The following is a 54,771-nucleotide window of genomic DNA, read 5'->3' as shown; positions in this document are numbered from 1 at the left end:
CAAGTTGCTGCAAGAAGCTTCATGAGATTACTGGGCCATGACAGGGTGGTAAAGGGGTCCCGCGCGTCGACGCTCAGTAGTAGTCGCGCATCAACTCGGTGGCCCAGGCGGGCTGGAACGCCGTGTCACGCGGCCCGAACTCGGCCATCCACGGCTTGATGTCGAGCACCGGCGTGCCGTCGACCGCGTCGAGCCCCGCGACATGGACGTCCCGGCCCTCGACCCGCAAGATCTTGCAGCGTGACACCCCCAGGCGATTGGGCCGGTTCTTGCCGCGCTGGGCGAAGATGCCGATCAGCGGCCACTCCGTGTTGCCGCGCGGATGGCGGGCCCCGGTCTCGATCCGCTCCTCGGGAACCCGGTCGAAGTGGAAGACGACCTCCAGGTGGGAGAAGGTGTCGAGGCCGTACAGGGCCTCCGGCCCGAACCGCTCGGCGTCCAGGCGGATCACCGCCTCGACCCCGCCCCAGTCGTCGTCCTCCACCGGCCCACGGCCACCGGTCACCCATCCGATCGGCCGTGTCTCGATCTCAGCCATGTGCGTTCCCTCCGCTTGCCGGCGTGTTCCTCTGGCCACTATGTGAGATATGGGTATCACTTTGTGGACAGTGTGGCTAGCGTGCGGGGCATGACGAGGGAATGGGACGCCACCACGTACGACAGCCTGCCGTTGCCCCATGCGCACTGGGGCCGCCGGACCCTGGGCCGCCTCGCACCGCGCGGCGACGAGCGCGTGCTCGATCTGGGCTGCGGTACCGGGCGCGACACCGAGGCGCTGCTCGCGCTTGTCCCGCACGGCCGCGTCGTCGCCGTCGACGGCTCGCTGCGCATGCTGGAGCAACTCCGCCGGCGGCTCGCCGGGCGCCTGGACAGGGTCGAGGTCGTGCACGCCGACATCACCGGACCGCTGCCCGTGACCGGTGAGGTGGACGCCGTGACCAGCGTCGCCACCTTCCACTGGATCCTCGACCACGCGGCGCTCTTCCGCGGCGTCGCCCGCGTCCTGCGCCCCGGCGGGCGCCTCGTCGCCGAATGCGGAGGGCTGGGCAACATCGCCGCAGTCTCCGCGGCCGTCGACGACGTACTCGGCCCGCAGCCCGCCGTCTGGAACTTCGCGGGCGTCGAGGAGACCGAACAGCACCTGCGCGACGTGGGGTTCACCGACGTCGAGGTCGACCTCGTGCCCGACCCGGCCCGCCTCCAGCCGGGCGGGCAACTGCTCTCCTACCTGGCCGTCGTCGTCCTCGGCGGGCAACTCGAGCGCCTGCCCGGGGAGGAGCACGATGCCTTCGTCCGGGCGGTGGCCGAACGCCTGCCGGAGCCCGTCGTGGACTACGTGCGGCTGACGGTCTCCGCGACCCGCGGCCCGCGGCCCTGAAGAGGCCGGAGCGTAATTCGCTTGCGGGCGAAGGCCCCCGCGGGGACCATCACCTCTGCGCCACCCGGCACGGGCGGCCCCGCGACCGGGGGAGCCCACGGCCGCGGCACAGGAGAACTCCCGAAGAGAAGTCGGCACCCTGTTCACCAGCTTCGACCACCTCCCGTTCCCGGCCCGGACGCGGGCCATCGCCGAGCACGCCCGCTCCCTCGACGACGACGGATACCGTGCCGCGCGCGCCGCCCTCGCCTCCGGCGGCCCCGACGACCGGCACCTCGCGCTCTTCGCCGCCGTGGCCCGCCGGGACCTCGAGACCGTCGCCGCCGCGTTCGACGACCCCCCGCTGCGCCGCCGCGCCCTCGCGGCCGCGATCCGGCTCCCGGTCCCCGACGCCGCCCTGGCCCGGCTCGCGCTGAGCGGGATCCGGGGTGTGCGGCACGACACCTGCCGCGTCCTGCGGCTCTCCCGGCGCCACGACCTCGCCGCGCGGCTGCTGCCCGAGGTGCGCGAGCGCCACGGCGACACCGAGGCGGCGCATCTGCTGCCCGCCTGCCCGCCCGGAACGGTGGCGCAGTGGCTGCCCCGGCTCGACCCGCCGGACGGCGTGCTCATGTCGCTCGCGCGCACCGCGCCGCTCGCGGTCGCCGCGCACCTCGTCCGGGCCGCCGAGCAGTCCGACGACCACTACTCCTGGTTCCGGCTGATCCGCCGCAGCCTGCGACTCGTCACCACGGTCGCGCGCCAGGACCCAGGGGCCGCGCTGCTGCTGGCCGAGAGGGCGCCCCGCCTCATGACCGCCGAGGCCACGGCAGTCGCCCTGCGCCGGCCCCGGGAGCTCCTCGCCGCCGTCCGCAGGGCAGGTGTCGAGGAATTGCCGCTCGCCGACACGCCGTTGTCCCGAGGCGTTCGGCGCGCGCTGCGCGGTCTGGCCGCGGAGGAGCTCGCCGCACTCGCCTCCGTCTGCCGCACCGACTCCGACGGGCACCGGGACGCGTCCGAGCCGAGCACCGCCGATCCACTGCTGGCCCTCGTGCCGTCCGGCATGCGGGCCCGCCTCGTACGCGAACGCGTCCCGGCGGCCGAGAGCCGGCACAGGGTGCCCGTCCGCGCCATCGCCGCGCTGACGCCCGAGGAGCGCGCCGAGTTCGTCCGGCCCCTCATGTCGTCACATGCCCGCCGCCGGGACTCCGCACGGGCCCGCTTCGGCGTGCTGCTGCCGCTCGCCGAGGCCGAGCCCCTGTACCGGGAGATGGCCGACGACTTCGCCGCCCACGAGCGGCGCACCGCCTGGGCCGCCCTGCTCGCCGCCGCCGCGTACCACGGCGACCCCGTCGAGTACGGACGCGTCTTCACCTCCTGCGAACGCGCCTGGCACGACCAGTTCTCCGTACGCCAGGCCGCGCTCGCGCAGGCCGCCACCGCCCCCGCCCGGCTGCTCGCCGCCGTCCCGTACGCCGCGCTGCGGGACGCCGCCCTGGCCACCGTCCAGTCCCGGGACTCCGTCCCGTACACCCTGGAGACCGCCGAGCGGCTGCTGCGCCGCGTCGTCCTGGGGGCCGCGGCCCGTCGCGACCACGAACTGGCCGCCGCCGTCGCGCTGCTGCTCGCCCAGGTCGTCGCCGACCCGCGCTTCCCCGCGCAAGGAGCGCCGCTGGCCTTCGACCCGTCCACCGCCCGGGCGATCTGGGCCGCGGCGGGACCCGGTGCCGGGACCGGGCAACTGCTCGGACTCGCGGCCCTGCTGGAACGGCACGCCGCCGCGCTGCCGGGATGCGACGCCTTCCTCACCCGTACCGCGCTCGGGAGCGACGACCCCGCCGTCGCCGCCCGCGCCGCCGGGGTCTGGCTCGCAGACCCCGCCACGCGCGAGGAGCGCGTCGCCGAACTCCTCGCCTCCGGGCGACCGTTCGCCGTTGTTCCCCGTGTCCTGTGGACGGTGGCGCGGCGCCGAACGGATCTGCTGGACGATCTACTGGCGGCGGGCGGCACCGGGCCGTGGGTACCGCGGCTTCCCGGGACGGTCGGCGGCCGCTGGCTGCCGGCGCAGCGCGCGGCGCTCACCCGCCGTATCGAGGCCGTCGCCGTCGACGGGGACGTCCCTATGCGGCAACGTGCCGACGCCGCCGCCCTGCTGCGTGACGCCCCGGCCCTGCGGCGGCTCGTCGCCGGAACGCTCCCGCAGCCCGTCGTGGCCGCCGCCCTGACCGCGCTCGGGCAGGTGGCGGACCGCGACGCGCTCGGTCCGCTGCTGGAGCACGCCGCCACGGGCGGAGTCCGCGGCCGCGCCGCGATGGCGGCACTGCGCCGGCTGCTCGACGGCCTGCCCGACGCGGAGGCCGTGGAATGGCTCAGCGGGATCGTGTGCGACCCGCGGGCGCCCGTCGGCTCACGGAAGGAAGCGGCGCGTGCCTTGACCGCACGGCCCGGTGAGGCCGCCTTCGGCGCGCTGCTCGACGCGTGGGACGTGCCGGGCCAGCACCGCGACGTGCTCGCCGTGCTGGCCGCACCGCTCACGGCGCGCATCGAGCACCCCGCGATCGCCGCCCGGTTGCGGCGCCACCTGGGGCACGCGGCTGTGCGCTCGGTGGTTCTCTCGCGCCGGCGGGACGCCGTGCCGGCCGCCGCGCGGGAGGCGTACGCGCACTTCCTGGCCGGGCTGGTCTGGGAAGGCGGCGTCGAGGAGGTCGTGACCGCGGCCTGCACGACTTTGGTCGCCATGGGCGGCGCCGAGGGCGCGGACGCGGTGGTCTCGGGTGGGCTGGCGGCGGCGCTGGCCGACCTGGCGCGCCCGCACGAGGAACGGTTCGCCGCCGGGACCGCGCTCACCGGCACCGCCCGTTCCGGCACCGCGCTCACCGCCCTGCGCGCGGCGCTCGGCGCACTCGCGGACCGGGGGGAGTTGCGCCTTCTCGACCGGCTCGCTACGGACCGCCGTGGCCGTTCCGCCGCGGTCGAGGACGCGTACGCCGACGCCCTGGAACGGGCGGGGCTGCCGCGCGCCGCCACCCGCGTGGCCTTCGACGCGGCGGTCGCGGCACTACGTGAAGGAGACGCGGGCCTGGCGCGCTGGAACCGCTGCCTGAGACTCGCCGAACGCCATCCGAACGCCCTCGGCCGCAAGGGCTCGCTCCATCTGCCCACCGACGCGCGGGAGCCGCTGAAGGCCCTCCTGGCGGTGGCCCGCGCCCTGGGGGAGCGCCCCGGCACGCTGGCCGGGCTGGTCGCGGTGCTCCTCGTCCGCTCGGGCGGCGCGGCCGCCGCGTGGGCGGATCCGTGGCCCGCCGAACTGGACGCGCTGCGGGCCCATGCCGACCCCGACGTGGCCGAAGCGGCGCTGGTCGCGCAGCTGCGGCGGGTGACCTCCCCGGGCGGGTGAGTCGGCGTCCCGCGCGGCCGGTCGCGGCTCAGGCGCGATGGACGAGCGACCCGATCACGCCGCGCCACCGCTCGCCGGTGTCTGCGGCGCCGGCACCGAGGGCCCCCATGCGCAGCGCGGGGAAGGCGGGAGGGTAACCGGCGTGGACGAACACCCGGTCAGCCGGGTCGAATATGCGGTCGAAGTCGGTCATGTGGCGGTGGCGTCCCGTCGGATCGGAGCTGTTCGGGCCGGTCGGAGGACGATGGCTGCCGGGCTCCCACGACTGTGCGACCGGGGCGCCGGCGACCCCACCGGTCCGCGCCGGCCGTCACATGCGTCGTGTGAGGCGCAGCTCCGTCAGGTACCGCTTGGTGACACGGCCCCCGTGGCGGCCGTCGATGAGCGAGCCGATGCACGCCAGCAGGCCCTCCCGCTGAGCTGTGGGCAGGGCCCGGTGGTTGGAGTAGCTGAGCAGCAGGTCGAGGTACTCGGTGGTGGTGTACGGCAGTTCGCGCTCGTAGCGGTGGAAGAGGGCCGGACCGAAGCGCCCGGAGCGGTCGGTCTCCTCGCTGTCCATGGGGATCTCGGCCGCGGCGGCCTGCCGCAGCCCCGGCGGGGTGGCCGGGTCGAAGCGCTCGTAGCACTCCTGCACGTCCACGAAGAAGGCCTTGCTGCCGCCGGCGACATGGTGGGTGCTGACCGTGGCGAGGACACCGCCGGGGCGCAGGGCGTCCGCGCACTTGGTGACGCGTACCGCGGGGTCGATCCAGTGGAAGGCCGTCGCCGAGACGACCGCGTCGAAGGGCTCGTCCGGCAGCGGCCAGTCCTCGAAGGCCGCGGTCACCACCTCGACCTCGGGGAAACCGGCCAGCCGGCGCCGGGCGACCGCCGCCATGGCCGGACCCAGCTCCACGGCCGTGATCCGGCAACCGCGTTCGGCGAGCGGGACGGTGGCCTGTCCCGTGCCGCAGCCGATCTCCAGCACCCGGGCGCCGGGGCCGAGCCCCCCCGACTCGGCCAGGTCGTCGAAGAGCGCGGCCGGATAGCCCGGGCGTGCCCGGTCGTACAGTTCGGCGTCCTCGTCGAAGACGGCCCGTAAGGAAGAGATCTCGTCGGCCACCCGTCGAGACTAGTCCGGCGGCAGCGGAATCGCGGGCGCCTGCGGCGACTGCAGCAGGACGTTCCGGATGTAGTCCTCGACGGCCGCGTCCAGGCCCACGTCGCGCTGGGCCTGCTCGGACATGAACCAGCGGTGCTCCAGCAGCTCGTGGTAGACCTGCGCGGTGTCGAGGGAGCCGCGCAGCTCGCGCGGCACGGCCCGGACCGTCGGCCGGAAGACGTCGCGGACCCAGCGGTGGGCCAGCACCTCGGGGCGCGCGCCCAGCGGGTCGCCGGGGACGTAGTCCTCCTGGGTGGCCATCCACGTCTCGAGGTCGTTGAGGAGACTGCGGGCCTGGTTCTCCTCGGCGTCCAGGCCGGTGAGGCGGAGCAGCTGGCGCTGGTGGTGGCCGGCGTCGACGACCTTGGGCAGGAAGGTGACGTTGTCGCCGTCGGGCGACTTCTGGATCTGCATCTCGGCGACGTCGAAGCCGAGCTCGTTCAGCCGCCGGATGCGCCGGTCGATGTAGTGCCGCTTGGTCACCGGGTAGACCGACTCGCGGGTCAGCTCGTGCCACAGCTCCCCGTAGCGGTCGGCGATGGCCTGCCCGACGGTGACCGGATCCACGGACGGGTGCAGCGAGCCGCCCGCCTCCAGGTCCATCAGCTCGCCCGCGATGTTCACCCGGGCCACCTCGATGTCGTACTCGCGCTGGCCGCGCGAGAGGCTGGGCTGGATCTGACCGGTCTCGGCGTCCACGAGGTAGGCGGCGTACGCGCCCGCGTCACGCCGGAAGAGGGTGTTCGACAGCGAGCAGTCGCCCCAGGCGAAGCCCGCCAGGTGCAGCCGGACCAGCAGCACGGCGAGCGCGTCGAGGAGCCGGTTGACCGTGCCGGGGCGCATCGTGGTCTCGAACATCGAGCGGTACGGCTGCGAACCGCCCAGGTGCCGGGTGATCAGCACCGGCTCCAGCGGCTCGCCGCGGTCGTCGGTGCGGCCGGTGACGACGGCGAGGGCGTCGACCGCCGGTATGCCCATGCGGTCCAGGTCGCGCAGCAGCCCGTACTCGCGGACGGCCGCCCACTCGCCGACCTCCTTGACCGCCACGACCTCGTCCCCGGCGAGGGCGAAGCGGACGACGTGCCGGGAGATGCCGCGCGGCAGGGCCACCAGGTGCTCCTCCGGCCACTCCTCCAGCGGCACGTTCCACGGCAGGTCGAGGAGGGTCGCCGGATGGTCGGGGGAGGTCGCGGTGATCTGCAGGTCCATGGCGCACAGTCTGCGGCAACGGGTTGATCGCGCACGACACCGGGGAGGGCGCTTACGCTGCGGGACATGAGGGAACGGCTGGTGGTCATCGGTGGGGACGCGGCGGGCATGTCGGCGGCGTCGCAGGCACGCAGGCGCCGGAAGCCCGGGGAGCTGGAGATCATCGCCTTCGAACGGGGGCGCCGCACCTCCTACTCCGCGTGCGGCATCCCGTACTGGATCGCCGGTGACGCCACCGGCCCGGACAGGCTGATCGCCCGCACGCCCGAGAAGCACCGCGCCCATGACATCGACGTGCGGCTCGGCACCGAGGTCGTCGAGATCGACCGGGACCGGCGCCGGGTGCGCACCCGGGATGCCTTCGGGGCCGAGGACTGGACGGAGTTCGACCAGCTCGTCATCGCCACCGGTGCCGTGCCCAGGCGCCCCCCGATCCCGGGGATCGACGCCGAGGGCGTGCACGGTGTGCAGATCCTCGACGACGGCGAGGACATCCTCGGCTCCCTGGACAGCAGGCCCCTGCGCAACGCCGTCGTGGTCGGCGGCGGCTACATCGGCGTGGAGATGGCCGAGGCCATGCTGCGGCACGGGCTCCGCGTCACGCTCGTCGAACGTTCCGAGCAGCCCATGGCGACCCTCGACCCGGACATGGGCCGGCTCGTCCGGGAGGCCATGGAGGGCCTCGGCATCACCGTCGTCTCCGGCTCCCCGGTGCGCGAGGTCCTCAGCGGGACCGACGGCCGGGTCCGCGCCGTGGCCACCGACCGGGGCGAGTACCCCGCCGACGTCGTCGTGCTCGGCCTCGGCGTCGATCCCAACACCGGACTCGCCCGCGAGGCGGGACTGCCGCTCGGTGCGAGCGGCGGGCTGATCACCGACCGCGCGATGCGCGTACGCGGCGAGGAGGGGATCTGGGCGGGCGGCGACTGCGTCGAGGTCCTCAACCTGGTCTCCGGCGTGCTGCAGCACATCCCGCTGGGCACCCACGCCAACAAGCAGGGTCGGGTCATCGGCACCAACATCGGCGGCGGATACGCCACCTTCCCGGGCGTGGTGGGCACGGCCGTCAGCAAGGTCTGCGATCTGGAGATCGCCCGTACGGGGCTGAAGGAGTCCCAGGCGCGGGCCGCCGGGCTGCAGTACGTCACCGCGGTCATCGAGTCCACCAGCAGGGCCGGTTACTACCCCGGTGCCGCCCCGATGACGGTCAAGGCGATCGCAGAGCGGTACACCGGACGGCTGCTCGGGCTGCAGATCGTCGGCCGCGAGGGCGCGGCCAAGCGCGTGGACATCGGCGCGGTGGCGCTCACCGCGGGCATGACCGCCGAGCAGATGACCGGGCTCGACCTGGGCTACGCCCCGCCGTTCTCGCCGGTGTGGGACCCGGTCCTCATCGCGGCGCGCAAGGTCGACGGAAAGGTCCGCGCGGACGGTCCGGGTGCCTGAGCCGCCGTCCGGGCTCCTTCCCGTCGTGGCCGCTCAGAGGGGCCGGACGGCCAGCTTGTCCAGCGCCTCCAGCAGTCCGGGGAGCTCCGGACCGCGGCCGACCGGCAGCACCTCGCCCGGCTCCTCGTCGAGCAGCACGAAGGCGATGTCGTCCGTCCGCGCCACCAGGCTCCAGTCCTCGCCGTCCACCCGCAGAGTGCGCACGCCCTCGCCCGCGGAGGTCGAGCGTATGCGGCCGGGCGGCGGGGGAGTGCGCAGATACTCCTGGGCCGCTTCCAGGGCGCGCCGCACACCGGGGTGGACACCGCCGGAGGCCGCTTCCGTGTTCCCGGACTCCTCCTCGGTCCCGCTCGATTCGCCTGCTTCACCGGACTCTTCGGAGGCGTCGGATTCGCGGGATGCATTGGGTTCAGTCGATTCGGCGGATTCGCCGGAGCTGTCCGAAGAGTCGGAATCAGTCAGGGCGTCGAGCTGTTCCCGCCAGACCCGCCACCGCAGCGCTATCTCGTCGGCGCCAAGGCGCCGCTGCGCCGGCCCCCACTCCTCGGTGTCCGGCGGGGAGAGCGGCCGCCCGGCATCCGCCTCCGGCGGGTCGTGCGGAGCGGGGACGCCGGGAGCGGCCACCGCGACCGGCAGCGGCCAGCCGGGCAGCGCGGCGACCACGGAGCGCTCGTCGGGGGACAGGTCGTACTCCAGCCCGCAGTCCCACGCCGCGAGGGCGCAGGCCACCAGGGCCGCGTCGCTGATCGCCACCGTCCACCGGGCGCCCGCCCCGTCCTGGCCGAAGACGAGGCCGTAGCCGTCGTCCACCGGTTCCAGCCCGAGTTCGGCGCACGCCGCCGGATAGTCGTCGGCCAGGACGCTCGGGAACTGCGCGGGCGTCAGCATCGCCGCCGTGAGCACAAACAGCGCGTCGTCGTCCGTCGCGGACACGGGCATCCCCTCTCCGGTGAGTTCTCAGGTGGTGGGCGCACCCTAACCACCCGGTAACACCCGCGTCGAGACCGGGGCCCGCCCTGTGGAAAACCATTCGGTGCCCCGGCCGGCGGCCCGGGCCCCCGCGCCAGGGCCAACTCCCGCTCCCGCCACGGCGCCCGCCCGTGAGGAACCGGCACCGTCGCCTCCGCTTCGACGGGGGCGGCTTCCTGTGGACCGCACGCGTCGGGCACGCCGGCCGACCCCGGCGCGCCCCGGGTGCAGGGTGGGGACCCGCGGGGGCGCGGTGCCGGGTGGGACCCGCGGGGGCGCGGTGCCCCCGGTTGCCCGCCGCGGAGCGGGGCGACCCGGGCCTTGCGGGGTTCCGGCCGCGCCCGGGCGGGAACGCCCCTGGGGGAGAGGGGTGATGGCCATGGCCGCATGGCTCCGGAGGCCCATCGGAGAAGGGAAGCCACGGAGGTCACGGAGACCACAGGAGCCCGGGCCCCCCGAGGCGGAGGCGGCGCGCCGGGCCTCCCGTGAACGCAACCTCTTCGAAGCGGCCGCCGCCCACGTCGCCGCGTCCGTCGAAGGGGACGAGGAGGGGATCGAGGCCGCGGCTGGGCGCGTCACGCCGGAGGCGCTGATGTTCGGGATCAGCGAACTCGCCCGGCGCGCCGTGGTGGTACTCGCCCAGGAGCGCGGCGTCCCGCCGCGGGCGGTCGCCCGGTCGCTGCTCGGGCTCCCCGAAGCCTGACCGCCGGCCCCGGAGGCGGCGGGTCCTCACATCCGCTCGTCCCCGCCGGGGGAGACCGCCTGCGCCTGCGTGCCGTATCCGGGGAGGAAGAGCCTCAGGGCGCAGTGGTCCACGGCCTCGACGTGCACCTCGCACTCCCAGTACGCGCTCAGGCGCCGCGCGACGTCGACCAGCCGGCGCCGCTCCTCCCGCGAGTACGCGGGGAAGCGCACCCAGCCGCGCTCGGAGATCGTACGGCCGAGCTCGTTGAAGAGCGTGGTTCGCGCGCGCTGCTCCTCCTCGTCGGTCAGCGGCGTGGGGTCGCCCTCCTTGGGAAGCAACCGGACGTTGTAGAGCTCTCGGGTCACGGATGGCTCACAGTTCTGGTCGGACGGTTGTCGCGCAGGCTACCGGCGCAGTGGGAGCAGCCGGATCCGCCTCCGGGCGGTTTTCCGGACTCCAGGGCGTCCAGGGTGGTGCGCAGCCAGCCGAGTTCGGCCCGGGTGGTGGCGCGTGCGATCGTCAGGACGCCGCGCCGGAACGGGTCGTCCAGTTCCTCCGCCCGCAACGGCCGCTCGCCGTCGTAGAAGAAGCTCGCCGGCTCCTCCAGGAAGGCGAGCCGGCGCCGCAGCACGGCGCCCTGCAGGGCCGGGTCGTCGAGATGGCGCAGGAAGGCGAGGACCGTGAACCACCGGTTCTCGTCGGTGATGTCGGCGTCGTCCGGTTCCGCGAGCCGGCGGCGCAGCTCCGCGCGGCCCTCGGCGGTCAGGGTGAGCACGTGCCGCGGCGCGGCGACGGCACCCGGCTGGGTATCACGGCGCAGCAGTCCCGCCTTCTCCAGCCGCTTGATGGCCGGGTAGAGCGTGCTCTCCGCGACCGGTTTGACGTGGCCTGTGAGCGCGGCGATGCGTTTGCGCAGCTCGTAGCCGTGCAGGGCGGCGTCGTAGAGGAATCCCAGGATCGCGAGTTCCAGCATGGATGCCATTCTGCCGCACCGGCGCTGTACATCGCTATCGCTATACCTCGGCGTCGATGTATAGTCCGGTTCCATGCAGCAGACACAGTTCACCCACGACGGGGCGTGCATCCGCTGGACCGAGACGCCCGGATCCGGCCCCGCCCGCGTCTACGTCCACGGGCTCGGCGCGGCCTCCGCCGTCTACTTCGCGCACATCGCCGCGCATCCGGCGCTCGCCGGACGGCGTTCACTCCTCGTCGACCTGCCGGGCTTCGGCATCAGCGACCGGCCCGCCGGCTTCGGCTACTCCCTGGACGACCACGCGGACGCCCTCGCCGCGGCACTCGACGCCGCCGGGACGGGGCCGGCCGAGGTCATCGGGCACAGCATGGGAGGCGCCGTCTCGATCGTCCTCGCCGCACGCCGGCCGGACCTGGTGGCGCGACTGGTGCTGGCGGAGGCGAACCTGGACGCCCGTCCGCCCGTGACGGCGGGCAGCAGCGGTATCGCGGCCTTCACCGAGGAGGAGTTCGTCCACGGCGGCGGCTTCGCCCGCGTCCTGGACCGGGTGGGCCCGCTCTGGGCCGCCACCATGCGGCTCGCCGACCCCGTCGCGCTCCACCGCAGTGCCACCGCACTGGTGCGGGGGAGCGAGCCGGTCATGCGCGAGCTGCTGCTCTCGCTGCCGATTCCGCGCATCTTTCTGCAGGGCGAGCTGAGCGGTGAAGTGACCGGCCGTCCCGCGCTGGAGGCGGCCGGGGTGTCCGTGGTGACCGTCCCCGGCGCCGGTCACAACATCATGTTCGACAACGCCTACGCCTTCGTCGACGCCATCGCGAGGAACCGTTCGTCGGTGTCCGTGTAGGAGGTCATGGTCCACCCCGAGGACTCCAGCAGCGGCCCCAGATTGGGTTCGGCGCGCAGATCGTCCGGGGTGAGCTCACGGCCCTGCCGGGCGGCCAGCGCCGCCCGGCCGATGGGGTGGAAGAGCGCCAGCCGGCCGCCCGGCCGGGTGACCCGGGCCAGCTCCCGCAGGCACGCCCGGGGGTCCGGCAGGTGCCCGATCAGCCCCGCCGCGAAAACGGCGTCCACGGTGCCGTCCCGCAGCGGCAGCCGCGCGCAGTCGGCGAGCAGGAGGGCGCCGAACTCCCCGCGCCCGGCCCGTACCGCCGCCGCCAGCATCTCGGGCGTCAGATCGGCCCCCACCACCGTCCCGGACGGCCCCACGGCGGCGCGCAGGAACGGCATCGCCCGCCCCGTGCCGCATCCCGCGTCGAGGACCGCCTGACCGTCCCGCAGACCCAGTTCGGCCACGCCGGCCCGGTACGCCGGGCCGTCGTCGGGGTAGCGGGTGTCCCAGTCGGCGGCGCGGGCGGCGAAGAACTCGCGGATCTGCGCGGGGTCGGTGTGCACGACGGTCCACCTCCGGTTCAGGGCGCGCGCCGGGGCGCACGGGACGCGGGGCATCATGGTCGCATGATCCCGCTCCGCTCCGTCGCTCTGTTCCTGCTCGCCGCGCTGCTGGAGATCGGCGGCGCCTGGCTGGTCTGGCAGGGGCTGCGCGAGCATCGCGGATGGGCGTGGGTCGGGGTCGGGGTCATCGCCCTGGGCCTGTACGGATGCGTCGCCACCCTCCAGCCGGACGCCGAATTCGGCCGCATCCTCGCCGCCTATGGCGGGGTGTTCATCGCGGGCTCGCTCGTGTGGGGGATGGTCGCCGACGGTTACCGGCCGGACCGCTACGACGTGGCGGGCGCACTGGTGTCCCTGGTGGGGGTGGGAATCATCATGTATGCCCCACGCAGCGGCTGAAATACGCTCACCGCGTGCAGGTTCGTGCCGCACGCGATCGTTGTGGGCCGCATCTGGAAACCACGCTGTCAAATAACGCAGGGTTCCGTCATGGCCCGGGCATGGGACCACCCCCGCACTAGCGTCCCGGGGCCATGGGACACATCGACCACGCTGCCTTCGGCTGGCTGACCCCGCTGCTCTCGTACGCCATGGCCTGCGTCGGGGCCGCGCTCGGACTGCGCTGCACCGTAAGGGCCCTGGCCGCGACCGGACGCTCCCGGCGCAACTGGCTCATCACCGCCGCGAGCGCGCTCGGCACCGGCATCTGGACGATGCACTTCGTCGCCATGCTCGGCTTCCGCGTCTCGGGCACCGAGATCCGCTACAACGTCCCCCTGACCGTCCTCAGCCTCGCCGTGGCCATGCTCGTCGTCGGCCTCGGCGTCTTCGCCGTCGGCTACGGCAAGGGCCGCGTGCGGGCGCTGGCGGTCGGCGGCCTCACCACGGGCCTCGGCGTGGCCAGCATGCACTACCTGGGCATGGCCGCCGTACGTGTGCACGGCGGGGTCTCCTACGACCCGTGGCTCGTGGCACTGTCCGTCGTCATCGCCGTGGCCGCCGCGACCGCCGCCCTGTGGGCCGCGCTCACCATCCACCGGCCCGTGGTCGTCGCCGGCGCCTCCTTGGTGATGGGTGCGGCGGTCAGCAGCATGCACTACACCGGGATGCTCGCCGTGCACGTCCAGGTCCGGCCGTCGGCGGAGGCGCTGCCCGGAGCAGGCGCGACCGCCTTCCTCTTCCCCCTCATCGTCGGCCTCGGCTCCTATCTCTTCCTCACCTCCGCCTTCGTCGCGCTCTCCCCGACCGCAAGGGAGCGCATCGCCTCCGCCACGGCCCAGCGCATCGGCGAGGGCGCCGTATGACGCCGCAGCGCGGCCGCAGGGCGCACGCCGGACTCCCCGCGGACGAGGAACTGCACTACCGCTCGGCCTCCGGCACGTCGGATGGCGCGGAGGGACGGCTGAGTCTGCGGCCCAGGACCGTGCGCGCGAAGATCGTGTCCGTCCTCATGGTGCCCGTCGTCTCGCTGATGGCGCTGTGGGCGTTCGCCGCCGTCACCACGGCGCAGGACATCTCCGGCCGGCTGCGCGCCCAGCGGGTAGCAGAAACGATCCGGGAACCCGTCGCCGCCACCGTCACCACCGTGCAGGCCGAACGCCGTGCCGCCGCCCGCTACATGGCGCGGCCGACCACCGCGGCCGCCACCGAACTCAGCCGCAGCGCCACGGCCACGGACCGCGCCGCGGCCCGCCTCCGCCTGGGCGGCGGCCACACCGTCGCCGACGGCACCGGCCTGCCCGGCGCCGCGGCCGTGCGCGTGCGCGCCTTCGTCGGCGACATGGAACGGCTGCGGAGACTGCGTACCGGCATCACCCAGGGCGACGCCGACTGGCAGCAGACGTACCGGGCCTACACCGACACCGTGACGGACGGGTTCGCCGTCGGCGGCGCCCTTGCGACGTCCCGTGCCGATCGGGCCGCCCTGGACATCGGCCGCGCCGCCGAACAACTCTCCCGTGAGGACGCCCTGCTCTCCGCGGCCGCCCTCACCCGGGACCTGCCGACCACTCGGTACCGCGAACTGAGCGGTGCCGTGACGGCCCGCCGCGTCCTGCTCGCGGGCTCCGCCCCCGAGCTCACCGGCGACAGCCGGGACACCTGGCAGCGCCTCGCCCGCTCCACCGCGTACGCGGACCTGGAGGCCATGGAGGACGCGGTCCTGGACGCCGGAGCGGGCAAGACAGCCGCGGTCGGCGCGGACTCCGCCTCCTGGGACCGGGCCGCCAGGCAGGTGCTGTCCGCACTGGGCAGGGTCGCGGGCACCGCCGTTCCCGCCGACCGGCCCATCACACAGGGCCTGTTGAGCACCTCGGGCATCGCCGTCCTGCTGGGCCTCGTCGCCGTCGTCGCCTCCCTCCTCATCTCCGTTCGGGTCGGCCGCGGCCTCGTCGTCGAACTGGTCGGCCTGCGCAACACCGCGCTCGAACTGGCCCGCCGTAAACTGCCGCGCGCCATGCGGCGGCTCCGCGCCGGCGAGGAGATCGACCTCGACAAGGAGGCGCCTCTGGGCAAGCACGGCGGCGACGAGATCGGCCAGGTCGCCGAGGCCCTGGCCACCGTCCAGCGCGCCGCGCTGCGGGCCGCCGCGGAACGCGCCGAACTGGTCAACGGCGTCTCGGGTGTGTTCGTCAACCTCGCCCGGCGCAGCCAGATCCTGGTGCACCGTCAGCTCGCCCTGCTCGACAGCATGGAACGGCGTACCGAGGACCCGAACGAGCTTGAGGACCTGTTCAAGCTCGACCACCTCACCACCCGTATGCGGCGGCACGCCGAAGGCCTGATCATCCTCTCCGGGGCGGCCCCCGGGCGGGCCTGGAGCAAACCCGTACCGCTCACCAATGTGGTGCGCGCGGCGGTCGCGGAGGTCGAGGACTACGCCCGCGTCGAGGTGCGGCGGCTCCCTCAGGCGGCCGTCGTGGGCGCGGCCGTGGCCGACCTCACCCACCTCATCGCCGAACTCGTCGAGAACGCCGCCCAGTTCTCGCCACCGCACACGAAGGTGCGCATCTACGGCGAACAGGTGGGCAACGGCTACGCCCTGGAGATCGAGGACCGAGGGCTCGGCATGGGCAAGGAGGCGATGACCGAGGCCAATCGGCGCATCGTGCAGACCCAGACGCTGGACCTGTTCGACAGCGACCGGCTCGGCCTGTTCGTCGTCAGCCGGCTCGCCCGGCGGCACGACGTCAGGGTGTCCCTGCGGCCCTCCCCCTACGGCGGCACCACGGCCGTCGTCCTGCTGCCCACCGCCCTACTCGACATGAGGGCACCCGAAGCCCGCGCCCCACGGGCGGCCGGGGCGGGGGGCGCGGCGTCCGGCCCGCACAGACCCGGCCAGAGGTTCGCGGAGGTCCCGCCGGCGGCGGCCTCCCCGCGCGGCGACGGCGACGGGCCGCCTCGTCCCTCCGCGCCGCGGCCCGTCCCCGTGCCGGAGCCCGCCCCCGCCCCTGCCCCCGTCACGGCGCAGGTGCCCGCCCCCGCCCCCGCACCCGCCCCCGTCACGGCGCAGGTGCCCGCACCCGCCGCCGACGGCGGCCTCCCGCGCCGCGTACGGCGCGCGAGTCTCGCCCCGCAGCTGCTCGAGCCTCCTCCCGCCCCCGAGCGCGTCCCCGGGCGGGGGGACCAGGGCGACGACACGCCCGGACGCTCGGCGGAGCAGGCACGCGCGACGATGGCCGCCTTCCGCCGCGGGTGGATCCGCGGCGGCGGTGCCGGAGCCCGCGACGCCGACGGCGAACGCCCCGCCCCGCGCCCACTGCGGGCCGCTCCGCCGCCCGGCCCGGGCCAGGGCGAGCCGGGCCACCACGACGGTCCGCACACGACGCCGGACGACGGCGGCCCGGACGGCGGCCGGTCCGCCGGCCGGGCATCCCGCGAAGGAGAGCACGGATGATCGACGCATCGAACCGGTCCGGTGAACTGGACTGGCTGCTGGACGACCTCACCGACCGGGTCGCCCACGTACGCCATGCCGTGGTGCTGTCCGGTGACGGCCTGGCCGTGGGCTCCTCGCGCGGGCTGACCCGTGAGGACGCCGAGCATCTGGCGGCCGTCGCCTCGGGGTTCCACAGCCTCGCCAAGGGCGCGGGACGCCACTTCGCCGCCGGCCAGGTCCGGCAGACCATGGTCGAGCTGGACCAGGGCTTCCTCTTCGTGGCCGCCGCGGGCGAGGGCTCGTGCCTCGCGGTGTTCACCACCGCGGGCGCCGATGTCGGCCTGATCGCCTATGAGATGGCCCGCCTCGTCAAACGCGTGGGCGAGCACCTGCACACCCCACCACGCCTCGGCACCGCCGGTCCGGCCGCCGGCTGACCGGGCGCAGGGGTGATGAACGGCGGGCACCCGCGCCGGCCCGATGGCCACTGGTACGACGACGAGGCCGGGCCCCTCGTGCGCCCGTACGCGATGACCGGCGGCCGCACCCGGCCCGGCACGGCGGGTGCGGCCCTCGACCTGATCGCCCAGGTGCTCGCCGAACCCGGCGCCGCCGACGATCCCACGCTCGAACCCGAGCACATCGCGCTCCTCGCGCTGTGCCGGGACGAGCCCCTGTCGGTCGCGGAGCTCGCGGCCGACGCCGACCTGCCGTTGGGTGTCGTACGCGTCCTCCTCGGCGACCTCCTGGCGCTCGGCAGCGTACGGGTGCGCACACCCGTACCGCCGGCGCAACTTCCCGACGAGCGCATCCTGCGAGAGGTGATCAATGGACTCCGGGCACTCTGAGACGTCGGTGATGGCCCTGAAGATCCTCATCGCGGGGGGCTTCGGGGTCGGCAAGACCACCATGGTGGGCGCGGTCAGCGAGATCCGGCCGCTGCGCACCGAGGAGCAGCTGACCGAGGCCGGGCGCCATGTGGACGACACCGGGGGAGTGGAGCGGAAGACCACCACCACGGTGGCGATGGACTTCGGCCGGATCACCATCCGGGCGGGCCTGTCGCTCTATCTGTTCGGCACCCCCGGCCAGGACCGCTTCTGGTTCCTGTGGGACGAGCTGTCACAAGGGGCGCTCGGCGCGGTCGTGCTCGCCGACACCCGTCGCCTGGAGGACTGCTTCCCGGCCGTGGACTTCTTCGAGCACCGGAAGATCCCGTTCGCGGTCGCCGTCAACCGCTTCCCCGGCTCGCATGTGCACCGGCCCGAGGACATCGCGCGCGCCCTGGATCTGCAGGACGGCACCCCGGTCGTCCTGTGCGACGCGCGGGACCGCGCATCGGGCAAAGAGGTGCTGATCGCCCTCGTGGAACACGCAGGGAGGATGCACGCGGCACGCCTGCTGGACTCGGTGCGCTGACGGTCCGTGGGCGGGCGGGGCACCCTAGCAGAACGGCCCCGCAGAAAACTGAAATCCACGTGCATTGAGAGGCTCCGGAACCAGGTGCGTACAGGTGGCCAGACGGGGCGCACGGGCCCCGACGCCCCTACCGCGCAAGGAGTTCAGATGCACAAGCGGATCGGTGCCGCAGTCGCCGGAACGGCCGCTGCCCTTCTCCTCGTCACCGCCTGCGGCGGGTCGAACGGCTACAACCAGGCCAGCAGCGTGGCGCCGGCGGCCCAGCAGCAGGAGGCGGCCACGTCGCAGCCGGGTTCCGGGGACTCCTTGGGCGGCTACGGTTACGACAACGAGACGTCGGCCGATCCGTCGTCGGGCTCCGGCGACGGCTACACCTCCGGAGGGGACGAGAGCTCCGACAGCGGCAGCGCGGACGCCGCCTCCGACAAGAAGTGGCCCATTCTGTCCGTCGTCAACGACGCCAAGCTCGGCGACATCCTGGTCGACTTCAAGGGCCGCACCCTGTACCGCTTCGACAAGGACACCGACTGGCCGATGGTGTCCAACTGCACCGGCGAGTGCCTGAAGAAGTGGCCGGCGGCCAAGCCCGTCACCAAGGCGCAGGCCGAGGCCGCCGGCCTCAACCCCAAGCTCGTCAGCACCTACACCCGGCCCGACGGCACCAAGCAGCTGTCGTACAACTGCTGGCCCGTCTACTGGTACGTCGGCGACACCAAGCCCGGTGACACCAACGGCCACGGCGTGGGCGGCACCTGGTGGGCCATGGGCGCCAACGGCAAGAAGGCCAACGGCGGCAAGCCGATCCGCTGACCCGGGGCGGCGGCGGGCGCCCGACGCTCAGTCCGCCACACCCGACTCGGCGAGCACCTTGTCGATCCGGACCCGCACCAGCAGTTCACCCGGAACCCCATTGCGCGCCCCGAACTGCTCCGCGACGTCTTCGCCCATGTAGCGAGCGGCGATCCGGGTGGCCCACTCCCGCAGCGGGCCGGGTTCCTCGCTCACCTCCGCACGACCCTGCAGAACCACATACGCGAACGGCGGCCGGTCATCGTCCACACACAGGGCGACCCGGCCGTCGCGCGTGATGTTTCTGCCCTTGACCGTGCTCTTTCCCGTGTTGAACACGACGTCGTCACCGTCGAGCAGAAACCAGACGGGCGCGATGTGGGGCGTGCCGTCGGCCCGTGCGGTCGCCAGTTTCCCGGTGCGCGTCCCGGCGGACACAAAGGCCCGCCACTCTTCCTCGGTCATCCTGTGTCCCATGTCCCCATCCTGCCCCGGGACCGCGGCAGGCGGCGCCTCAGGACCCGCTGGAGGGGTGTGGCGGCTCCACCTCCTGGTACAGCGGCACATCCATGCGTCCGCGCCGCAGCAGCCGGCGCCAGCGGACCGGGTCGTACTCCTGCGGCGAGGTGCCGGCGAGGAAGTCCTCCAGTACGGCGACGAAACGCTCGGGCGCGTCATGGTGCGGAAAATGACCCGCGTCCTCGAACAGCTCCAGCCGGCTCCCGGGCATCGCGGTGTGCGCCATCAGCGCATGGCGCACCGGGATCACCCCGTCGTGCTCGCCCCACACGATGAGGGTGGGCAGGCCCGCCGTCAGATAACTGCGGTCCATCATGGTGATGACCTGGCCGCGCAGATCCACACCCGCGCGCAGAGTGCGCAGGAAGGCCTGGCGCGCCATGGCGCTGTCCAGCATGAGGTAGCGCTCGAGGACGTAGTCGAAGTCGTGGCGGCCCAGCCCGAGTCCTCCGGTGTTCCGCAGCAGCGGCGCGAGCAGCCGCAGCGCCTTGCGCACGGGCGGCGATGTGGCCAGCGGCAGCGTCAGTTCCGAGCCCGGGCCCGCGGCCAGCCGCAGTAAGGGGTGCACCTCCGGTCCCAGGCCACCGCCGCCCACGATCACCAGGCGTTCGCAGCGCTCGGGGAACTGGTAGGCGAACTGCATCGCGACGCCCGCACCGAGCGAGTGGCCGACGACCGACACCCGGTCGACGTCCAGCACGCCGAGCAGGTCGCGCATGCCGCACGCGTAGGCCGCGACCGCGTAGTCGGCGCGCGGCCGCTCGCTGTCTCCGTGTCCCAGCAGATCGGGCGCGATCACCGTGTGCCGGCGCCCCAGCCGCGGCAGGATGTGCTCCCACGTCGCCGACGAGTCGCCGAGACCGTGGATCAGCAGCAGCGGCGGCCCGCTGCCGCCCAGCCGGAACGCCCGCCGGTAGCCGTGGATGTCGCGATGGACCAGGGGGACGCTCTGGGAATCGTCCTCCGCCTCCGAAGTGGGACCGTAGACCCGGCGCACGACCTGTCCGCGTTCCATGCGTCCAGCGTGCGACAGCGGGGTTTCCCCCGCAATGCCGCGCCGTTAGCAGGATGTGAACGCCCCATCACCGGTTGCGACCGGAACGGGCGCGGCCGGTGCCCCGCATTCCCGGGCATCCGAGGGAAAGTGATTGTGAGATGTCACAGTCGGCGCCTCCAAGGGGGCCTTCTTCGGCCAGACTGTGCCCCTCCGTATCGAACCCATGGTCGACCGAGGACCTGACGCATGCGCCTGCGCCCCCGCACCATCCGCACGCAACTCGTGGCCCTTCTCCTGGTGCCGCTGATCTCGCTGGCGGGGCTGTGGACATACAGCACCTTCACCTCGGTGCGCGGGGCCTTCGCCCTCATGGGGATCGCCGACACCTACCGCTACTACGGCACCCCCGCCGACGAGCTCGGACGGGCCCTGCAGGTCGAGCGGCGTGTCGCCGTCGCCTATGTGGCGTCCGACGGCGCGAGCGGCGGGGCCGAGCTCGAGGGCAGCGAGCGAACGACCGACCGGCTGCTCGCGACCGTCCGTGACCACGCGCGCGAGCAGGCGCAGGGCACCGATCTCGACCTCGCCCAGCGGCAGCGGCTCGCCGAGCTCATCACCGCCGCCAAGGATCTGGAGCCGCTCCGCGAGGACGTCCGACAGCGGGGAATCGGCTGGTCGATGACGCTGCACCGCTACTCGGCTGTGATCGACCCCATCTTCAGGCTCCGCGGAGCGCTCGCCGCGCTCCAGAGCGGCGAGGTGGCCCGCCAGGGCGGCTTCGTCATCGACCTCGTGCGGGCCAGGGAACTGCTGTCCCGCGAGGACGCGATGCTCACCGCGGCACAGGTGGGGTCGCCCATGACCGGCAGTCAGTACCGCGAGTTCATCGGCACCATCGACGGCCGCAAGCTGCTGCACTCCATCGTCGACCCGGAGTTGACCAAGGCCGCCAAGGAGCGGCTCGACGAGTTCGAGGGCGGCAGCGTCGCCTGGACGCTCGACTCCATGGAGACCGCGGCCCGTTCGGCGGGAGCCAAGGACGTCGGTCTCGTCGTCTCCCGCGACCGCTGGCGGGAGAACGCCGACCGGGCACTCACCGAACTCAGCAACATCAATGTCGAGGCCGCTCGCGAGGTGGGCGAGCAGGCTCGCAACGACGGCATGGACGTCCTCGTGCGGACCGGCGCGGTGAGCCTCGCCGGTCTGTTCCTCGTGGTGCTCTCGGTCGTCGTCTCGCTGCTCATCGGGCGCGGCATCGCCCGCAGACTCACCCTGCTGCGCAACCAGGCCCTGGAACTGTCCGGCAAGCGCCTGCCCGAGGTGCTCCGCAGGCTGCGCGCCGGTGAGGAGCTCGACGACGCAGCGGTGGCCCGGGCCGCCCCCGACCTGCACTTCGGCGCCGACGAGATCGGACAGGTCGGACGGGCGTTCAACAACGCCCAGCGCGCGGCCGTACAGGCCGCCGTCGACCAGGAGAAGCTGCGCCGCGGCGTATCCGCGGTCTTCACCAACCTGGCCCGGCGCAGCCAGGTGCTGCTGCACCGTCAACTCACCCTGCTCGACGCCATGGAGCGGCGCTCCGAGGATCCGGCCGACCTGGACGACCTCTTCCGCGTCGACCACATCGCCGTCCGCATGCGCCGGCACGCCGAGGGCCTGCTCATCCTCTCCGGCAACGCACCAGGCCGCGCCTGGCGCCGCCCGGTGCGGCTCGCCGAGGTGGCACGCGCCGCGGTCGGCGAGGTCGAGAACTACCAGCGGGTCGTCGTACGGCGCATGCCCCGGGTGGCACTGACCGGACCCGCCGTCGCCGACGTGCTGCACCTGCTCGCCGAGCTCATCGACAACGCCACCGCCTTCTCGCCGCCCGACACCAAGGTCGAGGTGCGCGGCGAGGTGGTCGCCGGCGGTTACGTGCTGGAGATCGAGGACCGGGGTCTGGGCATGAGCCAGGAACGGCTCGCCGAGGCGAACGAGGAGCTCGGCGAGGCCGCCTCGGGGACCGACCTCCCCGAGACCGACCGCCTGGGCCTGTTCACCGTCGGTCGGCTCGCCGCCCGTCAGGGCGTACGCGTCACGCTGCGCCGGGGCCGCTACGACGGCACGGTGGCCGTGGTGTTCGTCCCGCAGTCCGTGCTCGTGGAGGCCTCGGGCGACGACGCGGAGACCGGCGAGCAGGTGCTGCGCCCGCGCGCGGTGCCCGAGTCGTCGCGGCCGGACCGGGCCGACGCGGCGCCGCGCACTCCCAGGCCGCGGCGGGGACCGAGCAGGCCGCGGGAGGACGGGCGCACCGTTTCGGGGTTGCCGAAGCGGCAGCGACAAGCCAGTCTCGTGGCACAGCTCCGGGACGACGTCGTGCACGAGAGTCCGGGGGAGCCACCTGGCGGTGGAGCGGAAAGGGAACGATCTCCGGAGGAGGCTCGTTCCACCATCACGGCGTTCGCCCGCGGGCTGGCCCGCGGGAGGGACGCCGCAACACCGCAAGGGACAGCGGAGACCGGGGAGAACGGGGGATGACGGTGAGCAGTGGACTCACATGGCTGATGGACGATCTGACCGAACGGGTGCCGCACGTCAGGCACGCGCTCGTGCTCTCCAGCGACGGTCTGGTGACCGGGGCGAGCACCAGTCTGGACCGTGCCACGGCCGAGCACCTGGCCGCCGTCTCGTCCGGGTTCCACAGCCTCGCCAAGGGCGCGGGGCGGCATTTCGAAGCGGGCGGCGTGCGGCAGACGATGGTCGAGTTCGACGACGGATTCCTGTTCGTCACGGCCGCGGGCGAGGGCAGTTGCCTGTCCGTGCTCAGCGGGGTGCAGGCCGACGTCGGCCAGATCGCCTACGAGATGACCCTCATGGTCCACCGGGTCGGTGAACACCTCGGTGTCACGCCGCGCCGGCACGACGCGGCGGCCCCGGGGGAGTGATGAAGCATGAGCCCGAGCCCGCCGGGAGACGAGGGCGCGCTCTGGTATGACGACGAGGCCGGCCCGATGGTGCGCGCCTACACCATCACCGGCGGCCGCACACGGCCGGACTCCGACGGTGACGTCGATCTGATCGCCGTCATGGTCCCGGCTGCCGGTGCGGTCTCGGAAGACGACCTCGACGAGGAGCACCTGGCCCTTCTGGACCTGTGCCGGGACGGCCCGCTCACGGTCGCCGAGCTGGCGGCGGAGGCCGATCTGGCGCTGGGCGTCGTCCGAGTACTCCTCGGCGACCTCCTCCGCGACGGCCACCTGCGGGCCATCCGGCCCGTGCCTCCGGCCGAACTGCCGGACGTCGGGCTGCTCAAGGACGTCATCGACGGCCTGCGCGCACTGTGAGCCGGCCCGCCGCTCCGGCGGCGATGTCGGTCCCCGGACGTACCGTGGCGGCATGGATGCGATCACGTACGTCCGGGGGGACGCCAGTGCACCGCAGGGCAAGGGCGTCAAGCTGATCGTCCACGTCTGCAACGACCTGGGCGGCTGGGGCAGGGGGTTCGTGCTCGCGATCTCCCGTCGCTGGCCGGAGCCCGAGGCGGCGTACCGGCGGTGGCACCGAGAACGCGCGAAGAACGACTTCGACCTGGGCGCCGTCCAGTTCGTCCAGGTCGCCGAGCGGGTGTGGGTCGCCAACCTGGTCGGACAGCGCGGCATCCGCACGGGCAGCAAGGGAGCGCCGGTGCGGTACGACGCGATCGGCACGGGGCTGGCGGCGGTGGCCGGCAAGGCCGCGGAGTTGGGCGCCTCCGTGCACATGCCGCGCATCGGCTGCGGGCTCGCGGGCGGACGCTGGGAGCGCGTGGCACCGCTGATCGAGGAGCAACTGGTGCGCAAGGGAATCGCCGTGACGGTCTACGACCACGAGGGGTGACGCGGAGTTATCCACAGGCCCCGGCGGATGGCGGCGCCAGGACCTATCGTCGTGACTGTCAGTGATGAGTCATTGCGGAAGGTCAGAGGGAGAGTGGCATGGCTGTCAAGGAGACCACCGCCCGGGCGGCGCTCGGCATGCAGCGAGCCCGGGAGGAACTGGGGCTGGAGGCTGAGGAGTTCGAGGTCGCGCTGCAGACCGGGGAAGTCCGCACGGCACCGGCCGTCGGCGGGCGGCGGCGCGTCGTACGGGCGGACGTGGACCGGTTGCGGGCGGAGGAGGGCTTTCCGGACCGCCTGCGTGAGCGGCTTGAGCTGGTGGGCAGCATCGAGGGCGCGGCGCTGATCGGCATCAGCCGGGAGCGCTTCACCCGACTCGCCAAGGGCGGCCTCATCCGTCCCGTGCGCTGGTACGTCAACCGCTACCGCGCGGTGGTGTGGCTGTATCTCGCCGACGAGGTGCGGCGGTTGGCCCAGGCCCACCCGGCGCTCCTGGAGGGCAGGCTGCCCGTCGAGCTGAGGGACGCCCTAGACGAGGGCGAGGACCATCGGGCCCGCGGCTGGCGGGCGCGCCGCGTGGAGGAACTGGTGCGCGACGCGGAGGACGCGTGGGCCGAGGCGGCGGCCTGGGCCGCCCTGCTGGGCCCGGAGGCGGCGGCCGAGGCGGTTCCGGGCCTGCGCGAACGCGCCTACCTGCGGCGGCTGTGCCCGGCACTGCCGCCAGGGAGCACAGGGTCGTACGCGACGCGCGAGATGATCGAGGCCCAGACCGTCGCCGCCCACCCCGACGAGATCACCTTCGCCCAGGTCTCCCTCGCGGACGCCCTGCTGCGGGCCCGCGCGTCACGGCCCGCGCCACAACCCGAACGGGAGGCGCCCGCCCTCACCGCGCCCCACACGCCCACCCCGCCGCCCGCACCCGACCCACCGGCCCCACCGCCTCCGCCCGCAGCGTCCCCGCCGCCACCTGCCCCGCCTCGCGGCCGCTGGCGACGCCTCCTCGGGCTCGGATGACGGGCGGTCGGCCGCGGTGCCCCCTGCTCCGCCGGCGCGACGCGGACCAAGGCCGCGCCGGAAACGCCCGGCTCAGCCGCCGTGCTTCCGGAACAGCCCCTCCTGGACCACGGAGACCAGAAGCCTGCCCTCGCGGTCGTAGATCCGGCCGCGGGCCAGGCCACGGGCGCCGGTCGCGATGGGCGACTCCTGGTCGTACAGGAACCACTCGTCGGTCCGGAACGGCCGGTGGAACCACATCGCGTGGTCCAGCGAGGCCATGTCGAACCCGCGCGGTCCCCACAGCGGCTCGACCGGTACGCGCACGGCGTCCAGCAGCATCATGTCGCTGGCGTACGCGAGTGCGCAGGTGTGCACCAGCGGGTCGTCGCCGAGCGGCCCGACCGCCCGCATCCAGACCGCGCTGCGCGGCTCCGCGCCCTCGATCTCCTCGGCGGTCCACCGCAGGCGGTCCACGTAGCGGATGTCGAACGGCTGCCGTCGCGCCATCCGCTCCAACTGCTCGGGCAGTTCCCCCAGGTGTTCCCGGAGTTCGTCGGCCAGCTTCGGCAGGCTCTCCGGATCCGGGACCTCCCGCATCGGCAGCTGGTGCTCGAACCCGGGCTCCGGCAGGTGGAAGGAGGCAGTCAGATTGAAGATCGTCCGCCCCTCCTGCACCGCGACAACGCGCCGGGTGGTGAAGGAGCGGCCGTCACGGATCCGCTCCACCTGGTACACGATCGGCACCCCGGGGCGCCCCGGCCGCAGGAAGTACGCGTGCAGCGAGTGCACCGGACGGGTGCCGTCCGTCGTGCGCCCTGCCGCGACCAGTGCCTGGCCCGCCACCTGCCCGCCGAAGACCCGCTGGAGGCGTTCCTGGGGGCTCTGCCCTCGGAAGATGTTCTCCTCGATCTTCTCCAGGTCCAGCAGGTCCACCAGCCGCTCGGCGGGGTTGGTCATCGGGTGTGCTCCTTCGTGCGGGTGGTCGGTCTCGCGGTCACAGCGCGCCCACGGCCGTCACCTTGACCACCGCGCGGCCCTCCTCGTCGGAGGCGGTGAGGTCGATGTCGGCCGAGATGCCCCAGTCGTGGTCGCCGTTGGGGTCGGCGAAGGTCTGGCGGACCTTCCACAGGCCCTCCTCGGGACGCTCCTCGATCTGCAGCAGCTTCGGGCCGCGCGCGTCCGGCCCGGTGCCCAGATCCTCGTACTCGTCCCAGTAGGCGTCCATCGCGTCGGCCCAGGCGTCCGCGTCCCAGCCCGCATCCGAGTCCATCTCGCCGAGTTCGGCGAACCGCTCCAGCGCGGCCAGTTCCACCCGGCGGAACATCGCGTTGCGCACCAGCACCCGGAAGGCTCGGGCGTTGGCCGTGACCGGCTTGACCTGGTCGGCGCGCTCCTGGGCCTCCTCGGCCGTCATCTCCTCGGGGTTGGCGAGCTGCTCCCACTCGTCGAGGAGGCTGGAGTCGACCTGGCGGACCAGTTCGCCCAGCCAGGCGATCAGATCCTGCAGGTCCTCGGACTTCAGGTCGTCCGGGACGGTGTGCTCCAGCGCCTTGTAGGCCCCCGCCAGGTAGCGCAGGACGATGCCCTCGGTCCTGGCCAGCTCGTAGTGCGAGACGAACTCCGAGAAGGTCATGGCCCGTTCGTACATGTCGCGTACGACCGACTTGGGCGACAGCGGGTGGTCGCCGACCCACGGGTGGCTCTTGCGGTAGACGCCGTAGGCGTGCGAGAGCACCTCCTCCAGCGGCTTGGGATAGGAGATGTCCTGGAGCCGCTCCATCCGCTCCTCGTACTCCACGCCGTCGGCCTTCATCGCGGCCACCGCCTCGCCGCGCGCCTTGTTCTCCTGGGCGGCGAGGATCTGCCGGGGATCGTCGAGGGTGGACTCGATCACCGACAGCATGTCCAGCGCATAGGAGGGGGACTCGGGGTCCAGCAACTCGAAGGAGGCCAGCGCGAAGGTGGACAGCGGCTGGTTCAGCGCGAAGTCCTGCTGCAGGTCCACCGTCAGCCGGACGATGCGGCCCTCCTCGTCGGGCTCGTCCAGGCGTTCCACGACTCCGCCCGCCAGCAGCGAGCGGTAGATCGCGATGGCGCGCCGGATGTGCCGCAGCTGGGCCCTGCGGTCCTCGTGGTTGTCCTCGAGCAGCCGCCGCATCGCGTCGAAGGCGTTGCCCGGGCGGGCGATCACCGACAGCAGCATCGCGTGGGTGACCCGGAAGCGGGAGGTGAGCGGCTCGGGGTCGGAGGCGATCAGCTTCTCGAACGTGCTCTCCGTCCACCCGACGAAGCCCTCGGGCGCCTTCTTGCGCACCACCTTGCGGCGCTTCTTCGGGTCGTCACCGGCCTTCGCCAGGGCCTTCTCGTTCTCGATCACGTGCTCCGGCGCCTGGGCCACGACGAAGCCCGACGTGTCGAAGCCGGCCCGCCCGGCCCGGCCCGCGATCTGGTGGAACTCGCGGGAGCGCAGCACGCGCACGCGGTTGCCGTCGTACTTGGTGAGGGCGGTGAAGAGCACGGTGCGGATCGGCACGTTGACGCCGACGCCCAGGGTGTCGGTGCCGCAGATGACCTTCAGCAGCCCCGCCTGCGCCAGCTTCTCCACCAGGCGCCGGTACTTGGGCAGCATGCCGGCGTGATGCACGCCGATCCCGTGACGGACGTAGCGGGACAGATTGCGGCCGAACTTCGTGGTGAAGCGGAAGTTCCCGATGAGCTCGGCGATGGCCTCCTTCTCGGCCCGCGTGCACATGTTGATGCTCATCAGCGCCTGGGCGCGCTCCACGGCCGCCGCCTGCGTGAAGTGCACGATGTAGACGGGGGCCTGGCGGGTCTCCAGCAGCTCGGTCAGCGTCTCGGTGAGCGGCGTCAGCCGGTACTCGTACGACAGCGGTACCGGGCGCGTGGCGGAGCGTACGACGGCCGTGGGGCGGCCGGTACGGCGGGTGAGGTCCTTCTCGAAGCGCGTGACGTCGCCGAGCGTCGCCGACATCAGCAGGAACTGCGCCTGCGGCAGCTCCAGCAGGGGGATCTGCCACGCCCAGCCCCGGTCCGGCTCCGCGTAGAAGTGGAACTCGTCCATGACGACCTGGCCGATGTCGGCGTCCTTGCCGTCCCGGAGCGCTATCGACGCCAGCACCTCCGCGGTGCAGCAGATGACGGGCGCGTCCGGGTTGACGGAGGCGTCGCCGGTCAGCATGCCGACGTTCTCGGTGCCGAAGAGCTTGCACAGGTCGAAGAACTTCTCCGACACCAGCGCCTTGATCGGGGCGGTGTAGAAGGTGACCTCGTCCCGGGCCAGCGCGGCGAAGTGCGCACCCGCCGCGACCAGGCTCTTTCCCGAGCCGGTGGGCGTCGACAGGATGACGTTCGCCCCGGACACCACCTCGATCAGCGCCTCCTCCTGGGCGGGATAGAGCGAGATGCCCCGGCCCTCCGCCCAGGACGAGAAGGCCTCGAAGAGGGCATCGGGGTCGGGCTCGGCAGGCAGCTGATCGATAAGGGTCACACCACCATCTTGCCTGCCTCGCGGACCGGGGGAGGAACCGGCGGTACGGAGGAAGATCGACCGGCGGTATGGTGTGCCGTCGATTACGCGTCAACTCCGCCTGCAGGCGGGTCGAAAGGGGCGGGGCACACCATGATGGGACCGGCGCACTCTATCTCCGGAGCGGCGGCATGGCTGGGGGTGGGAGCACTCGCCGCCGCGCTCGACCACCCCATGCCCTGGCCGACGCTCGTGGTCGGCGCCCTGATCTGTGCCGGCGCCGCCCTCGCCCCCGACCTCGACCACAAGGCGGCCACGATATCGCGGGCCTTCGGGCCGGTCTCCCGGTGGTTCTGCGAGATCATCGACAAGATCTCGTACGCGACCTACAAGGCCACGCGCAAGCCCGGTGACCCGCGCCGTTCCGGTGGTCACCGCACCCTGACCCACACCTGGGTCTGGGCCGTCCTGATCGGCGGCGGTGCCTCGCTGATCGCCGTGTACGGCGGGCGCTGGGGGGTTCTGGCGATCCTGTTCGTGCACGCGGTGCTCGCGGTCGAAGGACTGCTGTGGCGGCAGGCCCGGGTTTCCAGCGACGTCCTGGTCTGGCTGCTCGGCGCCACCAGCGCCTGGGTGCTGGCGGACGTGCTGGACGGCACCGAGAACGGCAAGGGCTGGCTGTTCACCGAGCCCGGGCAGCAGTACCTGTGGATCGGCATCCCCATCGTGCTGGGCGCCCTCGTGCACTGCATCGGCGACGCCCTGACCGTCTCCGGCTGCCCGATCCTGTGGCCCATCCCGATCGGCCGCAAGCGCTGGTTCCCGCTCGGCCCGCCGAAGGCCATGCGGTTCCGCGCGGGCAGCTGGGTCGAGATCAAGGTGCTCACGCCGGTCTTCTTCGCCGTCGGCGGCCTGGGCGCCCTCGGGGCGCTCGGGGTCTTCGGAGGCTGAGTGCGTTCCCCCTGTCCCGGCCGTCGTGGGGCCGGGACAGGGGAACGGCCACCCCCGGACACGTCTAGCCGTGCCAGGACCGCCACAGGGCGGCGTAGGCGCCGTCGGCCTCGACCAGCTGGTGGTGGCTGCCCAGCTCGCTGATGCGGCCGTCCTCGACCACCGCGATCAGGTCCGCGTCGTGCGCGGTGTGCAGCCGGTGCGCGATGGCCACCACGGTCCGGCCGTCCAGCACGCGGGCCAGCGACCGCTCCAGATGGCGCGCCGCGCGCGGGTCCAGCAGTGAGGTCGCCTCGTCCAGCACCAGGGTGTGCGGGTCGGCGAGGACCAGTCGTGCCAGCGCCACCTGCTGGGCCTGGGCCGGGGTCAGCGCGGTGCCGCCAGAGCCGACCTCGGTGTTCAGCCCGTCGTCCAGCGCGCGTGCCCAGCCGTCGGCGTCGACCGCGGTCAGCGCCGCCCACAGCTCGTCGTCGTCCGCTCCGGCCCTGGCGAGCAGCAGGTTGTCCCGGAGTGTGCCCACGAAGACGTGGTGCTCCTGGTTGACCAGGGCCACGTGCTCGCGCACCCGCTCCGCGGGCATCCGGGCCAGCCGGGCGCCGCCCAGCGTGATCTCGCCCGTCCGCGGGCTGTAGATCCCGGCCAGCAGCCGTCCCAGCGTCGACTTGCCGGCCCCGGAGGGGCCGACCAGGGCCAGCCGGGTGCCCGGGCGGACCCGCAGGCTCACCCCGTGCAGCACGTCGCTGCCGGCGCGGTAGCCGAAGCGCACCTCGTCGGCGTGGACGTCGCGGCCGTCCGGGGCCACCCCCTCGTCCCCCGCGCCCTGCTCGACCTCCCGGACGCCCACCAGCCGGGCCAGCGACACCTGTGCCACCTGCAGCTCGTCGTACCAGCGCAGGATGAGGCTGATCGGGTCGACCAGCATCTGCGCGTACAGCGCGCCGGTGGTCAGCTCGCCGACCGACACCCAGCCGTGCAGTACGAGCGTCCCGCCGATGATCAGCACCGACGCGAGGATCAGCGTGTAGGTCACGTTGATCGCCGGGAAGAGCACGCTGCGCAGCCACATCGTGTAGCGCTCCCACGCCACCCACTGGCGGATGCGGGTGCGCGACAGCTCCTCGCGGCGGTCACCGAGCCGGTGCGCCTCGATGGTGCGCCCGGCGTCCACCGACTCCGCGAGCACCGCCGAGACGGCCGCGTAGCCGGCGGCCTCGGAGCGGTACGCCCTCGGCGCGCGCCGGAAGTACCAGCGGCAGCCCACCAGCAGCACCGGAAGGGCCACGAGCACCGCCAGCGCCAGCGGTGGCGAGGTGGCCGCCAGCGCGCCGAGCAGCAGTCCGCTCCACACGACGGCGATCGCCAGCTGCGGCACGGCCTCGCGCATCGCGTTCGAGAGCCGGTCGATGTCCGTGGTGATGCGGGACAGCAGGTCGCCCGTGCCCGCGCGTTCCAGGACGCCCGGGGGCAGCCCCACCGACCGTACGAGGAAGTCCTCGCGCAGATCGGCCAGCATCCGCTCGCCCAGGATCGCGCCGCGCAGCCGCACCTCCCGGACGAACACGGCCTGTACGGCGAGCGCGGTGGCGAACAGCGCCATGGTGCGCCCGATGTGCAGGTCGCGATGGCCCGCGGCCAGGTCCTCGACCAGCCTGCCCAGCAGATAGGGGCCGACCATCGAGGCGACGACCGCGACCGTGTTCACCGCGATGAGCACGGCGAAGGCACGCCGGTGCCGCCGGGCCAGCTCGCCGACGTAACCCCGCACCGTGGCGGGCGAGCCCACCGGCAGGGTCGTCACGTGCTGCGGCGCGGCCGGGTCGTACTCCGGCGGTTTCACGCCGATCATGCGGATTCCTCGGCTTTCTGGAGTCGTGCGGATTCCTGGAGTTCCTGCTCGGTCTCGCGGGTGACCACGGCGCGGTAGCCGAGGTGGGCGCGGAGCAGTTCGCGGTGCGTGCCGGACGCGCGCACCGAGCCGTCCTCGACGAACACCACGCGGTCCGCCCGGTCAAGCAGCAGCGGGCTGGAGGTCAGGAGCACGGTCGTCCGGCCGGCGCGCAGCGCCCGCAGGCCCTGGGCGATCCGGGCCTCGGTGTGCGTGTCGACCGCGCTGGTCGGCTCGTCCAGCACCAGGACCTCCGGGTCGGCGACCAGCGACCGCGCCAGCGCCAGCCGCTGCCGCTGCCCGCCCGACAGGGAACGTCCGCGCTCGGTGATCCGGGACCGCATCGGGTCCCCGGAGTCGTCCACAGAGGCCTGGGCCAGCGCGTCGAGCACGTCACCGCACTGCGCCGCGGCGAGCGCCCCGGCCGCGGTGACGTTGCCCGACGTGGGGACGTCCAGCAGCTCGTTCAGCGTGCCGGACAGCAGCACCGGTTCCTTGTCCTGGACCAGTACGGCCGCGCGGGCCGCCGCCAGCGGCAGGTCGTCCAGCGCCGTGCCGCCCAGCAGCACCGAGGGCTCGTCCTCCGCCCGGTCCGGGCTGTGCCCGCCCAGCCGGTCGGCGAGGGCGCCCGCCGCGTCCGGGTCCCCGCACACCACGGCGGTCAGTTCCCCGGCCGGGGCGAGCAGCCCCGTCAGGGGGTCGCAGAGGTCGCCCGCCGGCGCCTCCGCCGTGCCTCCCCCGGCCGCCGTGCCGTCGCCGGCGGTGTCCCGCCCCAGCGCGAGCACCCGGGCCGCACGCTTGGCGGACGGGCGGGAGAAGGAGTACGCCATCGCGATCTCCTCGAAGCCCCGCAGCGGGAAGAGCAGGAAGACGACCGTCCCGTAGACGGTGACCAGTTCGCCCACCGTGATCCGCCCGTCCAGCGCCAGCCGTGCGCCGTACCAGGTCACCGCGAGCAGCAGCAGCCCCGGCAGGGCCACCTGCACGGCGCTGATCAGCGCCCACATCCGGGCGTTGCGCACGGCGGCGCTGCGGACATCCTGGGAGGCCTGCCGGTAGCGGGACAGGAACAGCTCCTCGCCGCCGATGCCGCGCAGCACGCGCAGGCCCGCCACGGTGTCCGAGGCCAGTTCCGTCGCCTTGCCCGCCTTGGCACGCTGTTCGTCGGCGCGCCGCGTCGCGTGCGGCAGCAACGGCAGCACAGCCAGGGCCAGTACGGGCACGCCGGCAGCGACGATGAGCCCCAGTTCCGGCCGGTAGACCACGAGGGCGACGGTGACGCCGACGGTCGCCAGCAACGAGCACGCGAAGCGCGCAAGCGCCTCGACGAACCAGCCGATCTTCTCGACGTCCCCGGTGCTCACCGCGACGACCTCGCCGGCCGCGACCCGCCGGGTGAGCAGCGAGCCCAGCTCCACGGTCTTCCGCGAGAGCAGCAGCTGCACCCGGGCGGCCGCGGTGATCCAGTTGGTGATGGCGGTGCGGTGCAGCATGGTGTCGCCGACCGCCGTCACCACGCCCAGGGCGAGGATCAGGCCGCCGGCGAGCGCCAGCCGCCCGCCGGAGCGGTCGACGACGGCCTGCACGGCGATGCCGACTGCGGTCGGGAAGCAGGCCACGGCCGCCATGTGGAGGGTGCCCCACAGCGTTGCCTTGATCTGGCCACCGATCTGGCGCCGTTCCAGCCAGAGCAGGAAACGGAAGCCGGACCGGGTGTCGGGGACACCCGGGTCGGCATGGGGGAGAGCGCGAAGCGACATGACGTCCCGACATCGATGCTGGGGGTGGGAGGAGACGTGCCAGGGTCGCGTCACCGACGTGCCGAAATCAACCGGTTTTTTCCACGGGCGCGTGGAACGGGCTGCGGGCGTGACTCGTCCTCACCGTAGGGATGCGAGGATGGCGGGCGGCGTGTGGAGAGGGACGGTTTCGAGCGATGCGTGGGACGGGGGCGGCGATCGTCGCGGGGGCGCTGGTGCTGCTCTCCGCATGTGTCGGAGGCGCGGGGAAGAGCCGGGAAGGCTCCGGGCGGCCCGCCCAGCAGCCGCCACGCGCCACGGAGCCCGCCCGTGCCGCCGCGACCCGTGAGATACCGGGCGTCGGCCCCGCACTGCGGTCCCGCATCCCGGCCGACTCCCGCCAGGTGGTGGCGGTGTACGGGGACGACGCCAGGTCGGCGGACTCCACCATCGTGCTGTACACCCGGGAGGGCGACCTGTGGAAGCGCGAGCGCTCCTGGTCCGGGCACAACGGGAAGCGCGGCTGGACGACCGGCCATCACGAGGGGGACAGGAAGAGCCCGGTGGGCGTCTTCACGCTCTCGGACGCAGGCGGCGTCCTGGCGGATCCCGGCGCCAGGCTCCCGTACCACCGCTCCCCGGCCTTTGCCGCGCCACGCTCCTGGGCCCGGACGCACTGGCACGACTTCGACCTGGTCATCGCCATCGACTACAACCGGGTGAAGGGCACGTCGCCCCTCGATCCGACCCGTCCCCAGGGCCAGTCCAAGGGCGGCAGCATCTGGCTCCACATGGACCACGGCAGCGGCACGTCGGCCTGCGTCAGCCAGTCCAAGGCGGACATGGAGTATCTGCTGCACACGCTCGACCCGGCGCAGCGCCCGGTCGTGGTGATGGGAGACCGGGCGCATCTGAAGGCCTGACGGTCGCTCAGGAAGCCGTACCGGCAAGTCGGCAGCGCTGAAGAAAGCACAACGCAGGCTGTTTCTGCAAGACGTTGAAAGTTTTTCCACGCGATGTATTGACGCTACCTGCCCGTGGGGCCAGTCTCCTACCCGGAGTTCCCACGGGCGGGAGCTCCGCCCCCACACTCGATGGCCCGGCGCGTGGCTGTCTTCGGGGCACCTTTGTGCCCGAACACGAAGGAGCCGCACCATGAGATCGCGTTTTCTGCGCGCGGGTCTGGCCGCCGTGCTCGCCACGGCAGGTCTGGTCGCCGTGTCGCAGCAGCCGGCCCAGGCAGCACCACCCGGGAACAAGGACGTCACCGCCACTCTCTTCGAGTGGAAATTCGCCTCCGTGGCGAAGGAGTGCACGAACACCCTCGGCCCGGCCGGTTACGGATACGTCGAGGTGTCGCCGCCCCAGGAGCACGTCCAGGGCGCGCAGTGGTGGACCTCCTACCAGCCCGTGAGCTACCGCATAGCGGGCCGGCTGGGTGACAGCACGGCATTCAGGAACATGGTCGACACCTGCCACGCGGCCGGGGTCAAGGTCATCGCCGACGCCGTCATCAACCACATGAGCTCCGGATCGGGCACCGGCACCGGCGGCACGTCGTACACCAAGTACAACTACCCCGGGTACTACCAGGACCAGGACTTCCATTCCTGCCGGTCGAACATCACCGACTACACGAACCGCGACAACGTCCAGAACTGCGAACTCGTCGGACTTGCGGACCTGAACACCGGCAGCGACTACGTGCGCTCGACCATCGCGGCGTACATGAACAATCTCATCTCGCTCGGTGTCGACGGATTCCGCGTCGACGCGGCCAAGCACATGGCGGCGGCCGATCTCTCCGCCATCAAGGCGAAGCTCAGCAATCCCTCCGTCTTCTGGGCGCAGGAAGTCATCTACGGTTCCGGAGAGGCAGTGCAGCCCGGTGAATACACCGGCACCGGTGATGTGGACGCCTTCCAGGGCGCGTACGACCTCAAGCGGATCTTCACCAGCGAGAAGCTCGCCTACCTGAACAACTGGGGCGCCTCATGGGGCGCGGGCTACCTCGCGAGCGGCAACTCGCGCACCTTCGTCGACAACTGGGACACCGAGCGCAACGGCTCCACCCTCAACTACAAGGCCGGCGCGACCTACACCCTGGCCAACGTCTACATGCTGGCGTGGCCCTACGGCTCGCCCAATGTGTACTCCGGCTACGAGTTCTCCGACAACGACGCGGGCCCGCCGAACGGCGGCACCGTCAACGCCTGCTACAGCGACGGCTGGAAATGCCAGCACGCCTGGCCGCAGATCGCGGGCATGGTGGGCTTCCGCAACGCCGTGGCCGGCACCGCGGTGACCAATTGGTGGTCCAACGGAAACAACGCCATCGCCTTCGGCCGCGGCAGCAAGGGCTACGTCGCGATCAACCACGAGAGCGGTTCCCTCACGCAGACCTTTATCACCTCGCTGCCCGCCGGCACCTATTGCGACGTGCAGCACAGTGGTGCCACGTACACCGTGGGCGCGGACGGCAGGTTCACGGCCACCATCGGCGCGAACGACGCCGTGGCGCTCTACACCGGCGCCCCCTGCGGCGGCACGACACCGGCGAGCGGTGCGTCCTTCTCGGTCAACGCCACCACGGTGTGGGGCCAGAACGTCTACGTCGTCGGCAACAACGCCGCGCTCGGCAACTGGAACACCGGCAGCGCCCTGCTGCTGTCCTCGGCGGCGTACCCGGCGTGGAAGCTCGACGTCTCCATGGGCGCGGGCACGTCCTTCGAGTACAAGTACATCAAGAAGGACGCGAACGGGAACGTCACCTGGGAGTCCGGTGCGAACCGCGCGGCGACCGTCCCCGCGAGCGGCAAGGTGACGCTGAGCGACACCTGGCGCGCCTGACCTCTGCCTGTGCAAGCGCCTCAGCAACGACCCGGCGCGGTGTCCAGGACGGCGAGCAACGCCGTCAGGGCATCGCGCTGGTCCGTGTCCAGGGGGGCGAGCAGTTCCTCGGCCGCCGCCCGCCGGGCCTGCCGCAGCCGCCGCAGGGCGCCGTGGCCCTCCTCGGTGAGTTCGATGCGCACCACCCTGCGGTTGGCCGGATCGGGCACCCTGCGGACCATGCCGCGTTCCTCGAGCGCGTCGGTCAGGCTCGTCACCGCGCGCGGTACGACGTCCAGCCGTTCGGCGAGGTCCGCCATTCGGGGCGGGGTCCCGTTCTTGAGGGTGTGCGCGACCGTGCGCAGCATGCGCGCCTGGGCGGGGGTGACGCCCACCGGTTCCAGGTGCCGCCGCTGGGCCCGGTGCAGCCGGCGGGTCAGCCACAGCAGCTGGTCGGCGAGGCGGCCGGTGGCCTCGTCGGTGTCCGCGGCGACGGTGCGGGGTTCCATGGCCAGAGGGTATCAGGAGGCGGTTCATTGTGAGTATAGGTAACAATGAACTACACTCTCATCGCCCTGCCGTACCCGGACCTTTCGGAGGCCCTTTGCACCCCGATGAAACCCCGCGGTGGACCCCGCCGCCCAAGGACCCCGCCAAACCCACCGACGTACGCCGCGTCCTGAGGCTCTTCCGTCCCTACCGCGCCCGCCTGACCCTCGTCGGGCTCCTCGTCGGCGCCGCCTCGCTCGTCTCGGTCGCCTCGCCCTTCCTGCTGCGCGAGATCCTCGACACCGCGATCCCGCAGGGCCGCACCGGGCTGCTCAGCCTGCTCGCCCTCGGCATGATCGCCACCGCCGTCCTCAACAGCGTCTTCGGCGTCCTGCAGACCCTCATCTCCACCACGGTCGGCCAGCGCGTCATGCACGACCTGCGCACGGCCGTCTACGAGCGGCTGCAGCGCATGTCGCTCGCCTTCTTCACAAGGACCCGCACCGGGGAGGTGCAGTCCCGCATAGCCAACGACATCGGAGGCATGCAGGCCACCGTCACCTCCACCGCGACCTCGCTGGTCTCCAACCTCACCAGCGTGGTGGCCACCGTCGTGGCCATGCTCGCCCTGGACTGGCGCCTCACCGTCGTCTCCCTGCTGCTGCTCCCGGTCTTCGTCTGGATCAGCCGCCGTGTGGGCACCGAGCGCAAGAAGATCACCACGCAGCGCCAGAAGCAGATGGCCGCGATGTCCGCCATCGTCACCGAGTCGCTGTCCGTCAGCGGCATCCTCCTCGGCCGCACCATGGGGCGCGCCGACTCCCTCACCCGCTCCTTCGCCGAGGAGTCGGACCGGCTGGTCGACCTCGAAGTGCGCTCCAACATGGCCGGCCGCTGGCGCATGTCCACCATCGGCGTCGTCATGGCCGCCATGCCCGCCCTCATCTACTGGGTGGCCGGCATCGCCGTCCAGGGAGCGGGCAGCGCCGTATCCATCGGCACGCTCGTCGCCTTCGTGTCGCTCCAGCAGGGGCTGTTCCGGCCCACGGTCAGCCTGCTGTCGACCGGCGTGCAGGTGCAGACCTCGCTCGCGCTCTTCCAGCGCATCTTCGAATACCTCGACCTGCCCGTCGACATCACCGAGAAGGACGACCCCGTACGCCTGCCGCGCATCCGCGGCGACATCCGCTTCGAGGGTGTCGGGTTCTCCTACGACCCGGCCGCGCCCGGACGCACCCTCGACGGCATCGACCTGGACGTCCCGGCCGGCGGCAGCCTCGCCGTCGTCGGCGCCACCGGATCGGGCAAGAGCACGCTCAGCTACCTCGTCCCACGGCTGTACGACGTCACCGAGGGCCGCGTCACGCTCGACGGCGTCGACGTCCGCGACCTCGCCTTCGACACGCTCGCCGAGTCGGTCGGCGTGGTCTCCCAGGAGACGTACCTCTTCCACGCCTCGGTCGCCGAGAACCTGCGCTTCGCCAAGCCCGACGCCACCGACGAGGAGATCGTCGCCGCCGCCCGCGCCGCGCAGATCCACGACCACATCGCCGGCCTCCCGGACGGCTACGACACCGTCGTCGGGGAACGCGGCTACCGCTTCTCCGGAGGCGAGAAGCAGCGCCTGGCCATCGCCCGGACGATCCTGCGCGATCCGCCGGTCCTCATCCTCGACGAGGCCACCAGCGCGCTGGACACCCGCACCGAGCAGGCCGTCCAGGAGGCCATCGACGCCCTCTCGGCGGGCCGTACGACCATCACCATCGCCCACCGGCTGTCCACCGTGCGCGACGCCGACCAGATCGTCGTCCTGGACCACGGCCGGATCGCCGAACGCGGCACCCACGACGAACTCCTCACGCTGGACGGCCGCTACGCCGCCCTGGTCCGCCGTGACGCCCAACTGGTCCATACGGCATGATCCTCGGCCATGGAATCCATCGCGGGGGCGGAACTCCCCGGCTACCGGCAGATCGAGGCGGACGCCTGGACCAATGACCACGGCGACGTCGTCAGCCTGCACTGGTTCGACGTGCCGCCGGACATCCCCGCACCCCTGGAGGACCTGCCGCGCCTGCGGCACGCCCTGGCCCACTACACGGCCGGGGCGGGCGGCGGCCTCATAGAGGCGGACGTCCTGCACCTCGGCACGGTGCCCACCCTGCGCCAGGTGATCAAGGTGCCGCTGCCGGACCGGCCCACCGGCCAGGCGTTCCTGGGCAGCTACACCCTGCCGCGGGCCGGCTGCAGCGCCGTGGTGAAGGTGCAGGCCCTGGAACAGGGCACCACCGGGACCCGGGAGGCGCAGGTCCTCATCGAACTCGGCCCCGAGCGCTACTTCATGCCCCACCCGTACGCGTCCGACCTGCGGCAGGGCCTGCCCTTCCACTGGGCCGACGCCCCGCACTACGACGCGCACTTCCCGGAGCACCCCCTCACCCGGGTCCGGGACGCGCTGGCGCAGCTCGCCGTGTCGCTCCATGTCGCCCCGGACTTCGCCGCCCTCCCGCCCTTCACGGGACCGGACGCCGCTCCGGCGCGGTAGCACCGGGTGAGCAAGCGCACATCCCGGCCCGGGCGATCCGCCGCCCGGTGCCGGGCGGCGGCGCTAACGTGAGCCGCGCCGCAGACACCCCAGGAGGTACCCGATGGCCGCGTCCGACCGTTCCGCCCGGCTGCTGGCCAGGCTGCTCGCCACGACGGGCACCGCCCACTTCGTGGTGCCCGGCCCCTTCGACGCGATCGTCCCGCGCGCCCTGCCCGGCGACCCCCGCACCTGGACCTACGTCAGCGGGGCGGTGGAGCTGGCGCTCGCCGCGGGCATCGCCCTGCCCCGTACGCGCCGGACGAGCGCCCTGCTGGCGGCGGGCTTCTTCACCGCGGTCCTCCCCGCCAATGTGAAGATGGCCAGGGACTGTCGCGACCGGCCCGCGCCCCTGCGGAACGCCGCCTACGCCCGGCTGCCGCTCCAGGCGCCCCTCATCGCGTGGGCCCTGAAGGTCAGCCGCGACGCCTGAAAGCCCGTCGTCCGGACCCCGCGGCGACACACCGCCCGGCACGCGCCGGACGGCGCCCCTCGGCCCGCGGAGACCCGGACGACGGGCCCGGGGCCGACCGGCACCACGGGCGTTGTCGGTGCCCCGTTCTAATCTCGAACGGTGACCTCGCCCAGGAGCCTGTCCGTCGCCGTCGTCGCCGATCCCCTGGGGACCGGCGGACGGCTGCAGGCGCTGCGCGAGGACGGCACCGCGGACGGCGTCCCGGAGACGGTGCCCGACCTCGCGGCGGCCGTCGCCGAGCGCGAGGCCCGGCAGGCGCCGCGCTGGGTGTGGGCGGCGACCGACGACATCTACCCCCCGCTGCTCGACCGGCTCCCGGCGCGCCCGGCCCGCTGCCACGACCTCAAGCTCGTCGAGGCCTTGCTGCTCGGCTCCGAGGAGCGCTGGGGCCTGCCGCGTTCCCTGGGTGCCGCCTGGGCCCGGCTGCGCGGACTCCCCGTGCCCGACGACGCACCCGAGGGCGGCCCCGACGACCAGCCGGTGCTCTTCGCCGCCGACCGCCACCATCTGCCGCCGGGCACCGACCCGCTGGAGGCCGTGGTCGCCGTCCACGCCGATCAGCAGCGCCGGATCACCCTGTCCGACCGTCCCGACCGGCTGCGGCTGCTGTGCGCCGCCGAGTCCGCCGGGGCGCTGGCCGCCGCGGAGATGACCTGGGACGGCCTCCCCTGGAGCGCCGCCGCCCACGACGCGGTCCTCACCGGACTGCTCGGCCCCCGTCCGGCCGGCGGGGCCCGCCCCAAGGTGCTGGCCGAACTCGCCACCGGCGTCCAGGAGGCCCTGGGCCGCCCCGTCAATCCCGACTCGCCCGCCCAGCTGCTGCCCGCCTTCGAGCGCGTGGGCGTGAGGATCACCTCCACCCGCTCCCATGTGCTGCGCGAGGTCGAGCACCCGGCCGCCGCGCTGCTGCTGCGCTACAAGGAGCTCTCCCGGATCCACAGCGCCCACGGCTGGGCCTGGCGCGAACACTGGGCGCCGGCCGGGCGGTTCCGCCCCGAGTACGTCGTGGGCGGGGTCGTCTCGGGACGCTGGGCCAGCCGCGGCGGCGGAGCCCTGCAGATTCCCCGGCAGATCCGTGCCGCCGTGGTCGCCGACCCCGGGCACCGGCTGGTCGTCGCCGACGCGGGGCAGCTGGAGCCGCGCGTCCTCGCCGCGCTGTCCGGCGACCCCGGGCTCGCGGCGGCCGCCGCCGAGGGCGATCTCTACGCCGCCCTGGCCCGCACCGCCTTCGGCGGCGACCGCGGGCGGGCCAAACTCGGCCTGCTCGGCGCCATGTACGGGCAGACCAGCGGCGAGGTCGGGCCGCTGCTGGAGGTCCTGCGCCGCCGTTTCCCCGACGCCATGCGGCTGGTGGAGTCCGCCGCGCGCACCGGGGAGGGCGGCGGTGTCGTCCGGTCCCATCTCGGGCGTACGTCACCGCCCCCGTCCGCCGACCGCCAGGACCTCACCGACGCCCAGGCCCGGGCCTGGGGCCGCTTCACCCGCAACTTCGTCATCCAGGCCACGGCGGCCGAATGGGCCCTGGCCGTGCTGGCCTCGCTGCGCCGCCGCCTGGCCGCGCTCGACGGCCGCCCGCGGTTGGTGTTCTTCCTGCACGACGAGGTCATCGTGCACACACCGCAGGAGCTGGCCCCCGCCGTCGAGCGCGCCGTCGCCGAGTCCGCGGACGAGGCCCGGCGCCTGCTCTTCGGCACGGCGTCCGTGCCCTTCCCGCTGCAGACCCACGTGGTCGAGTGCTACGCGGACGCGAAGTGAGCGGCGCGGGGTCAGTCCGTCACGAGCACGACCTCCAAGGTGCGCGGTCCGTGCACGCCCTCCACCCGGTCCAGCTCGATGTCGCTGGTGGCCGAGGGCCCCGAGATCCACGTCAACGGCCGGACGGGGTCGAGCCGTTCGAGCGCCTGCGGCACCGAGTCCACGACCTGCTCCGGGACGCGTACGACGATCACGTGATGGTCCGGAACGAGTGTGATCCTGCGCCGCCCCTGATCCGGTCCGGCGTCGAGCACGATCGTCCCGGTCTCCGCGATCGCCACCGCGCAGCCGGTGACGACGCTGTCGACGGCGTCCAGTTCGTACGGCGTCAGCGCGGCCGAGTCGGCCACCGGCTCGACGTCCTGCGCCGCCGACAGCCACTGGGCGGGCAGCCCGGGCGGGACGACGACCCGGCGGGCGCCGCGCGCGGCCAGCAGGCCCGCGAGCCGGCCGGGCAGTTCGTTGCCGGTCGCGCGGTGGACGATCGCGCGGTAGTCGGCGAGGTTCTCGGCGAGCAGATCGGCGGTCTGCGCGGCGTCGCGGTGCCCGTGGACGCGCAGATAGCCGCGCTCCACCGCCCCGCCGCCCGGCGCGGCCTCTCGCGGCACGTCCTCCAGGGCGCGGCGGATCCGTCCCAGGATCTGGTCACGGGTGCTCACTTGGTGCCCTCCCTGCCTTCGGTGCCGGTGCCGGTGCCGGTGCCGGTGCAGCTACGCGTGCCCGCCCCCCGGGTGCGCTGCCACCAGTCGCGGAAGGACTCCGCCGGCACCGCCGGAATGTCACGGGTGTCGGTCCATGCCTTCCCGGGCCCCGGCAGCCGCCGCGGGTGCAGCCTCCGGGTCCGCGCCGCCAGCCGCTGACCGGTGCGCAGCGCCGCCGGGTGGTCCAGCGCCCAGCGGGCCGCACGCATGGCCGCCCGCTCCGCCGCGTGGCCCTTGGCGGGCCTGAGCGTCACCTTGTTGCCCGCCCGGGTCACCTCGCCGCCCTGCACGACGCGCTCCCGCAGGTGGACGAGGACCTCCGGGATGTCGATGGCGACCGGGCACACCTCGTAGCAGGCGCCGCAGAGGGTCGAAGCGTAGGGGAGCGAGGCGTCGAGCGCGGTGTCCGTGCCGCGGAGCTGCGGGGTGAGGATGGCGCCGATCGGCCCCGGATAGGCCGAGCCGTACGCGTGCCCGCCGGCCCGCTCGTAGACGGGGCAGACGTTGAGGCAGGCGGAGCAGCGGATGCAGCGCAGGGCCTGCCGGCCCACCTCGTCGGCGAGAGTGTCGGTGCGGCCGTTGTCGACGAGGACGAGGTGGAAGGCGCGGGGTCCGTCCTCGTCGGTGGTGCCGGTCCAGGTGCTGGTGTACGGGTTCATGCGCTCGGCCGTGGAGGAGCGCGGCAGCAGCTGCAGGAACACCTCCAGGTCCTGCCAGCTCGGCAGCACCTTCTCGATGCCGACCACCGAGATCAGGGTCTCCGGGAGCGTAAGGCACATGCGGCCGTTGCCCTCGGACTCCACGACGACCAGGGTGCCGGTCTCGGCGATCATGAAGTTGGCGCCCGAGATGCCGACCTTGGCGCGCAGGAACTTCTCCCGCAGGTGGAGCCGGGCGGCCTCCGCCAGTTCGGCGGGGGAGTCGGAGAGGCCCTCGGGGGCGGGGCGGCCCCAGCGGCCCATCGCGTCGTTGAAGATGTCGCGGATCTCGGACCGGTTGCGGTGGATCGCGGGCACCAGGATGTGGCTGGGCAGGTCGTCGCCGAGCTGCACGATCAGTTCCGCGAGGTCGGTCTCGTAGGCGGAGATCCCGGCCTCGGCGAGCGCCTCGTTGAGGCCGATCTCCTGGGTCGCCATGGACTTGACCTTGACGACCTCGGTCTCGCCGGTGGCCCGCACCAGATCCGCCACGATGCGGTTGGCCTCGTCCGCGTCGGCGGCCCAGTGGACGGTGCCCCCGGCGGCGGTGACCGACTCCTCCAACCGCACCAGGTAGTGGTCCAGATGACGCAGCACGTCGTCCTTGATCGCCTTGCCCGCCGCGCGCAACTGCTGCCAGTCGTCGAGCTCGGCGACGGCGCGCGCCCGCTTGTCGCGGATGGTGTGGGTGGCGTGCCGCAGGTTGCCGCGCAGGGTGTCGTTGTGCACGGCCTCGCCGGCGGCGACGGGGAAGGCCGGCATGCCCAGGTAGGTGCCGCTCATCGGATGCCTCCGTAGGGCCGCTCCTCGGTCGAGGCGAGGATCTCGGCGAGGTGGACCGGCCGGACCTCGGAGCCGAGCCGGGCGAGGGTGCCGCCGATGTGCATCAGACAGGAGTTGTCCACCGTGCACACGGCGCGCGCGCCGGTGGAGGTGATGTTGCGGGCCTTGTCCGCGCCCATCGCGGCGGAGACGGCCGCGTTCTTGACGGCGAAGGTGCCGCCGAAGCCGCAGCACTCCTCCGCGCCCGGCAGTTCGACCAGCTCCAGCCCCTTCACATGGCTGAGCAGCTCCAGCGGGCGGCGGCCCAGGCCCAGCATCCGCAGGCCGTGACAGGTCGGATGATAGGTGACCGGGTAGGGGAAGTACGCGCCGACATCCGTCACCTTGAGCACATCGGTGAGGAACTCGGTCAGCTCGTAGGTGCGCGGCACGACGGAAGCGGCGACGGCGGCGAGGCCGTCCCCCCGCCCCTCGGTGCGGGCCTTCGCGCCGATCCGGGGGTAGTTGTCCCGCACCATGGCGGCGCAGGAGCCGGACGGCGTGACGATGCAGTCGTAGCCCTCGAAAGCCTTGGCGTACCGCCGGACCAGGGGTTCCGTCTCATGGCGGTAGCCGGTGTTGAACTGCGGCTGGCCGCAGCAGGTCTGCGCGGCGGGGAAGTCCACGGTCACCCCCAGCCGCTCCAGCAGGGTCACGACGGCCTTGCCTGTCTCCGGGTACAGCGTGTCGTTCACACACGTGACGAACAGTGCTACGCGCATGCGGCCTCCTCACGGTCGGCACGGCCACCCGTGGGCTCATACTGCCGTATTCGCCCCGCACCATGGGGCAGAGATCGGATGTCTGCGCGTCGCAGAGGGTGCCATTGACGAGCCATGTCGAGGTGTCCTAACGTCCCTGCCATCATAATTGAAACCTTTCATATCAGACCCGAGAGGCCAGGGCCGACCGTGCAGCGCGTCTGTTTCCTGTTGAAGGTCCGAAAGGACCGGCTCGCCGAGTACCGCGAGCGCCACGCCGCCGTCTGGCCCGAGATGCTGGACGCGCTCTCCTCCACGGGCTGGCACAACTACTCCCTCTTCCTCCGTGACGACGGTCTGCTCGTCGGCTACCTCGAGACCGAGGACTTCGCGGCCGCGCAGGAGGCGATGGCGGCGACCGAGGTCAACGCCCGCTGGCAGGCGGAGATGGCGGACTTCTTCGAGGCCCTGGACGGCTCCCGGCCCGACGAGGCGATGCGACCGCTCACGGAGGTCTTCCACCTGGCATGACGGCGCGGCCGCCGCCCGCGTGAACGGCGCTCCCCGCACCGGAGGCCGCGAGTCCGCTCCGCCGCCCCGTTCGACCACCCGGACGCAGTGGGCGCCGACGCCGTCACCTGATTTCTCCCAGGTTGCCCGGGGCCTTCAGGCCGGGGAGGAATGGGTGCTTGGGCCGGAGCCGCGAAGCGGCGGAGTTCTCTGCGCATCCGGTCTGACCTGTGTTCTCTTTCGTTGTCAGTGGGGGCTGTTAGGTTCCCGAGCATGACGGCAGCAGTGAGCGGGCAGGGGTCCGGGTACGCCCGGTACACCTACCGGCTGCGGGTGTCGTCCACCGCGGGTGCCGGCCTGGAAGCGGAGTGGGCGCGCTGCCGGTGGGTGTGGAACGAGTGCGTGGCCATGTCCCGCAAGGTCCACGGCCTGAACAGGACCGCCGAGCAGAAGATCACGTGCGGCCCCGCGCAGCTCGACACGATGCTGACCGAGGCCCGGCGGTCGATGGCGTGGCTGCGGGAGGGCAGCTCGGTGCCGCAGCAGCAGACCATCCGGGACTTCGCGAAGTCCCGCGCCAAAGCCGTGAAGGACATCACGGCACGCCTGCCCATGAGGCAGCGGGCCGGGATGCCCCGCATCAAACGCAAGCGCGAGGCCGCCTTGACGCTGAACTACACCACCCGCGGTTTCAGGCTCAAGGACGGACGCCTGCACCTGGCCGGCGGCATCGTGCTGACGGTGGTGTGGTCCCGCGACCTGCCGTCCGCGCCGTCGTCGGTACGCGTGTACCGGGACAGCCTCGGCCACTGGTACGCCTCGTTCGTCGTCGCGGTCGAGGTGCAGCCGCTGCCCGCCACCGGCGCAGTGATCGGCGTGGACTGGGGCGTGCGTGAGACCGCGACCACGACCAGCGACGTCCACGACCTGCCCCACGCTCAGCACGGCAGGAGTGCCGCGGCGAAGCTGGCCCGCTACCAGAAGATGATGGCCCGCCGGCGTACCGCGGGGAACACGCCCGACACCGGCGGCTACCGCAAGGCCCGCCGGGCCGCCGCGAAGGTGTCCACGAAGATCGCCCGCCGGCGGCAGGACACCGCCCGCAAGTGGGCCAAGCGCGTCGTGACCGACCACGACGCGATCGCGGTCGAGGACTTTAGGCCGAAGTTCCTCAGCCGGACCACCATGGCGCGCAAGGCGGCGGACGCCGCGATCGGCGCCACGAAGCAGGCCCTGATCGAGATGGGCCGCAAGCACGGGCGGGACGTCCGCCTGGTGCATCCCGCGCACACCACCATGGACTGCGCGTCGTGCGGAGCGAGAACCAAGCACGCACTTCCTCTTTCGGAACGTACCTACACCTCCACCGCGTGCGCAGCCGTCTCCCCCAGGGACAAGAACTCCGCCCGCGTGATGCTGGTCCGGGCTGGTCTCAACCCGGCTGGTGCCGATCGTGTAAGCGCTGCTGGACCGCCGGTCCCCAGCCCACGTGAGCCAGGAATCCCCGCCCATTAGGGCGGGGAGGATGTCAAGAATGCGTAGCATGAACCCGCGACCGCGGCCTGCGGCGGGCCGGCGGCAGGAGGTAGGGCGGAACTCGTGACACGCATGGTGGGGATCAAGGATGTCGCCCGGCAGGCGGGTGTTTCGGTCGGCACGGTGTCGAACGTCATCAACCGGCCGGACATGGTCTCCGAGGACACGCGTACGCGCGTGCTGTCGGTCATCGAGCAACTCGGCTACGTGCGCAGTGAGTCCGCCCGGCAGTTGCGGGCGGGCCGCAGCAGGATCATCGCGCTGCTCGTGCTCGACATGGCCAACCCCTTCTTCGTGGACGTCGCCTCCGGGGCCGAGCGGGCCGCCCGCGAGACCGGACTGGGCGTGATGCTCTGCAACAGCGCGGAGAGCCCCTCGGAGGAGTCCGACTACCTCGGGCTCTTCGCCGAGCAGCGGGTGCGCGGCGTCCTGGTGACGCCCGCCGACACCAGCGGCCGGAACATCGCATCCTTCCGGCGGCACGGCATCCCCTTCGTCTTCGTGGACCGCGTGGTGCCCAGCGCCGAGGCCTGCTCGGTGTCCGTCGACGACATCGAGGGCGGTCGCCTCGCGGTCGACCACCTCATCGAGCGCGGCCACGAGCGCATCGTCTACGTCAGCGGTCCCATGCACCTCGCCCAGTGCCAGGACCGCCGCACCGGCGCCCTGAACGCGCTCGCGGCCGCAGGTCTCCCCGCGGAGTCCCTGGCGCACATCGAGGCCGACCGGCTCGACGTCCCCTCCGGACGTGACGCGGGCGCCCGGCTGCTCGGGATGGCCAACCGCCCGACCGCCGTCTTCTGCGCCAACGACCTGCTCGCGCTGGGCGTCCTGCAGGCGCTGTACGCGGCGGGCATCGCGGTGCCGGAGGAGATCGCGCTGGTCGGTTACGACGACATCGAGTTCGCGGCGGCGGCCGCGGTGCCACTGACGTCCGTGCGGCAGCCGGCGTACCGGATGGGGCGCGCGGCGGCGGACCTGCTCATCGAGGAGACGGGGGACGAGGCGGAGGAGCACGAGCACCGGCGCATCGTCTTCCAGCCCGAACTCGTCGTCCGCGCCTCCACCCTCGGCAAGATCGGCCGCGCCGCCCGCTGAGCCCTCCGGCGCGCCGGGGCCGGCGCCGTCAGCCGGCCGCGGCCACCGGTTGCGGCACCTGGGCCCCGTCCTGGGCGCGCAGGAAGGCGCGGAGCTCGCGGACCGCGCTGCGGCCGGCCCGGTTGGCGCCGATCGTGCTGGCGGAGGGACCGTAGCCGATCAGGTGGATGCGGGGGTCGGAGGCGACCTGGGTGAGCCCCTGCAGGCGGATGCCGCCCCCGGGCTCACGCAGGTGCAGCGGGGCGAGGTGGTCCAGGGCCGCGCGGAAACCGGTGGCCCACAGGATGACGTCGGCCGCGACGTGGCGGCCGTCCGCCCAGGTGACGCCGTCGGGGGTGACGCGGGCGAACATGGGGCGGCGGACGAGGATGCCGCGCTCCCGGGCGCGCTCCATCGCCTCGGTCATGGGCAGCCCGGTCACGCTGACGACGCTCTGGGGCGGCAGACCGTGCTTGACGCGTTCCTCGACCAGCGCGACGGCGGCCCGTCCGTGCTCCTCGCCGAAGGGGCCGCTGCGGTAGACCGGGGGCCGCCGGGTCACCCAGGTCGTCGCGGCGGCGCCGCCCGGCTCGTGGAGCTCCATCAGCAGCTGGACGGCGGAGGTCCCGCCGCCGACCACGATCACGTGCTTGCCCGCGAACTCCTCGCGCCCCCGGTAGTCCGCGGTGTGCAGTTGCCTGCCGCGGAAGGTCTCCTGGCCCGGGTAGCGCGGCACAAAGGGCCGGTCCCAGGTGCCGGTGGCGTTGACCAGCCCGCGCGCGGCCCATGTTCCGGCGTCGCTCTCGACGAGGAGGCGCCCGCCGGGGCCCTCGCGGACCGCGGAGACGTCGACGGGGCGGTGCACACGCAGGTCGAAGGCACGCTCGTAGCGGTCGAAGTACTCGCCGACGACCTCGGCGGACGGCCGGTCGGGGTCTGCGCCCTCGAGCTCCATGCCCGGCAGCGCGTGCACGCCGTGCGCCCTGCCGTACGTCAGCGTCGGCCAGCGGAACTGCCAGGCGCCGCCGGGGCCGGGGGAGTGGTCGAGGACGACGAAGTCCTCGTCGGGGCGCAGCCCGGCCCGTCGCAGGAAGTAGGCACCCGAGAGTCCGGCCTGCCCGGCCCCGATGACGGCTACGTCGACATCCACATGGTTCACGTTTCCACTAACTATGCGCGTTCGCGGAAGCTTCCCGCGGACACCTCACGCCGCAGCCGTGCCACCCGTGCCGCCGCCTCCTCCAGGCGGGACAGCGGCAGGTCGCCGTCGGCGACGGCGCGGGTCGCCGCCGTACGGATGGCCTCCCGGACGCCCGAGCCGCAGCCCGGGCCGAGCTGGAGCAGATCCACGCCTGACAGCCAGGCCAGTACGGCCGCGCCCGGCACGCCCCAGCCCTCCACGACCTCGTCGGTGTCGAGCGGTTCGCTGATCACGACCGCTCCCTCGCCGGACTCGTCCCGCAGCAGTTCCATGACCGCCGGCCCGCTGAGCGCGGCGGGGACACCGACGGTGACCGCGCCGGCCCGTTCCAGGCCGCGCCGGAGCCATTCCGGCGGCCTGCGGGTACGGCCGACGGGCAGCAGGCAGACGTCGACCAGTGCGGCGACGCGGTGCGGTGCGTACACGTGGGTCCCCCTTCGGCACTCGGGCGGGCGGAGCCGACCCTATCCCGATCGACGGCAAGTGGTCCAGACCAATCGGGGATGGCCGCTCCGATCAGGACAACCGTCCCACCGTTCAGCGCCCTCCGGAGAGCAGCAGCGGCGCGCCTCCCGGCGCGGAGGCGGGCCGGCCGTTGGCCGCGGGGACGCCCGCGAGCGGTGCGGCGGGTGGCCGCTCCAGCAGCCCCCGCGCGGCCAGTTCGGGCATGACGCCCTCCCCGAACCAGTAGGCCTCCTCCAGGTGCGGATAGCCGGACAGCACGAAGTGCTCGACGCCCAGGGCGTGGTACTCCTCGATCCGGTCGGCGACCTGCGCGTGGCTGCCGACCAGGGCGGTCCCGGCCCCGCCGCGCACCAGGCCGACCCCCGCCCAGAGGTTCGGCGAGATCTCGAGCCCGTCCCGGGAGCCGCCGTGCAGGGCCAGCATCCGCTGCTGCCCCACCGACTCGCTGCGGCCGAGCGCCTCCTGCGCTGCGGCGATCGTGTCCTCGTCCAGGTCGTCCAGGAGCCGGTCCGCCGTGGCCCACGCCTCCTTGGCGGAGTCGCGGGAGATCACGTGGAGCCGGATGCCGAAGCGCACCGTCCGCCCCTCGGCCTCGGCGAGCCCGCGGATCCAGTCGGTCTTCGCCTTGACCTGCCCGGGCGGTTCGCCCCAGGTCAGGTAGACGTCCGAGTGCCGGGCGGCCACCGGCCCGGCCGCCGGCGACGAGCCGCCGAAGAAGATCTGCGGCACCGGGTCGGGCGGCAGCGCGGTGAGGCCGCCCTCCACGCGGTAGTGCTCCCCGTCGAAGTCGAAGGGCCGGCCGCCCCACACCCCGCGCACCACCGACAGGAACTCGTCGGTGCGCGCGTAGCGGGCGTCGTGGTCCAAGTGGTCGCCGAAGCGCCGCTGCTCGGTGGAGTCCCCGCCCGTGACGACGTTGAGCAGCAGCCGCCCCCGGGTGATCCGCTGGTACGTCGCCGCCATCTGCGCCGCCAGGACCGGGGAGACGACCCCCGGCCGGAACGCGACCAGGAACTTCAGCCGCTCGGTGTGCTGCGACAGCGCGACCGTGGTCAGCCAGGCGTCCTCGCACCAGGTGCCGGTGGGCGTCAGCACGGCCTCGAAGCCGAGCTGGTCGGCGGCCCGCGCGATCTGCGCCAGGTAGTCGATGTCGGGTGCCCGCACCCCGGAGACCGGGGTGACGCGCGAGCGCTTGATGCCGTCGTAGGTATAGGCGTGGCGGTCGACCAGGGTGCGGCCGTCGCCGCCCGTGGGCAGGAACCAGTGCGGGTGTACGGACATGCGCGGCCCTTTCAGTACGTGCGTGCTGCGGTGGTGGAGGCGGGTAGGTCCCCGTTGAAGCGCTTGTCGACGAAGGAGGCGAAGTCGACGTGCCCCGGGACGAGCCCGAGCCGCTCGAAGGTGTCGGCGATCTTCTGCTCGGAGGCGACGGCGGCGTCGTCGACGGCCACGGTGACCCGGGTGCCGTTGCTGCGCTTCACGGAGTCCAGGGCAACCTCGTACGGCAGACTGGTCTCCTTGGCCCACACCCTGGCCCACTCCTCGGGGTGCTCGTGGACCCAGTCCTGGGCGCGGCGCAGCCGCTTGAGGTAGTCGCCGACGGCCGCCGACTTCGCCTTGTCGGCGAGCGCACCCGGCGCTGCGACCTGGAAGGAGAGCCCGTTGACCCGACCGGTGCCCGTGGTCAGGACACGCGCGCCGTTGTTGCGCAGCACCTGGGAGGTGTACGGGTCCCAGATCGCCCACGCGTCGACCTTGCCGCCGCTGAAGGCCGCCAGTGCGTCGGCGGGCTGCAGATAGCTGACCTCGACGTCACGGAGGGACAGACCGGCCGCCTGCAGTGAGGCGACCAGCTGGTAGTGCGCGGAACTGCCCTGGGCGACGGCGATCCGCTTGCCCTTCAGCTCGGCGGGCTTCTTCAGTGCCGACCCCTTGGGGACGACGATGGCCTCGCCCTCGGAAGAGCCGTGCGAGGCCCCCACGACGGTGATCTCCGACTTGGAGCCGGCGGCGAAGACCGGCGGGGTGTTGCCGACGCCGCCGATGTCCACGGCCTTGGCGTTGACCGCCTCCAGGAGCGGTGGACCGGAGGTGAAGGTCGACCACTTGATCCTGTACGTGAGGTCGTCGAGCTCGCCCGCCGCCCTCAGGACGGCCTCGGAACCGCCCTTCTGGTCGCCGACGTTCAAGGTGACCGAGCCTTTGCCGTCCGTGCCGTCACCCGCCCCGCCCACGGAGCTGTCGGCCGAGGAGGCACCCCCGCAGGCGGCGAGAAGGAGGGCGAGGGGGAGCAGCAGGGCGGAGGTGATGCGCTGGGTTCTCATGACGGTGCCGTTGTCCTTCTCGTGAGGGCGGTTCAGGCCGCTTCGGCGGCCGCCGGCGCGTCGACGCCGAGTTCGGCCAGCAGACGGGAGCGCAGGGCGGTGAAACCGGGGTCGCCGACGTCGCGCGGGCGGGGCAGCGCGACCGGGGTCTCGTGGGCGATGACCCCGTCCCGCATGACCAGCGCCCGGTCCGCCAGGAGCAGTGCCTCGTCGACGTCGTGGGTGACGAGCAGCACCGCGCAGCCGCGCCGCTGCCAAACCTCCGCGACCAGGCGCTGCGCCTTGATGCGGGTCAGCGCGTCCAGCGCCCCGAAGGGCTCGTCCAGCAGGAGCAGATCGGGCTCGCGCACCAGAGCCCGGGCGAGTGACGCGCGCTGGGCTTCGCCTCCCGACAGGGTCTTCGGCCAGGCGCCGAACCGATGCCGCAACCCGACCTCCTCCAACGCGCTGTCCGCCACCGCCCGTTCCGGCCGTACCTGCAGCCCGAGCAGGACGTTGCGCCACACCCGCTTCCACGGCATCAGCCGCGGCGCCTGGAAGGCGACGGCGCGTTTGTCGGGCACCAGGACGGTGCCCTCGATCTCCCGGTCGAGCCCGGCCAGGACGCGCAGCAGAGTGCTCTTTCCGCAGCCGCTGCGGCCGAGCAGCGCGGTGAACTCGCCCGGCCGGAGCGTCAGATCGAGCCCGTCGATGACGGGACGGCCACCGAAGGAGCGCGTGAGCCCGGTCACGCGTACGGCGGCGGGGCGGGCCTCGGGACCGGCGGCGGGGCCGGCCTCGTCGGGGCTCACTGGCCGGTGAAGTTCGGTCGCCATTGCAGCAGCAGCCTTTCGAGAGCGCGGACGACGATGTCGGCGGCGAGGCCGAGGAAGGCGTAGACGACGAGGCAGACCACGATCACGTCGGTCCGCAGGAAGTCCCGGGCCTGGGTCATCAGGAAACCGATGCCGTCACTGGCGTTGATCTGCTCGCCGAAGACCAGCGCGAGCCACGCGGTGGCGAGCGAGTAGCGCAGCCCCGTCATCGCGCCGGGCAGCGCGCCCGGCAGGACGACGTGCCGGATCAGGCCCCAGCCGGACAGGCCGAGCGAGGTGCCCGCCTCGATGAGCTGCTCGTCGACGCCCCGGATCCCCGCGTAGACGTTGAGGTAGAGGTGGAAGGCGACGCCGAGCGCGATGAGGGTGACCTTGGGGGCCTCGCCGATCCCGAGCCAGATGATGAACAGCGGTATCAGTCCGACGAACGGCACGGCGCGCAGCATCTGCACGCTCGCGTCGATCAGGTCCTCGCCCAGTCGCGACAGCCCGGACAACAGGGCCAGGGCGATGCCGATCGCGCCGCCCAGGAGCAGCCCGATCGCCACACGCTGCAGCGACACCATCATGGCCGAGGGCAGTTGACCGCTCGTCACGAGATCGGCGGCCGTGCCGGCGATCGTGCCCGGTGAGGCCAGCACCTCCGGCCCCAGCACGCCGGTCGCGCTCAGCAGCTGCCACAGCGCGAGCAGGAGAAGTGGACCGGAGATCCGGCGCAGCCAGCGCGGCAGCGGCCTGCGCCGGGCGGAGACGGGGACCACGGGCCGCAGCTCCGGAGCGTCCGCAGCAGAGACGGCGGGAAGGACGTCAGCTGATATGACGGATATGTCAGGTGGGGCTTTGCTGATGCTCATGAGAAGGCTCCACGTCTGGGGCGGCGATAAGCGGACGCGCACGCCCGTACGCACACGGAACCCGTCAGGCGCGGGAATGAGCCGTGCGCCTGGCTACGGCGACGCGTTCGAGGGCGGTGCGGGAGAAGCGCTGGGAGCGCGCGAGCACGGGCGCGACAGCGCGAGAAGCTGTGAAGGCGTCAGCAGCCGCGGCGACAGGCGGCGGAGGCCACCCGCAGCAGGTCGATGTGACCGCGCGTGGTGAGCAGAACGGGACGCGACATGCCAGTGACCGTAGCGACGCCGTCCGGATGGCGTCAACGGCGTCTCGGCCCTCGGAACGCCCGCTGGGCACCACCCCTGGAACGCGGAAGGCTCGCGAGTGGGCCACCATGGTCACATGGCCGACGCTTTCTCCACCCGCACCATCGACATCACCACCGGCAGCCGCGAGACGGTCCACGACCTGACCGCCGCCTGCGCCGACTTCCTCGACGCGGTGGCCCGCGGCCGCGACGGGCTGCTCAACGTCTTCGTCCCGCACGCGACCGCCGGGGTCGCGGTCATCGAGACCGGCGCGGGCAGCGACGGCGACCTGCTGGCCGCGCTCCACGACCTGCTGCCCGCCGACGACCGCTGGCGCCACCGCCACGGCAGCCCCGGTCACGGCCGCGACCACGTGCTGCCCGCCATCGTGCCGCCGCACGCCACGCTCCCGGTGATCGGCGGCCGGCTGGAACTCGGGACCTGGCAGTCCGTCGTCCTGGTCGACACCAACCGCGACAACCCCCGCCGCCAGGTCCGGCTGAGCTTCCTCGGCTGAGGCGACCGACCAGACCGCGGCGGCGGCGGCGGCTGCACAACGTCACCAGCCGAGATCTCCGCACTCCTCCGCCGGCACCCCGACGCGTGAGAAGACGTCCAGTGCCTGCTGCCTCACCGCCCCGGCGGCGGCGTCCCCGTCCTTGTGGAGGGCGCGGCTGAGGGCCGCCAAGGTGCGGGCTTCGCCCAGCCGGTGGCCGGTCCACCGGTGAACGGCCAGTGCCTCGCGGCCGATGGCGACCGCAGTGGCGTACGCCGCATCCGATTCCGCCAGCTCGCCCATGACGGTCAGCGCCTGACCCTCCACCACGCGGAAACCGCGGTCGCGCGCCAGGCGCAGCGCCTGCTCGGCATGGCGGCGTGCGTCGTCGTGCCGGCCCAGTTGCCGGTATGTGAGCGAGAGCCCCAGGATGCAGTCCGCCTCGGTACGTCGGTATCCCGACTCGCGGGCCAAGTCGAGAGCCCGCCCGCCGGCCCGCACCGATCGGTCGAACTGGGCCAGCTTCCGATGGGCGGCGGCGATCGTGTTGAGGATGGCGGCCTGAATCCAGCGCCGTCCTCTGTCCTTGCCCATGGCGAAGGCACGCTCGGCCTGTTCCAGCGCCTCGTCGTGGCGGCCGAGCTCGATGTTGATCCTCGCGACGGCGTCCAGCATCATGGCGCGGTCGTTGCGGTATCCGCCCCTCCCGTGGGCGGTCACTTTGGGACCGAGGGCCTCAAGGCCATCGGTCAGACGGCCGAGTTCCCAGTACACCCAGCCCAGATTCTGCAGAGCCAGGCTGTGGTCGTCCCAGCCGATCTCCCTGTTCCGGCTCATGGCCGTTTCGAGGTGGTCGGCGGCCTCGCGCAGGCGGCCCAGATCCCGGCAGGTCACACCGAGGACGACCAGCCCCAGCGCTTCGAGGTGACGGTTTCCCGCGGCACGGGCGATCCGCAAGCCGGTGGTGACATGATCGCGCGCGTTGTCGAGGCGCGCCATGCCCCATTCGGCCTGGGCCATGCCGCCGAGACCCGCGGCCTCGCCGGTCGCCCAACCGAGCTCTCGGCTG

54 protein-coding genes (1 of these 54 cut by a window edge) are annotated in these 54,771 nt (G+C 72.9%); 28 read left to right on the top strand and 26 right to left on the bottom strand.

Annotated elements, in window-relative coordinates:
- Positions 1-73 precede the first annotated feature (73 nt).
- Complete coding sequence (locus ACWDAS_RS31650; RefSeq protein ID WP_450397839.1) at positions 74-538, bottom strand: SAM-dependent methyltransferase; 465 nt, start codon at positions 536-538, stop codon at positions 74-76.
- A gap of 90 nt (positions 539-628) precedes the next feature.
- Here ACWDAS_RS31650 and ACWDAS_RS31645 point away from each other — a divergent pair, with 90 nt between their 5' ends.
- Positions 629-1,378, top strand: a complete 750-nt coding sequence (locus ACWDAS_RS31645) for a class I SAM-dependent methyltransferase (protein ID WP_450397838.1) — start codon at positions 629-631, stop codon at positions 1,376-1,378.
- 292 nt (positions 1,379-1,670) lie between these two features.
- The gene (locus tag ACWDAS_RS31640) at positions 1,671-4,754 is read left to right on the top strand and encodes a hypothetical protein (RefSeq protein WP_450397836.1); all 3,084 of its coding nucleotides are present in this window, start codon (positions 1,671-1,673) and stop codon (positions 4,752-4,754) included.
- A gap of 28 nt (positions 4,755-4,782) precedes the next feature.
- Here the strand turns inward: ACWDAS_RS31640 and ACWDAS_RS31635 are convergent, their stop codons facing one another.
- From ACWDAS_RS31635 to ACWDAS_RS31625, 3 genes are all read right to left on the bottom strand, one after another.
- Entirely contained in the window at positions 4,783-4,947 is a 165-nt protein-coding gene (locus ACWDAS_RS31635; RefSeq protein WP_450397835.1) for a hypothetical protein, read from the bottom strand.
- A 117-nt stretch (positions 4,948-5,064) separates the two neighbouring features.
- Entirely contained in the window at positions 5,065-5,856 is a 792-nt protein-coding gene (locus tag ACWDAS_RS31630; protein ID WP_450397833.1) for a class I SAM-dependent methyltransferase, read from the bottom strand.
- 9 nt (positions 5,857-5,865) lie between these two features.
- Entirely contained in the window at positions 5,866-7,104 is a 1,239-nt protein-coding gene (locus ACWDAS_RS31625) for a DUF4032 domain-containing protein (protein ID WP_450397832.1), read from the bottom strand.
- Between the two features lie 66 nt (positions 7,105-7,170).
- On the opposite strand from ACWDAS_RS31625, the gene ACWDAS_RS31620 reads away from it, so the two are divergent.
- Positions 7,171-8,550 (top strand): FAD-dependent oxidoreductase, encoded by a 1,380-nt coding sequence (locus ACWDAS_RS31620; RefSeq protein ID WP_450397830.1) that lies wholly within the window; start codon positions 7,171-7,173, stop codon positions 8,548-8,550.
- A 33-nt stretch (positions 8,551-8,583) separates the two neighbouring features.
- On the opposite strand, the gene ACWDAS_RS31615 is transcribed toward ACWDAS_RS31620, so the two are convergent.
- Positions 8,584-9,489, bottom strand: coding sequence for a hypothetical protein (locus tag ACWDAS_RS31615; protein ID WP_450397829.1), 906 nt, complete (start codon positions 9,487-9,489; stop codon positions 8,584-8,586).
- Positions 9,490-9,892: 403 nt separating this feature from the next.
- Here ACWDAS_RS31615 and ACWDAS_RS31610 point away from each other — a divergent pair, with 403 nt between their 5' ends.
- A complete protein-coding gene (locus tag ACWDAS_RS31610) occupies positions 9,893-10,222 on the top strand; it encodes a hypothetical protein (RefSeq protein ID WP_450397828.1) in 330 nt (109 codons plus the stop codon).
- A gap of 26 nt (positions 10,223-10,248) precedes the next feature.
- Here ACWDAS_RS31610 and ACWDAS_RS31605 read toward each other — a convergent pair whose 3' ends face one another.
- On the bottom strand, positions 10,249-10,569 hold the full coding sequence (locus ACWDAS_RS31605) for a hypothetical protein (protein ID WP_450397826.1): 321 nt from the start codon (positions 10,567-10,569) through the stop codon (positions 10,249-10,251).
- On the bottom strand, positions 10,566-11,177 hold the full coding sequence (locus tag ACWDAS_RS31600; protein WP_450397824.1) for a PadR family transcriptional regulator: 612 nt from the start codon (positions 11,175-11,177) through the stop codon (positions 10,566-10,568). Before ACWDAS_RS31600 ends, ACWDAS_RS31605 begins: the two co-directional genes overlap by 4 nt.
- A 73-nt stretch (positions 11,178-11,250) precedes the next feature.
- On the opposite strand from ACWDAS_RS31600, the gene ACWDAS_RS31595 reads away from it, so the two are divergent.
- Positions 11,251-12,024 carry an alpha/beta fold hydrolase gene (locus ACWDAS_RS31595; RefSeq protein ID WP_450397823.1) on the top strand — a complete coding sequence of 258 codons (774 nt, stop codon included), beginning with the start codon at positions 11,251-11,253 and terminating at the stop codon, positions 12,022-12,024.
- Here the strand turns inward: ACWDAS_RS31595 and ACWDAS_RS31590 are convergent.
- The gene (locus ACWDAS_RS31590; protein WP_450397821.1) at positions 11,973-12,629 is read right to left on the bottom strand and encodes a class I SAM-dependent methyltransferase; all 657 of its coding nucleotides are present in this window, start codon (positions 12,627-12,629) and stop codon (positions 11,973-11,975) included. The two genes, ACWDAS_RS31595 and ACWDAS_RS31590, sit on opposite strands and share 52 nt — an antisense overlap.
- A 6-nt stretch (positions 12,630-12,635) precedes the next feature.
- On the opposite strand from ACWDAS_RS31590, the gene ACWDAS_RS31585 reads away from it, so the two are divergent.
- The 7 genes from ACWDAS_RS31585 to ACWDAS_RS31555 all read left to right on the top strand — a co-directional run bounded on the left by ACWDAS_RS31585 (position 12,636) and on the right by ACWDAS_RS31555 (position 18,678).
- The gene (locus tag ACWDAS_RS31585; RefSeq protein WP_450397819.1) at positions 12,636-12,971 is read left to right on the top strand and encodes a YnfA family protein; all 336 of its coding nucleotides are present in this window, start codon (positions 12,636-12,638) and stop codon (positions 12,969-12,971) included.
- 134 nt (positions 12,972-13,105) lie between these two features.
- Positions 13,106-13,876, top strand: a complete 771-nt coding sequence (locus ACWDAS_RS31580) for an MHYT domain-containing protein (protein ID WP_450397818.1) — start codon at positions 13,106-13,108, stop codon at positions 13,874-13,876.
- On the top strand, positions 13,873-16,467 hold the full coding sequence (locus tag ACWDAS_RS31575) for a nitrate- and nitrite sensing domain-containing protein (RefSeq protein ID WP_450397816.1): 2,595 nt from the start codon (positions 13,873-13,875) through the stop codon (positions 16,465-16,467). The genes ACWDAS_RS31580 and ACWDAS_RS31575 overlap by 4 nt, the downstream gene beginning before the upstream one ends.
- On the top strand, positions 16,464-16,886 hold the full coding sequence (locus tag ACWDAS_RS31570) for a roadblock/LC7 domain-containing protein (RefSeq protein WP_450397814.1): 423 nt from the start codon (positions 16,464-16,466) through the stop codon (positions 16,884-16,886). The genes ACWDAS_RS31575 and ACWDAS_RS31570 overlap by 4 nt, the downstream gene beginning before the upstream one ends.
- Positions 16,887-16,901: 15 nt before the next feature.
- On the top strand, positions 16,902-17,297 hold the full coding sequence (locus ACWDAS_RS31565; protein WP_450397813.1) for a DUF742 domain-containing protein: 396 nt from the start codon (positions 16,902-16,904) through the stop codon (positions 17,295-17,297).
- Complete coding sequence (locus ACWDAS_RS31560) at positions 17,278-17,868, top strand: GTP-binding protein (RefSeq protein ID WP_450397811.1); 591 nt, start codon at positions 17,278-17,280, stop codon at positions 17,866-17,868. Before ACWDAS_RS31565 ends, ACWDAS_RS31560 begins: the two co-directional genes overlap by 20 nt.
- Before the next feature lie 147 nt (positions 17,869-18,015).
- Positions 18,016-18,678: a hypothetical protein gene (locus tag ACWDAS_RS31555; RefSeq protein WP_450397809.1), complete on the top strand. Its 663-nt coding sequence runs from the start codon at positions 18,016-18,018 to the stop codon at positions 18,676-18,678.
- A gap of 27 nt (positions 18,679-18,705) precedes the next feature.
- On the opposite strand, the gene ACWDAS_RS31550 is transcribed toward ACWDAS_RS31555, so the two are convergent.
- Both ACWDAS_RS31550 and ACWDAS_RS31545 read right to left on the bottom strand, forming a co-directional pair.
- On the bottom strand, positions 18,706-19,134 hold the full coding sequence (locus ACWDAS_RS31550) for a PPOX class F420-dependent oxidoreductase (RefSeq protein WP_450397807.1): 429 nt from the start codon (positions 19,132-19,134) through the stop codon (positions 18,706-18,708).
- 37 nt (positions 19,135-19,171) lie between these two features.
- Complete coding sequence (locus ACWDAS_RS31545) at positions 19,172-20,191, bottom strand: alpha/beta fold hydrolase (RefSeq protein WP_450397806.1); 1,020 nt, start codon at positions 20,189-20,191, stop codon at positions 19,172-19,174.
- A 228-nt stretch (positions 20,192-20,419) separates the two neighbouring features.
- On the opposite strand from ACWDAS_RS31545, the gene ACWDAS_RS31540 reads away from it, so the two are divergent.
- The 5 genes from ACWDAS_RS31540 (at position 20,420) to ACWDAS_RS31520 (ending at position 25,041) form a co-directional block, all read left to right on the top strand.
- Positions 20,420-22,690, top strand: coding sequence for a sensor histidine kinase (locus tag ACWDAS_RS31540; RefSeq protein ID WP_450397804.1), 2,271 nt, complete (start codon positions 20,420-20,422; stop codon positions 22,688-22,690).
- Positions 22,687-23,097: a roadblock/LC7 domain-containing protein gene (locus tag ACWDAS_RS31535; RefSeq protein ID WP_450397802.1), complete on the top strand. Its 411-nt coding sequence runs from the start codon at positions 22,687-22,689 to the stop codon at positions 23,095-23,097. The genes ACWDAS_RS31540 and ACWDAS_RS31535 overlap by 4 nt, the downstream gene beginning before the upstream one ends.
- 6 nt (positions 23,098-23,103) lie before the next feature.
- Entirely contained in the window at positions 23,104-23,496 is a 393-nt protein-coding gene (locus ACWDAS_RS31530; protein ID WP_450397801.1) for a DUF742 domain-containing protein, read from the top strand.
- 52 nt (positions 23,497-23,548) lie between these two features.
- Positions 23,549-24,028, top strand: a complete 480-nt coding sequence (locus tag ACWDAS_RS31525; protein WP_450397799.1) for a macro domain-containing protein — start codon at positions 23,549-23,551, stop codon at positions 24,026-24,028.
- Positions 24,029-24,126: 98 nt separating this feature from the next.
- Positions 24,127-25,041 (top strand): DUF6397 family protein, encoded by a 915-nt coding sequence (locus ACWDAS_RS31520; RefSeq protein WP_450397797.1) that lies wholly within the window; start codon positions 24,127-24,129, stop codon positions 25,039-25,041.
- 72 nt (positions 25,042-25,113) lie between these two features.
- On the opposite strand, the gene ACWDAS_RS31515 is transcribed toward ACWDAS_RS31520, so the two are convergent.
- Positions 25,114-25,980 carry an acyl-CoA thioesterase gene (locus ACWDAS_RS31515; RefSeq protein WP_450397795.1) on the bottom strand — a complete coding sequence of 289 codons (867 nt, stop codon included), beginning with the start codon at positions 25,978-25,980 and terminating at the stop codon, positions 25,114-25,116.
- Between the two features lie 37 nt (positions 25,981-26,017).
- Complete coding sequence (locus ACWDAS_RS31510) at positions 26,018-28,531, bottom strand: DEAD/DEAH box helicase (protein WP_450397794.1); 2,514 nt, start codon at positions 28,529-28,531, stop codon at positions 26,018-26,020.
- Positions 28,532-28,663: 132 nt separating this feature from the next.
- Here ACWDAS_RS31510 and ACWDAS_RS31505 point away from each other — a divergent pair, with 132 nt between their 5' ends.
- The gene (locus tag ACWDAS_RS31505; RefSeq protein ID WP_450397792.1) at positions 28,664-29,461 is read left to right on the top strand and encodes a metal-dependent hydrolase; all 798 of its coding nucleotides are present in this window, start codon (positions 28,664-28,666) and stop codon (positions 29,459-29,461) included.
- Positions 29,462-29,525: 64 nt separating this feature from the next.
- Here ACWDAS_RS31505 and ACWDAS_RS31500 read toward each other — a convergent pair whose 3' ends face one another.
- Positions 29,526-31,307 carry an ABC transporter ATP-binding protein gene (locus ACWDAS_RS31500; RefSeq protein ID WP_450397790.1) on the bottom strand — a complete coding sequence of 594 codons (1,782 nt, stop codon included), beginning with the start codon at positions 31,305-31,307 and terminating at the stop codon, positions 29,526-29,528.
- Positions 31,304-33,106: an ABC transporter transmembrane domain-containing protein gene (locus tag ACWDAS_RS31495; protein WP_450397788.1), complete on the bottom strand. Its 1,803-nt coding sequence runs from the start codon at positions 33,104-33,106 to the stop codon at positions 31,304-31,306. Before ACWDAS_RS31495 ends, ACWDAS_RS31500 begins: the two co-directional genes overlap by 4 nt.
- A 176-nt stretch (positions 33,107-33,282) precedes the next feature.
- Here ACWDAS_RS31495 and ACWDAS_RS31490 point away from each other — a divergent pair, with 176 nt between their 5' ends.
- Positions 33,283-34,008 (top strand): L,D-transpeptidase family protein, encoded by a 726-nt coding sequence (locus ACWDAS_RS31490; RefSeq protein WP_450397786.1) that lies wholly within the window; start codon positions 33,283-33,285, stop codon positions 34,006-34,008.
- Positions 34,009-34,240: 232 nt separating this feature from the next.
- Complete coding sequence (locus tag ACWDAS_RS31485) at positions 34,241-35,935, top strand: carbohydrate-binding module family 20 domain-containing protein (RefSeq protein WP_450397784.1); 1,695 nt, start codon at positions 34,241-34,243, stop codon at positions 35,933-35,935.
- A gap of 20 nt (positions 35,936-35,955) precedes the next feature.
- On the opposite strand, the gene ACWDAS_RS31480 is transcribed toward ACWDAS_RS31485, so the two are convergent.
- Positions 35,956-36,423, bottom strand: a complete 468-nt coding sequence (locus tag ACWDAS_RS31480; protein ID WP_450397783.1) for a MarR family winged helix-turn-helix transcriptional regulator — start codon at positions 36,421-36,423, stop codon at positions 35,956-35,958.
- Positions 36,424-36,593: 170 nt separating this feature from the next.
- Here ACWDAS_RS31480 and ACWDAS_RS31475 point away from each other — a divergent pair, with 170 nt between their 5' ends.
- The 4 genes from ACWDAS_RS31475 (at position 36,594) to ACWDAS_RS31460 (ending at position 41,217) form a co-directional block, all read left to right on the top strand.
- Positions 36,594-38,324 (top strand): ABC transporter ATP-binding protein, encoded by a 1,731-nt coding sequence (locus tag ACWDAS_RS31475; RefSeq protein WP_450397866.1) that lies wholly within the window; start codon positions 36,594-36,596, stop codon positions 38,322-38,324.
- 9 nt (positions 38,325-38,333) lie between these two features.
- Positions 38,334-38,948: a hypothetical protein gene (locus ACWDAS_RS31470; protein WP_450397781.1), complete on the top strand. Its 615-nt coding sequence runs from the start codon at positions 38,334-38,336 to the stop codon at positions 38,946-38,948.
- 103 nt (positions 38,949-39,051) lie between these two features.
- The gene (locus ACWDAS_RS31465) at positions 39,052-39,420 is read left to right on the top strand and encodes a DoxX family protein (protein ID WP_450397779.1); all 369 of its coding nucleotides are present in this window, start codon (positions 39,052-39,054) and stop codon (positions 39,418-39,420) included.
- 141 nt (positions 39,421-39,561) lie between these two features.
- The gene (locus ACWDAS_RS31460; protein WP_450397777.1) at positions 39,562-41,217 is read left to right on the top strand and encodes a bifunctional 3'-5' exonuclease/DNA polymerase; all 1,656 of its coding nucleotides are present in this window, start codon (positions 39,562-39,564) and stop codon (positions 41,215-41,217) included.
- A gap of 11 nt (positions 41,218-41,228) precedes the next feature.
- Here ACWDAS_RS31460 and ACWDAS_RS31455 read toward each other — a convergent pair whose 3' ends face one another.
- From ACWDAS_RS31455 to ACWDAS_RS31445, 3 genes are read right to left on the bottom strand one after another with little or no spacing between them, the layout of a single operon-like run.
- The gene (locus ACWDAS_RS31455) at positions 41,229-41,876 is read right to left on the bottom strand and encodes a LutC/YkgG family protein (RefSeq protein WP_450397776.1); all 648 of its coding nucleotides are present in this window, start codon (positions 41,874-41,876) and stop codon (positions 41,229-41,231) included.
- Positions 41,873-43,399 carry a lactate utilization protein B gene (locus ACWDAS_RS31450; RefSeq protein ID WP_450397775.1) on the bottom strand — a complete coding sequence of 509 codons (1,527 nt, stop codon included), beginning with the start codon at positions 43,397-43,399 and terminating at the stop codon, positions 41,873-41,875. Before ACWDAS_RS31450 ends, ACWDAS_RS31455 begins: the two co-directional genes overlap by 4 nt.
- On the bottom strand, positions 43,396-44,160 hold the full coding sequence (locus ACWDAS_RS31445; protein WP_450397774.1) for a (Fe-S)-binding protein: 765 nt from the start codon (positions 44,158-44,160) through the stop codon (positions 43,396-43,398). Before ACWDAS_RS31445 ends, ACWDAS_RS31450 begins: the two co-directional genes overlap by 4 nt.
- A gap of 189 nt (positions 44,161-44,349) precedes the next feature.
- Between ACWDAS_RS31445 and ACWDAS_RS31440 the strand changes: the two genes are divergently transcribed.
- The 3 genes from ACWDAS_RS31440 to ACWDAS_RS31430 all read left to right on the top strand — a co-directional run bounded on the left by ACWDAS_RS31440 (position 44,350) and on the right by ACWDAS_RS31430 (position 47,283).
- Positions 44,350-44,670 (top strand): L-rhamnose mutarotase, encoded by a 321-nt coding sequence (locus ACWDAS_RS31440; RefSeq protein WP_450397772.1) that lies wholly within the window; start codon positions 44,350-44,352, stop codon positions 44,668-44,670.
- A gap of 252 nt (positions 44,671-44,922) precedes the next feature.
- Entirely contained in the window at positions 44,923-46,164 is a 1,242-nt protein-coding gene (locus tag ACWDAS_RS31435) for an RNA-guided endonuclease InsQ/TnpB family protein (RefSeq protein ID WP_450397771.1), read from the top strand.
- Between the two features lie 93 nt (positions 46,165-46,257).
- Positions 46,258-47,283 carry a LacI family DNA-binding transcriptional regulator gene (locus tag ACWDAS_RS31430; RefSeq protein ID WP_450397864.1) on the top strand — a complete coding sequence of 342 codons (1,026 nt, stop codon included), beginning with the start codon at positions 46,258-46,260 and terminating at the stop codon, positions 47,281-47,283.
- Between the two features lie 28 nt (positions 47,284-47,311).
- Here ACWDAS_RS31430 and ACWDAS_RS31425 read toward each other — a convergent pair whose 3' ends face one another.
- The 7 genes from ACWDAS_RS31425 to ACWDAS_RS31395 all read right to left on the bottom strand — a co-directional run bounded on the left by ACWDAS_RS31425 (position 47,312) and on the right by ACWDAS_RS31395 (position 53,184).
- Complete coding sequence (locus ACWDAS_RS31425) at positions 47,312-48,412, bottom strand: NAD(P)-binding domain-containing protein (protein WP_450397862.1); 1,101 nt, start codon at positions 48,410-48,412, stop codon at positions 47,312-47,314.
- 20 nt (positions 48,413-48,432) lie between these two features.
- Entirely contained in the window at positions 48,433-48,888 is a 456-nt protein-coding gene (locus ACWDAS_RS31420; RefSeq protein WP_450397769.1) for a hypothetical protein, read from the bottom strand.
- A gap of 112 nt (positions 48,889-49,000) precedes the next feature.
- Positions 49,001-50,209, bottom strand: a complete 1,209-nt coding sequence (locus ACWDAS_RS31415; protein ID WP_450397767.1) for an LLM class flavin-dependent oxidoreductase — start codon at positions 50,207-50,209, stop codon at positions 49,001-49,003.
- An 11-nt stretch (positions 50,210-50,220) separates the two neighbouring features.
- Positions 50,221-51,252: an ABC transporter substrate-binding protein gene (locus ACWDAS_RS31410; protein ID WP_450397765.1), complete on the bottom strand. Its 1,032-nt coding sequence runs from the start codon at positions 51,250-51,252 to the stop codon at positions 50,221-50,223.
- Between the two features lie 32 nt (positions 51,253-51,284).
- The gene (locus ACWDAS_RS31405) at positions 51,285-52,067 is read right to left on the bottom strand and encodes an ABC transporter ATP-binding protein (protein WP_450397763.1); all 783 of its coding nucleotides are present in this window, start codon (positions 52,065-52,067) and stop codon (positions 51,285-51,287) included.
- Positions 52,040-52,921, bottom strand: coding sequence for an ABC transporter permease subunit (locus tag ACWDAS_RS31400; RefSeq protein WP_450397762.1), 882 nt, complete (start codon positions 52,919-52,921; stop codon positions 52,040-52,042). The genes ACWDAS_RS31405 and ACWDAS_RS31400 overlap by 28 nt, the downstream gene beginning before the upstream one ends.
- A gap of 179 nt (positions 52,922-53,100) precedes the next feature.
- Positions 53,101-53,184, bottom strand: coding sequence for a putative leader peptide (locus tag ACWDAS_RS31395; protein ID WP_354795648.1), 84 nt, complete (start codon positions 53,182-53,184; stop codon positions 53,101-53,103).
- A gap of 116 nt (positions 53,185-53,300) precedes the next feature.
- On the opposite strand from ACWDAS_RS31395, the gene ACWDAS_RS31390 reads away from it, so the two are divergent.
- Complete coding sequence (locus tag ACWDAS_RS31390) at positions 53,301-53,723, top strand: YjbQ family protein (RefSeq protein WP_450397761.1); 423 nt, start codon at positions 53,301-53,303, stop codon at positions 53,721-53,723.
- 42 nt (positions 53,724-53,765) lie between these two features.
- Here the strand turns inward: ACWDAS_RS31390 and ACWDAS_RS31385 are convergent, their stop codons facing one another.
- Positions 53,766-54,771, bottom strand: the 3' end of a protein-coding gene (locus tag ACWDAS_RS31385; RefSeq protein ID WP_450397759.1) for an AfsR/SARP family transcriptional regulator. It continues 2,372 nt past the right edge of the window; the window shows 1,006 of its 3,378 coding nt (coding positions 2,373-3,378); the start codon falls outside the window, past its right edge — the gene reads right to left on this strand; it ends in the stop codon at positions 53,766-53,768.

Source organism: Streptomyces sp. NPDC001070, assembly GCF_053598835.1.
The sequence above is the reverse complement of the archived record's forward strand: the minus strand, read 5'-3'. Positions and strand labels throughout refer to the sequence as shown.

Excerpts from the sequence above, each read along its gene's own strand:
- ACWDAS_RS31650 (WP_450397839.1), bottom strand. The coding sequence starts at position 538 with ATGGCTGAGATCGAGACACGGCCGATCGGATGGGTGACCGGTGGCCGT.
- ACWDAS_RS31600 (WP_450397824.1), bottom strand. The coding sequence starts at position 11,177 with ATGCTGGAACTCGCGATCCTGGGATTCCTCTACGACGCCGCCCTGCAC.
- ACWDAS_RS31495 (WP_450397788.1), bottom strand. The coding sequence starts at position 33,106 with ATGTCGCTTCGCGCTCTCCCCCATGCCGACCCGGGTGTCCCCGACACC.
- ACWDAS_RS31515 (WP_450397795.1), bottom strand. The coding sequence starts at position 25,980 with ATGACCAACCCCGCCGAGCGGCTGGTGGACCTGCTGGACCTGGAGAAG.
- ACWDAS_RS31560 (WP_450397811.1), top strand. The coding sequence starts at position 17,278 with ATGGACTCCGGGCACTCTGAGACGTCGGTGATGGCCCTGAAGATCCTC.
- ACWDAS_RS31450 (WP_450397775.1), bottom strand. The coding sequence starts at position 43,399 with ATGAGCGGCACCTACCTGGGCATGCCGGCCTTCCCCGTCGCCGCCGGC.
- ACWDAS_RS31405 (WP_450397763.1), bottom strand. The coding sequence starts at position 52,067 with ATGGCGACCGAACTTCACCGGCCAGTGAGCCCCGACGAGGCCGGCCCC.
- ACWDAS_RS31570 (WP_450397814.1), top strand. The coding sequence starts at position 16,464 with ATGATCGACGCATCGAACCGGTCCGGTGAACTGGACTGGCTGCTGGAC.
- ACWDAS_RS31485 (WP_450397784.1), top strand. The coding sequence starts at position 34,241 with ATGAGATCGCGTTTTCTGCGCGCGGGTCTGGCCGCCGTGCTCGCCACG.
- ACWDAS_RS31555 (WP_450397809.1), top strand. The coding sequence starts at position 18,016 with ATGCACAAGCGGATCGGTGCCGCAGTCGCCGGAACGGCCGCTGCCCTT.
- ACWDAS_RS31645 (WP_450397838.1), top strand. The coding sequence starts at position 629 with ATGACGAGGGAATGGGACGCCACCACGTACGACAGCCTGCCGTTGCCC.
- ACWDAS_RS31400 (WP_450397762.1), bottom strand. The coding sequence starts at position 52,921 with ATGAGCATCAGCAAAGCCCCACCTGACATATCCGTCATATCAGCTGAC.
- ACWDAS_RS31525 (WP_450397799.1), top strand. The coding sequence starts at position 23,549 with ATGGATGCGATCACGTACGTCCGGGGGGACGCCAGTGCACCGCAGGGC.
- ACWDAS_RS31565 (WP_450397813.1), top strand. The coding sequence starts at position 16,902 with ATGAACGGCGGGCACCCGCGCCGGCCCGATGGCCACTGGTACGACGAC.
- ACWDAS_RS31540 (WP_450397804.1), top strand. The coding sequence starts at position 20,420 with ATGCGCCTGCGCCCCCGCACCATCCGCACGCAACTCGTGGCCCTTCTC.
- ACWDAS_RS31530 (WP_450397801.1), top strand. The coding sequence starts at position 23,104 with ATGAGCCCGAGCCCGCCGGGAGACGAGGGCGCGCTCTGGTATGACGAC.
- ACWDAS_RS31430 (WP_450397864.1), top strand. The coding sequence starts at position 46,258 with ATGGTGGGGATCAAGGATGTCGCCCGGCAGGCGGGTGTTTCGGTCGGC.
- ACWDAS_RS31580 (WP_450397818.1), top strand. The coding sequence starts at position 13,106 with ATGGGACACATCGACCACGCTGCCTTCGGCTGGCTGACCCCGCTGCTC.
- ACWDAS_RS31415 (WP_450397767.1), bottom strand. The coding sequence starts at position 50,209 with ATGTCCGTACACCCGCACTGGTTCCTGCCCACGGGCGGCGACGGCCGC.
- ACWDAS_RS31545 (WP_450397806.1), bottom strand. The coding sequence starts at position 20,191 with ATGGAACGCGGACAGGTCGTGCGCCGGGTCTACGGTCCCACTTCGGAG.
- ACWDAS_RS31615 (WP_450397829.1), bottom strand. The coding sequence starts at position 9,489 with ATGCCCGTGTCCGCGACGGACGACGACGCGCTGTTTGTGCTCACGGCG.
- ACWDAS_RS31620 (WP_450397830.1), top strand. The coding sequence starts at position 7,171 with ATGAGGGAACGGCTGGTGGTCATCGGTGGGGACGCGGCGGGCATGTCG.
- ACWDAS_RS31505 (WP_450397792.1), top strand. The coding sequence starts at position 28,664 with ATGATGGGACCGGCGCACTCTATCTCCGGAGCGGCGGCATGGCTGGGG.
- ACWDAS_RS31610 (WP_450397828.1), top strand. The coding sequence starts at position 9,893 with ATGGCCATGGCCGCATGGCTCCGGAGGCCCATCGGAGAAGGGAAGCCA.
- ACWDAS_RS31520 (WP_450397797.1), top strand. The coding sequence starts at position 24,127 with ATGGCTGTCAAGGAGACCACCGCCCGGGCGGCGCTCGGCATGCAGCGA.
- ACWDAS_RS31480 (WP_450397783.1), bottom strand. The coding sequence starts at position 36,423 with ATGGAACCCCGCACCGTCGCCGCGGACACCGACGAGGCCACCGGCCGC.
- ACWDAS_RS31470 (WP_450397781.1), top strand. The coding sequence starts at position 38,334 with ATGGAATCCATCGCGGGGGCGGAACTCCCCGGCTACCGGCAGATCGAG.
- ACWDAS_RS31465 (WP_450397779.1), top strand. The coding sequence starts at position 39,052 with ATGGCCGCGTCCGACCGTTCCGCCCGGCTGCTGGCCAGGCTGCTCGCC.
- ACWDAS_RS31575 (WP_450397816.1), top strand. The coding sequence starts at position 13,873 with ATGACGCCGCAGCGCGGCCGCAGGGCGCACGCCGGACTCCCCGCGGAC.
- ACWDAS_RS31595 (WP_450397823.1), top strand. The coding sequence starts at position 11,251 with ATGCAGCAGACACAGTTCACCCACGACGGGGCGTGCATCCGCTGGACC.
- ACWDAS_RS31390 (WP_450397761.1), top strand. The coding sequence starts at position 53,301 with ATGGCCGACGCTTTCTCCACCCGCACCATCGACATCACCACCGGCAGC.
- ACWDAS_RS31535 (WP_450397802.1), top strand. The coding sequence starts at position 22,687 with ATGACGGTGAGCAGTGGACTCACATGGCTGATGGACGATCTGACCGAA.
- ACWDAS_RS31500 (WP_450397790.1), bottom strand. The coding sequence starts at position 31,307 with ATGATCGGCGTGAAACCGCCGGAGTACGACCCGGCCGCGCCGCAGCAC.
- ACWDAS_RS31585 (WP_450397819.1), top strand. The coding sequence starts at position 12,636 with ATGATCCCGCTCCGCTCCGTCGCTCTGTTCCTGCTCGCCGCGCTGCTG.
- ACWDAS_RS31490 (WP_450397786.1), top strand. The coding sequence starts at position 33,283 with ATGCGTGGGACGGGGGCGGCGATCGTCGCGGGGGCGCTGGTGCTGCTC.
- ACWDAS_RS31550 (WP_450397807.1), bottom strand. The coding sequence starts at position 19,134 with ATGGGACACAGGATGACCGAGGAAGAGTGGCGGGCCTTTGTGTCCGCC.
- ACWDAS_RS31590 (WP_450397821.1), bottom strand. The coding sequence starts at position 12,629 with ATGATGCCCCGCGTCCCGTGCGCCCCGGCGCGCGCCCTGAACCGGAGG.
- ACWDAS_RS31395 (WP_354795648.1), bottom strand. The coding sequence starts at position 53,184 with ATGTCGCGTCCCGTTCTGCTCACCACGCGCGGTCACATCGACCTGCTG.
- ACWDAS_RS31625 (WP_450397832.1), bottom strand. The coding sequence starts at position 7,104 with ATGGACCTGCAGATCACCGCGACCTCCCCCGACCATCCGGCGACCCTC.
- ACWDAS_RS31435 (WP_450397771.1), top strand. The coding sequence starts at position 44,923 with ATGACGGCAGCAGTGAGCGGGCAGGGGTCCGGGTACGCCCGGTACACC.
- ACWDAS_RS31635 (WP_450397835.1), bottom strand. The coding sequence starts at position 4,947 with ATGACCGACTTCGACCGCATATTCGACCCGGCTGACCGGGTGTTCGTC.
- ACWDAS_RS31410 (WP_450397765.1), bottom strand. The coding sequence starts at position 51,252 with ATGAGAACCCAGCGCATCACCTCCGCCCTGCTGCTCCCCCTCGCCCTC.
- ACWDAS_RS31445 (WP_450397774.1), bottom strand. The coding sequence starts at position 44,160 with ATGCGCGTAGCACTGTTCGTCACGTGTGTGAACGACACGCTGTACCCG.